The organism is Aquimarina algicola, from assembly GCF_006443095.1.
Taxonomy (GTDB): Bacteria; Bacteroidota; Bacteroidia; order Flavobacteriales; family Flavobacteriaceae; genus Aquimarina; species Aquimarina algicola.
Genome location: NZ_VFWZ01000011.1, coordinates 1 through 57,671, shown reverse-complemented (window position 1 = coordinate 57,671; position 57,671 = coordinate 1). Strand labels below are relative to the sequence as shown.

34 protein-coding genes (1 of these 34 running past the window's edge) are annotated in these 57,671 nt (G+C 34.8%); 26 read left to right on the top strand and 8 right to left on the bottom strand.

Translation table 11 applies throughout. The annotated features are described in order from the left end of the window. From FHK87_RS24795 to FHK87_RS24765, 7 genes are all read left to right on the top strand, one after another. Positions 1–1,635 carry the 3' portion of a TonB-dependent receptor gene (locus FHK87_RS24795; RefSeq protein WP_140597580.1) on the top strand. 1,242 nt of this gene lie to the left of the window's left edge, so only the last 1,635 of its 2,877 coding nucleotides appear in the window; its start codon lies off the left edge, out of view; its stop codon occupies positions 1,633–1,635. Positions 1,636–1,637: 2 nt separating this feature from the next. Continuing rightward, the gene (locus FHK87_RS24790; protein WP_140597579.1) at positions 1,638–3,131 is read left to right on the top strand and encodes a hypothetical protein; all 1,494 of its coding nucleotides are present in this window, start codon (positions 1,638–1,640) and stop codon (positions 3,129–3,131) included. Positions 3,132–3,250: 119 nt separating this feature from the next. After that, positions 3,251–4,603, top strand: a complete 1,353-nt coding sequence (locus FHK87_RS24785; RefSeq protein ID WP_226294416.1) for a glycoside hydrolase family 28 protein — start codon at positions 3,251–3,253, stop codon at positions 4,601–4,603. 4 nt (positions 4,604–4,607) lie between these two features. Further along, positions 4,608–5,858, top strand: coding sequence for a beta-L-arabinofuranosidase domain-containing protein (locus tag FHK87_RS24780; RefSeq protein WP_140597577.1), 1,251 nt, complete (start codon positions 4,608–4,610; stop codon positions 5,856–5,858). 42 nt (positions 5,859–5,900) lie between these two features. Then, entirely contained in the window at positions 5,901–7,325 is a 1,425-nt protein-coding gene (locus FHK87_RS24775; RefSeq protein WP_140597576.1) for a glycoside hydrolase family 28 protein, read from the top strand. 38 nt (positions 7,326–7,363) lie between these two features. After that, the gene (locus tag FHK87_RS24770) at positions 7,364–9,235 is read left to right on the top strand and encodes a glycoside hydrolase family 2 protein (protein WP_140597575.1); all 1,872 of its coding nucleotides are present in this window, start codon (positions 7,364–7,366) and stop codon (positions 9,233–9,235) included. Beyond that, positions 9,219–10,442, top strand: coding sequence for a mandelate racemase/muconate lactonizing enzyme family protein (locus tag FHK87_RS24765; protein WP_140597574.1), 1,224 nt, complete (start codon positions 9,219–9,221; stop codon positions 10,440–10,442). Before FHK87_RS24770 ends, FHK87_RS24765 begins: the two co-directional genes overlap by 17 nt. Before the next feature lie 24 nt (positions 10,443–10,466). On the opposite strand, the gene uxuA is transcribed toward FHK87_RS24765, so the two are convergent. Genes uxuA through FHK87_RS24750 form a run of 3 tightly spaced genes read right to left on the bottom strand, consistent with a single transcriptional unit; the run spans position 10,467 to position 14,122 of the window. After that, the gene (gene uxuA / locus FHK87_RS24760) at positions 10,467–11,636 is read right to left on the bottom strand and encodes a mannonate dehydratase (protein WP_140597573.1); all 1,170 of its coding nucleotides are present in this window, start codon (positions 11,634–11,636) and stop codon (positions 10,467–10,469) included. 15 nt (positions 11,637–11,651) lie between these two features. Further along, positions 11,652–12,467 (bottom strand): SDR family oxidoreductase, encoded by an 816-nt coding sequence (locus FHK87_RS24755; RefSeq protein WP_140597572.1) that lies wholly within the window; start codon positions 12,465–12,467, stop codon positions 11,652–11,654. 11 nt (positions 12,468–12,478) lie between these two features. Further along, positions 12,479–14,122 (bottom strand): UxaA family hydrolase, encoded by a 1,644-nt coding sequence (locus FHK87_RS24750; RefSeq protein WP_140597571.1) that lies wholly within the window; start codon positions 14,120–14,122, stop codon positions 12,479–12,481. A gap of 118 nt (positions 14,123–14,240) precedes the next feature. Here FHK87_RS24750 and FHK87_RS24745 point away from each other — a divergent pair, with 118 nt between their 5' ends. From FHK87_RS24745 to FHK87_RS24695, 11 genes are all read left to right on the top strand, one after another. Then, a complete protein-coding gene (locus tag FHK87_RS24745) occupies positions 14,241–15,239 on the top strand; it encodes a sugar kinase (protein ID WP_140597570.1) in 999 nt (332 codons plus the stop codon). Then, positions 15,236–15,904 (top strand): beta/alpha barrel domain-containing protein, encoded by a 669-nt coding sequence (locus FHK87_RS24740; RefSeq protein WP_140597569.1) that lies wholly within the window; start codon positions 15,236–15,238, stop codon positions 15,902–15,904. The genes FHK87_RS24745 and FHK87_RS24740 overlap by 4 nt, the downstream gene beginning before the upstream one ends. Further along, a complete protein-coding gene (locus tag FHK87_RS24735; protein WP_140597568.1) occupies positions 15,904–16,878 on the top strand; it encodes a TRAP transporter substrate-binding protein in 975 nt (324 codons plus the stop codon). Before FHK87_RS24740 ends, FHK87_RS24735 begins: the two co-directional genes overlap by 1 nt. Continuing rightward, positions 16,875–17,345 (top strand): TRAP transporter small permease, encoded by a 471-nt coding sequence (locus tag FHK87_RS24730; protein ID WP_226294415.1) that lies wholly within the window; start codon positions 16,875–16,877, stop codon positions 17,343–17,345. Before FHK87_RS24735 ends, FHK87_RS24730 begins: the two co-directional genes overlap by 4 nt. Positions 17,346–17,351: 6 nt before the next feature. Next, on the top strand, positions 17,352–18,647 hold the full coding sequence (locus tag FHK87_RS24725; RefSeq protein ID WP_140597567.1) for a TRAP transporter large permease: 1,296 nt from the start codon (positions 17,352–17,354) through the stop codon (positions 18,645–18,647). A gap of 419 nt (positions 18,648–19,066) precedes the next feature. Continuing rightward, positions 19,067–20,575 carry a sulfatase gene (locus FHK87_RS24720; protein ID WP_140597566.1) on the top strand — a complete coding sequence of 503 codons (1,509 nt, stop codon included), beginning with the start codon at positions 19,067–19,069 and terminating at the stop codon, positions 20,573–20,575. 5 nt (positions 20,576–20,580) lie between these two features. Then, positions 20,581–22,086 (top strand): sulfatase family protein, encoded by a 1,506-nt coding sequence (locus FHK87_RS24715; RefSeq protein WP_140597565.1) that lies wholly within the window; start codon positions 20,581–20,583, stop codon positions 22,084–22,086. Between the two features lie 109 nt (positions 22,087–22,195). Beyond that, positions 22,196–23,590 (top strand): hypothetical protein, encoded by a 1,395-nt coding sequence (locus FHK87_RS24710; protein ID WP_140597564.1) that lies wholly within the window; start codon positions 22,196–22,198, stop codon positions 23,588–23,590. Positions 23,591–23,844: 254 nt separating this feature from the next. Then, the gene (locus FHK87_RS24705) at positions 23,845–25,383 is read left to right on the top strand and encodes a sulfatase family protein (protein WP_140597563.1); all 1,539 of its coding nucleotides are present in this window, start codon (positions 23,845–23,847) and stop codon (positions 25,381–25,383) included. A gap of 73 nt (positions 25,384–25,456) precedes the next feature. Beyond that, a complete protein-coding gene (locus tag FHK87_RS24700) occupies positions 25,457–28,096 on the top strand; it encodes a PQQ-binding-like beta-propeller repeat protein (RefSeq protein WP_140597562.1) in 2,640 nt (879 codons plus the stop codon). Between the two features lie 61 nt (positions 28,097–28,157). Continuing rightward, positions 28,158–29,612 (top strand): arylsulfatase, encoded by a 1,455-nt coding sequence (locus FHK87_RS24695; protein ID WP_140597561.1) that lies wholly within the window; start codon positions 28,158–28,160, stop codon positions 29,610–29,612. Positions 29,613–29,689: 77 nt separating this feature from the next. Here FHK87_RS24695 and FHK87_RS26465 read toward each other — a convergent pair whose 3' ends face one another. Genes FHK87_RS26465 through FHK87_RS24680 form a run of 3 tightly spaced genes read right to left on the bottom strand, consistent with a single transcriptional unit; the run spans position 29,690 to position 33,413 of the window. Beyond that, entirely contained in the window at positions 29,690–31,630 is a 1,941-nt protein-coding gene (locus FHK87_RS26465; RefSeq protein WP_226294414.1) for a sodium:solute symporter family protein, read from the bottom strand. Between the two features lie 11 nt (positions 31,631–31,641). Further along, positions 31,642–32,367 (bottom strand): LytR/AlgR family response regulator transcription factor, encoded by a 726-nt coding sequence (locus FHK87_RS24685; RefSeq protein ID WP_140597560.1) that lies wholly within the window; start codon positions 32,365–32,367, stop codon positions 31,642–31,644. Further along, positions 32,364–33,413 carry a sensor histidine kinase gene (locus tag FHK87_RS24680; RefSeq protein WP_140597559.1) on the bottom strand — a complete coding sequence of 350 codons (1,050 nt, stop codon included), beginning with the start codon at positions 33,411–33,413 and terminating at the stop codon, positions 32,364–32,366. Before FHK87_RS24680 ends, FHK87_RS24685 begins: the two co-directional genes overlap by 4 nt. Before the next feature lie 240 nt (positions 33,414–33,653). On the opposite strand from FHK87_RS24680, the gene FHK87_RS24675 reads away from it, so the two are divergent. The 8 genes from FHK87_RS24675 (at position 33,654) to FHK87_RS24640 (ending at position 55,884) form a co-directional block, all read left to right on the top strand. Beyond that, positions 33,654–36,644 carry a TonB-dependent receptor plug domain-containing protein gene (locus FHK87_RS24675; RefSeq protein ID WP_140597558.1) on the top strand — a complete coding sequence of 997 codons (2,991 nt, stop codon included), beginning with the start codon at positions 33,654–33,656 and terminating at the stop codon, positions 36,642–36,644. Positions 36,645–36,664: 20 nt separating this feature from the next. Further along, positions 36,665–38,281, top strand: a complete 1,617-nt coding sequence (locus FHK87_RS24670; RefSeq protein ID WP_140597557.1) for a RagB/SusD family nutrient uptake outer membrane protein — start codon at positions 36,665–36,667, stop codon at positions 38,279–38,281. A gap of 169 nt (positions 38,282–38,450) precedes the next feature. Further along, positions 38,451–40,409 (top strand): glucosamine-6-phosphate deaminase, encoded by a 1,959-nt coding sequence (nagB, locus tag FHK87_RS24665; protein WP_140597556.1) that lies wholly within the window; start codon positions 38,451–38,453, stop codon positions 40,407–40,409. Positions 40,410–40,418: 9 nt separating this feature from the next. Continuing rightward, entirely contained in the window at positions 40,419–42,467 is a 2,049-nt protein-coding gene (locus tag FHK87_RS24660; RefSeq protein WP_140597555.1) for a beta-N-acetylhexosaminidase, read from the top strand. A 273-nt stretch (positions 42,468–42,740) separates the two neighbouring features. After that, positions 42,741–48,281, top strand: a complete 5,541-nt coding sequence (locus tag FHK87_RS24655; RefSeq protein ID WP_140597554.1) for a glycosyl hydrolase family 18 protein — start codon at positions 42,741–42,743, stop codon at positions 48,279–48,281. A gap of 94 nt (positions 48,282–48,375) precedes the next feature. After that, complete coding sequence (locus FHK87_RS24650) at positions 48,376–51,927, top strand: glycoside hydrolase family 19 protein (RefSeq protein WP_140597553.1); 3,552 nt, start codon at positions 48,376–48,378, stop codon at positions 51,925–51,927. Positions 51,928–51,994: 67 nt separating this feature from the next. Beyond that, on the top strand, positions 51,995–53,677 hold the full coding sequence (locus FHK87_RS24645) for a carbohydrate-binding protein (RefSeq protein WP_140597552.1): 1,683 nt from the start codon (positions 51,995–51,997) through the stop codon (positions 53,675–53,677). A 53-nt stretch (positions 53,678–53,730) separates the two neighbouring features. Next, a complete protein-coding gene (locus FHK87_RS24640; RefSeq protein ID WP_140597551.1) occupies positions 53,731–55,884 on the top strand; it encodes a beta-1,3-glucanase family protein in 2,154 nt (717 codons plus the stop codon). Between the two features lie 216 nt (positions 55,885–56,100). On the opposite strand, the gene FHK87_RS24635 is transcribed toward FHK87_RS24640, so the two are convergent. Then, positions 56,101–56,379, bottom strand: coding sequence for a hypothetical protein (locus FHK87_RS24635; protein ID WP_140597550.1), 279 nt, complete (start codon positions 56,377–56,379; stop codon positions 56,101–56,103). A 147-nt stretch (positions 56,380–56,526) separates the two neighbouring features. Then, positions 56,527–57,063, bottom strand: a complete 537-nt coding sequence (locus FHK87_RS24630) for a GNAT family N-acetyltransferase (RefSeq protein WP_140597549.1) — start codon at positions 57,061–57,063, stop codon at positions 56,527–56,529. Positions 57,064–57,671: the final 608 nt, after the last annotated feature.

Genomic DNA, 57,671 nt, shown 5'->3' with positions numbered 1-57,671 from the left:
GACGTTCGTGTAAGGCGCGATATTAATGATCGTGTGATTGATAGAGAAAATATTACACTAAACTTTGAAGGAGAACATGGTTTAGGAAACTTTGGAAAGATAGATTATGGATTTAACTATACCCGTTCAGAAAGAATTTTAAGAAGTGACCGATTCGTTTTTAGAAAAAGTGGATTGATACTAGATGTGAATAGAGACAACAGAGATTTTCCGGTTTTTTCTTCACCTGATTTTGATTTTGAGAATTATGAAGAATACGAATTCAATAGTTTTCAGCAAGATAAACCTATATTAAATAGAGGAGATAATTTAGTAACTCGATTAAATTTTACTGTTCCTTTTACACTTGGTAATAATTTTGGTGAAATTAAAATAGGAGGGAAATATAGAGATCTAGATAACCTAAGAAGAAGAAATACTGTAGAATACTCAGGTTTTAACGGGCCTTATAATTTATCACAAGTGCTTGATGGTAATAGTGGTTCTATCTTAGATGGAAACTATGAAATGGGGCAGTTTCCTGATCCGAACAGAGCATTGCAACACTTTTTAGATAATATAGATGCTTATGAATTAGATGAAAATGCTACTAAGCTAAATAGTGATAGCTTTTTTTATGATGCTAGCGAAAATGTGACTGCAACTTTTATTCAGGGTAAAATTGATTTTAATAAGCTTAGAGTGTTGGCAGGTGTTAGGTATGAAAAAACAGATGTTACCTATGATGCGTTTCGGTTAGATGTGCCGGCTAATGATAACGAACAGATAACTTCTAATTTGATACAAGGGAATAATGATTATGACTTTTTCCTTCCTATGTTACATTTGAAATATAAAATCAACGATCAATCTAACATAAGAGGAGCAATAACTCGTAGCTATGCCAGGCCAAATTTGCAAGATTTGGTGCCTGCGGAGAATATAAACTTTGCAGATCAGGAATTGAGAACAGGTAACCCCGATCTAAAACCTTCAGATGTATTAAACTTAGACTTACTATACGAAAACTATTTTGAAAGTGTAGGAGTAATTTCTGGAGGAATCTTTTATAAAGACATCAGCGATTTTATATTTCTGGATGTTACAGATGTAGATGCAGGAGAATTTGCCGGATTTAGAAGGTTTTCTCCTGTAAATGGAGACGAAGCAACACTTTTTGGAGCAGAAATTAATTTTTCAAGACAACTTGACTTTCTACCGGGTGTACTTTCAGGTTTAGGGATATATGCAAACTATACTCATGTACAATCCGAAAGTAGTTTTTCTTTTATCAACGATGATACGGGTGAGACCGAAACCAGAGATGACGTTGACTTTGCCGGGCAAGCCGATAATGTATGGAATGTAGCATTATCCTATGATCTAGGTAAGTTTAGTTCAAGAGTTTCATTAAATTATAATAGTTCAGCTCTGTTTGCACCAAGTACAGATCCTAATCTTGATCGATTTATTGATGAACGATATCAATTAGACGCGAATGCTTCCTATAAGCTCAATGACCATCTAACTATTTTTGCAGAATTTGTTAATCTTTTAGATGATCCTACTGTAATATACCAATCCAATAGAAGTCAAGTGATTGATTATGAGATTTATGGATGGTCTAGTCGTTTTGGTCTTAACTTTAATTTTTAAATATGATGAAATCTTTATTTACTACTTATATCTACCCGATTTTATATTTTATTTTGCTACTAATTTCATGTAATGATGACGACGATAGTGTTGGAGCACCTATTTACTTTGAACCACAAATAAGTTTATCCGAACAAAGTGGATCTTTTGGGGTTGGCCAAGTCATTACTATAGATGCAGAGCTTGAAGCGTCTGGTCTTATAGAGAATCTCACTGTTTCTGCAGAAAGTACAATACTGGCATCACAAGATTATCAGGCTACCGGGGAAGAAAGTTTTAGATTGAGTGTACAAGTTCCGGCCTCATGGCTTGGTAACACACAGTCTATCGTTTTTACTCTTACCGATATGCAAGGGCAAGTCAGTTCAGAAAGTTTTGAAGCGACTATTTCAGAAATAGAACCGCAATATACGATAGAAGATGTTACGATCAACGGAACTAATTTTAAACAAATTACCGGTAATGTCAATTTTGATGAGACTTTAGGTAATTCAAATATATGGTTGCTCAATGGGAGTGTAAAAGTCGATCAACAAACAACTCTCACCATCGAAGAAGGCACTACGATATATGCACTCACTGCCGATAGCGAACTTGATATCAATATTGGAGGGGACATAATAGCCGAAGGTACTCTCGAAGCCCCAATTATATTTACTAGTTTTAATAATGCTCCCGGACAATCCGGAACCCCATCTGTAGGAGATTGGATCGGAGTAACATTGAGAGGGGATAACATGCCTGATGATAATTCAGGGATATTAAAATATGTAAGAATAGAGTATGGAGGCAATGGTGATGATGCATTGCAATTACGTCAGGTAGGGAATTTAACAACAATTGATTTTGTTCAGGTACATGATGCCAATTCAACAGGAATTAGGATTAGAGGCGGAGCCGTAAACTTAAAGCACATTGTAGTGACTAAACCGGATAGTAGATGTGTGCGGTATGGTGGCGGATGGAATGGTAATGGTCAATTTTGGGCACTTGCCACAAGTTCAGGAAGCCGTGCAATTAATGGTACCGATGAAAACCTTACTCCACAATCTAATCCGATAATTTCTAATGCTACTGTTATTGGAGCAGGAATTACCGAAACAACGCTAGATGTAGGTGAAGGTGTTCGTATGCAAGATGGTGCTAATGGGCAATACTACAATACTGTAATTTCTGGATTCGGAACCTCTTTTAGAGTGAGAGATGGAGGAGAAATCACGATGAGAAATTGTGCAGTTTTCAATAATGATGATACTGGTGATAGTGATGGTTTGCACAGTAGTATAAGAGATCAATATCGTGAAGCTGCTAATAATAACTCTGAGGACTCTTTTAGTATTACCGATACCTTCGTTGGTGTATCAATGACTAATTCTGTGGATGCCTCAACATTAGGAACCTTTTTTGATAATGTAAATTATGTTGGAGCTGTTCCTGTAGATAATGATTGGACATTAGGTTGGACAAGGAATTTTGATGGAAGTATAAAAGAATAATTCACTTTACGATTTTGAATAATATAGAGTAAATGTTTCAAAGTAGTTTGTTTGTTTATGATTACGATTGTTTTAAAAAAATAAAAACGATTCGTAAGTTTATAAAGACACTGTCAGGTATGACCAGCCTGGCAGTGTTAACTATCGTAATGTCTTGTTCTAATACAGTAGCCAACCAATTTAATATCTTAGATTATGGTGCAATAGCAGATGGAAAAACGTTGAATACAGAAGCAATCCAGATGACCATTCTTCAAGCCGTTGCTTCCAAAGGAACAGTAATAATTCCGAAAGGAAAATTCTATACAGGAAGTCTTACTTTAGGACCTAATATTACTATTTTTTTTGAAGAAGGTGCGGAGTTAATTGCTTCTTCAGATATGAAAGATTATCATAGATCTAGTTTTATTTTTGCACCAGAAACTCATAATATTACAATCAAAGGCAAAGGAGTTATCAATGGTAATGGCAAATCTTTTTTTGATGAAAATTGGGAGTATAAACATCGCCCACAACCATGGATTCTTTTTCAAGACACAAAAAATATTTCTATCTCTGGGATTACTTTAATCAACAGCCCTTCACATTGTTTAGTTTTTAATTTTTGTGAAGGAGTTACAATAGATAATGTGATCATTAAGAATCATCCCAAAAGTCCAAATACAGATGGGATAGACATTAGTAATTCAAAAGATGTATTAATAACTCACTGCAACATAAGTACCGGTGATGATGCCATTTGTATAAAGAATAAAAAAGAAGAAAAATTTTCCCAAAATACGTCACAAACAAGAAGTCGATATACAGAGCAGATTACCGTAAAGAATTGTACCTTAACAAGTGATGATGCAGCATTAAAATTGGGTACAGGTTCGGCATATCATACCAGGAGATGTACTTTTCAAGATATTACGATAAAGGAATCAAGATACGGCATTGCTCTTTTTATGATGGATGGAGGTAAGTATTCAGATATCAATTTTCAAAATATTAATATACATACAGGAGGAAGGCATACAGATGAATATGGGATATTCATAGATACGCATAGAAGAGATAGTATTTCTAAAATCGGATCAATATCAAATATCAATTTTAAAAATATAAACATTGTAACTAACGGTTTGTTGTACTTTTCGGGGTATCCTGAAAAAGAAATTAAAGGGATCACATTAGAAGATATCAAAATAACAATACCAAATGCTGATAATACCATTGCGACAAATTGGAAGAAGCCTAAAGGAAATAAAAAGATTAAGTACTGGAAAAATACATTGAGCTATGTACAATCGCCAGGATCAATAATTGTAGCACATGCAGAGGATTTTAAAATAAAAGATCTGTCAATAACACATCAACAAGGAGAAATGGCGCGTCATGGTTTATATCTTATTGACGTGAAAGCACTAGATACTACTAATATCAAAGGAAATACGTTGCATAAAGAAAGTTTCGTATTTGTAAAAGAATAATTCAATGAGGAATAATTATATAATACTATTGGTTTTTGGAGTAATGATACATACGTACGCCCAAAAAACTAAATTTCCCCTGGATAAAGGATATAAGGACAAAATCATTGCCTCGCTTAATAGCGCTATAAATCATACAACCAAAGCAATGTTGAATCAAAAAGGTATGGCAAGAGGTAATTATCATATGATTAGCGGGCAATGGCAAGAATATGAGGCAGCTTGGCATACTGGGCAAGCGATTCAGGGACTACTTGAAGCATATAAAGTAACAGATAATAAAATGGCCCTAGATCATGCAATCAAGGCGGGAAATTGGTGGATTAGCCTTCAGTTCCCAAAAGGTCATGCACTTGAGGGATATCTTTTTGCAAAGCATGGAAATACATTAGGAGACCTCATCAATACAACAACAATAACTGATGGTACTCCCGGGCTTTTTGATCTAAGTGATGTAACAGGAGATAAAAAATATGCAGATGTAGCCACAAGCGCAGGAGCTTGGATATTAGACAATTTATATATCCCTAAAGAACGATTAAGTTATAATATCGTAGATGGCGAGACTGCAAAAATTTGGAAAAATCAAAGTCCACATGCTCAACATCAAGGATTACCTTTTACGATCAAACATGTTGCTAGGCCAAATGTAGAAGGATACCTCTGGAAAGACATATATACCCATACGGGTAAAAAACGCTATAAATATGCTTTTTTAGAAGTTTGTGATAAACTGATAGATGATCAATCTGACAACGGTTGGTGGATGGATTATGAACCAAATGATCCGACTACAGGTAAAGTACACGGTCGTTTTAATACCTGGAATGCAGAAGCATTATTAGAAGCCTATCGGTTAACGAAACAACAAAAATACTTAGAAGCAGCTGTAAAAACCGCTAAAGCATTAGCAAAAGTACAAGGTAAAAGTGGCGTGATCTGGTATAGCAGTTACTTAGACGGTAATCACGATAAACGAAGCCCCTGTGGTAGTGCGGTTAGTTTTGCCGGGATTTTATGGTTACAACTATATGAATTAGGAATTACCGATTTTGAAAAGAATATTAGACTCGCAATCAATTTTACCTTAAAGAACCAATTTAGCAAAGATCATAAAGACCCTAATCTAGCAGGCGCATATTATGAAATAAGACAACGAGCTAAGAAAGACGGTACGTTAGAACTCTATTATAGAGATATTGCAACTAGTTTTGGAATGCGATTTTTGAGTAATGTATATCAAAATGCATTCTAAAAAAGAAAGGTTGGGATAAAACAAAAAGGAATACATATAAAAATGAATATTAATATCATTGCTTTGCCATACAAAATAAGAAACAATAAAATTGCACGGTACTTTTTAAAAGTGATTGCAGTCACTATACTGATCTCCTGTAATGGTAATAAGCCAAAGCATGATTTCAACGAAACGTATGCCAAAGCAAAAATTGATACGGCCTGGAGTGATACTTTACCAAAAATTCTTGAGCAAATAGTTCCACCTACTTTTAAGGACACAACATATTTAATTTCTGATACACTAAATTTTAGAAAAACGATCAATACGCTGATTGATCAAGTGTCTGAGACTGGAGGAGGAACTATTAGTGTTACATCAGGTATGTATACGGTAAGAGGTTCGATTTTTATGAAATCTAATGTTAACCTGCATTTTTCAGAAGGAGCAATACTAAACTTTTCGCCCAATCCTGAAGACTACCTACCTGTAGTAAAAACACGTTGGGAAGGAACTTTTATCAAAAACTATTCTCCGCTAATCTATGCAATAGGTCAAGAAAATCTGGCAATTACAGGAAAAGGAGTGATTGACGGGCATTGTGAAAAAATTTGGGCAAGTTGGAAACAGAAACAAAACCCGGACAAAATTCGAGCAAGACAAATGGGAAATGATAAAGTACCACTTGAAAAACGCGTCTTTGGCAAAGGACATTTTTTAAGACCGGCAGGAATTCAGTTTATAGAATGTAAAAATATCCTTCTTGAAGATTTTACAATAAAAAGCACTCCTTTTTGGACAATCAATCCAATACTTTCAGAAAATATTACAGTATCTAACCTTACTATTTTACAAGGAACCACAAATGATGATGGTGTTGATCCTGAAAGTAGTAAGAATGTGCTGATCAAAGATTGTATCATAAACACTCATGACGATTGTATTGCAATCAAAGCTGGGCGAGACCAAGATGGATGGCCTTATCCACCTTCGGAAAATATCATTATAAGAAATAACGAATTGACCAATGTAGTAGGAAGCGGCTTTTGTATAGGGTCAGAAATGTCTGCAGGAGTACGTAATGTATTTTTTGAAAACAATACACTCAAAGGAGGCGATAAACATGCGTTTCAGTTTAAAAGTAATCCGGATCGAGGTGGTTTTATAAAAGAAATATATATACGAAACGTTGAGGTCGTTACTCCTGTAAAGTATGGATTTGAGTTTACAACTGATTATAAAGGTTGGAGAGGAAATACCTTCTTTACTCAATATTCAGATTTTTATTTTCAAAATATTAAAATGGTAGAGGCGCAAGAGGTAGCGATTAAGATTACAGGAAGAAGAGAAGAACCCATTAAAAAAATATATCTGGAGAACGTAGCATTTGGTAAAAGCCCTAACCCTTTTGAAACAGAGTATTTAGAGGACGTGATTTTGAACAATGTGAAAGTTAAAGACGTTCCTATATCAAAACAACAGTAAAGAAGTAAATCCCTCTCGATAGAGGTAAATAATTTATCATGCAAAAACATCGATTCATAATAGTTCTTATAAATATTCTCTGGCTTTTCTCCTTAGGATATGGTCAGGGAGACAACAATAAGACAACCAGTTTGTTACAAAATACTTACAATAGAAAATCTATATCTCTTAACGGAAATTGGAAGTATATTATAGACCCTTATGAGACAGGGTATAGAAATCACCGTAATTGGATGCCTTTTGATCAGGTTTCTTCAACAAAAGCATCGGCAAAACCTTATTATACCGATAAAAAAATCGAAAATCGATGGGATAGAATTGAATATAACTTTGAGACGTCTAACGAAATAGCTGTGCCTGGAGATTGGAATTCACAATCAGATAAACTGTTATACTACGAAGGCACTGTTTGGTATAGAACAAAATTTGATTATGATTTGCAGGCTGATAAGAAGCTGATCTTGCATTTTGGAGCTGTAAATTACAGAACAGATGTATATCTGAATGGAGAAAAGATTGGTGCACACTCCGGTGGATATGATCCATTTAATTTTGATATCACAACTTATATAAAAGCCAAAGGCAATTCACTTGTTGTACGTGTGGATAATAGAAGAGAAAAAGAGCGTGTTCCTAACTTGACTACAGATTGGTGGAATTATGGCGGAATTACCAGAGAGGTAACATTGATTGAAGTTCCTAAAACATATATTCAAGATTATTTTATCCAGTTGAATAAGGATGCACCTGAAAAAGTGAACGGATATTTGCAACTTGTAGGAGACCCAAAAGAAAAAAAGGTTAGTATAGAAATCCCTGAAGTAAAAATTAAAATAGAAGGCAAAACTGACGAAAAAGGCAGATTTACATTTGAGTTTTCTTCTAAAAAATTAAAAAGATGGTATCCTGAAAGCCCTAAACTTTACGATGTACACTTTTCAGTAGAAAATGATAAAATAACAGATCAAATTGGGTTTAGAACCATTACAGCCAAAGGAGCAGATATTTTATTGAATGGAAAATCTATTTTTTTAAGAGGGATAAGTGTACATGAAGAAAATCCATTACGTAAAGGAAGAGCAAATAGTATAGAAGATGCTAAAATGTTACTAGGATGGGCAAAAGAGTTGAACTGTAACTTTGTTCGTTTAGCACACTATCCCCATAATGAAAATATGCCTCGTTTAGCTGATCAGATGGGATTACTTTTGTGGGAAGAGATTCCTGTGTATTGGGGGATTGACTATGAAAACCCTATAGCTTTTAATCAAGCAAAATCACAACTTGAAACCTTGATTCATAGAGATAAAAATCGAGCAAGTGTTATTGTTTGGTCTGTTGCCAATGAGACTCCGGAAGTACCATCAAGATTAGTTTTTTTGCGTAAATTAAAAGATCTTGCTTTGGCTATTGATAATACACGTTTTATAAGTGCAGCACTTGAGCGTGATGAAAAAAGTACTGCAAATACAGTAAAAATCCCTGATCCATTTGCAGAAGATGTTGATATGCTAGCTTGTAATGAATATATTGGTTGGTACTCAGGATTACCAGACCGTTGTGGTGAGGTCACTTGGGATTTGCCTACAGATAAGCCCTTTTTTGTGAGCGAATTTGGTGGAGGAGCATTGTATAATTACCATGGAGACAAACGTACTCGGTGGACAGAAGAATATATGAAGTATCTCTACGAAGAACAAATCAAGATGCTAAAAAAAATACCAACTTTAAGAGGAATGACTCCCTGGGTTTTGGTAGATTTTAGATCGCCAAGAAGAAATCTGCCAAAGATTCAGGATGGATGGAATAGAAAAGGACTTATTTCTGATAGGGGATTTAAAAAACAAGCTTTTTATGTGCTCAAAAAATTTTATAGTGAAATGAAACAACGATATGAAACCGGAAATTAAAAGAAGAAAGTTTTTATCAGCTTTGGGATTAGGCTTAGCAGGTACTACAACAGTCATAGCAAATCAATTTAATGGTGGGTTAGGAACAAAAGATTGTATTCATAAAGTTTCAGACACTATCAAAATCACGAATATCAAAACCTATGTGCATCCTCAAGCACTATTTGTAAAAATTGAAACTGATGCCGGGGTTATAGGATGGGGAGAAGGAGATCATGATAATCCCAAGATCATTGCTAAAATTGTTAGAGAAGTATGTAAACCATATTTATTACATCAAGATCCTTTTCAAAGTGAATATTTGTGGCATACAATCTTATACAGAGGAGAAGACTTAGGATTATCAGGAGCACTTACTGGGGCTTTGGCAGGTATAGATAATGCGTTGTGGGATCTAAAAGGCAAACTCCTTGATTTTCCGGTTTATAAGCTTTTAGGAGGGGCAAAAGTTGAAAAAATTAAGGTATATGGAAGTTTTGGAGTTAAAAATGGTAAAAAATCAATCTCCGAAGCACAAAATATGGCTGCTAATTTTATTGATACAGGTTATGATACCGTAAAATTAAGAATGCAGATTCGTGTTTTAAAAAGAAATCCAGAAGATGATATTACAGAAAAGTATGTCAAAGCAGTGAGAGAAGTTATTGGTGACGAGAACACTCTTTTTGTTGATTTTAATAATGGATATACACCGGGCAAGGCGATTGATTTAATCAAAAAACTTTACGAAAAATATAATATTCAATTGGTAGAAGAACCCGTACATTATTTAGATTACGAAGGATTAAAACAATGTGTTGATCAAAGCCCGATAAGGATTGGAGCAGGGGAACACCAGTTCAATCGATGGGATTTTAAAAATCTTATTGTAAAGGGAAATGCAGATGTATTAAACCTTGATCTTATAAAAGGGGGAGGGCTCAGTGAAATGAAAAAAATTGCAGCATTAGCTATGACATTTGAGAAAGAGATCATGTGCCATAATGCAAGACCAACCCTTGCTACTGCAGCTACTCTACATTTTATTGCCTCGATATTTAATCCGGCACGAGTACAGGAGTACGGCGGCACAAGACCCAAATTAAAACTAGGAAAACTTTTTGAAAATAATTTTAAATTTGAAAACGGTCACCTTTATGTTCCACAAAATCCGGGATTAGGGCTAAAGGTTAACGAAAAAGAAATGTCAAAATATTTAGATACTTAATCACCTGAAATTTTTAAACTATTTCTAAAGTAAGCTTTTAGCGATTCCTAATTCGAGTCCTCTTAGCTCTGCTAAACCTTTTAATCTCCCAATTCCTGTATAACCGGGATTGGTTTTTTTGTGTAAATCATCTAACATTTGATGTCCATGATCAGGGCGCATTGGTATCGGTCTTTCTCTTTTTTGTTGAAGTAAAGATAGTTCTTTCATTACCTCATAAATAGGTACATCTCCCTCTAGGTGATTGGCTTCATAAAAATTTCCTTCCTTATCTCGTTGGGTACTTCTTAAATGTACAAAGTGGATATGATCTCCAAAATCACGAATCATCTGCACAAGATCATTATCTTTTTTTACACCAAAAGAACCTGTACAAAATGTAATTCCGTTACTTGGGCTAGGAGTTTGTGTAAGAATTCTTCGTATGTCTGATGAAGTTCCTACAACTCTTGGAAGACCAAATATAGAGAATGGTGGATCATCTGGATGTATAGCCATTAGAATTCCTAATTGCTCTGCAAAAGGAATAATTTCATCAAGAAATAAACGAAGATGCTGAGCTAAGATATTTTGATCTATATTTTGATAAGCATCCAGTGCTTGTTGGAATTGTTTTAATGAGTATCCTTCTTCCGCACCGGGGAGCCCTGCGATAATAGTTTTAGTCAGCAATTCTTTGTCTTTTTTAGACAGATGTTTATAATAAAATTCTCCTTTTTCTAATTGTGTCTGATTATAATCAGAACTTGCACCGGGACGTTTCAAAATAAAACAATCAAAAGCGACTAAAGCTTGTATCTCAAATCGTAAGGCTTTTGCGCCATTGGGTAGTGTATATGCAAGATCAGTTCGAGTCCAGTCCAGTACTGGCATGAAGTTATAACAAACAGTGGTGATTCCTTCAGAAGATAAATTTTTTAAAGTTTCTTTATAATTTTGGATATAGGTTTTAAAATTCTTACTTCTGGTTTTAATATTTTCATGAACAGGAACACTTTCTACAACAGACCATTGTAAACCTGCATTTTCTATTATTTTCTTATGCCTTTGTATTACTTCGACACTCCAAATATCTCCGTTGCGAATATCGTGTAATGCTGTAACGATACCTGTGGCACCAGCCTGTCTAATATTCAACAAGGTTACAGGGTCATTAGGTCCATACCAACGCATAGTTTGTTCTAAAAATTTCATCTTTTTTATTATAAATTAGACTCCAGAGTAAGTATTAAATCCTCCATCTACAGGGATAATGGTTCCGGTAACAAATTTTGAAGCATCACTACATAACCAATGCGTAGCTCCTAATAGTTCATCAGGTTGGCCAAATCGTTTCATAGGAGTATTATCTATAATTTGTTGCCCCCTCGCAGTTAAGTTTCCATCTTTTTCTGTCAATAGTGTCTTATTTTGCTCCGTCAAGAAAAAACCAGGGGCTATGGCATTTATACGGATTCCTTGTCCATATTTTTGACAAAATTCTATGGCTAACCATTTGGTTAAATTGTCAATTGCAGCTTTGGCAGAAGCGTATCCCATCACTCTTGTGAGTGGTCTTTGTGCTGCCATTGACGAAAAATTGATCACAATACCCTTTTTTTCTTCTAAAAACAATTGTAAAAATGTTTTGATTGGTAAAAATGTTCCCAAATAATTAAGATCTATAACCTTTTTTAATGATTCTGTATTACTATCCAAGATGCTTTGATCAGGAGATATTACTGCACCTGGCATATTTCCGCCTGCGGCGTTAATCAATACATCAATTTTTTTGAATTTTTTTTCAAGATATACTTTCACTTCTTTGAGCTGATCTTCATCTGTAACATCTGCAACAATGGGTATTCCCAAATATCCCCCGCTATTTATTTCATGCGCTAACTTGTCGACTTTTTTTTGATTTCTACCGAGTAGAATAATCGTTGCTTCTTGTTTAGCTAAGTATTTTGCGATGACTGACCCTAGAACACCTGTAGCACCACTGATTACTATAATTTTATTTTTTATTGAAAATATATTAGTCATGTATATACTTTTTAGAGTGAAACCCCTCTTTTCCAAGGAATAAAATCATCCTGATGTAAAAGTTGAGACTTAGTTTTTATTTTTCCACTGGCAACATTTATGATATACTCAAGCAATTCTTTACTCATTTGTTCAATATTTTTTTTACCCTCGATAATAGCTCCGGTATCAAAATCAATTATATCAGACATTCTATTGGACAAAGAAGTGTTAGAAGATATTTTGATAACTGGGGTTATAGGGTTTCCGGTAGGGGTTCCAAGGCCAGTAGTAAATAGAATTATATTAGCCCCTGATCCAGAAAGTGCTGTAGTGCTTTCTACATCATTGCCGGGCGTGCATAATAGATTGAGTCCTTGTTTGGTAGCATATTCTGTATAATCTAATACAGCTACAACAGGAGATGTTCCTCCTTTTTTTGCAGCTCCTGCACTTTTCATAGCATCTGTGATCAATCCATCTTTAATATTTCCGGGGCTGGGATTCATATCAAATCCAGAGCCCACTGCTTTTGCAGAATTGGCATAATCTCTCATAAGGTTTATAAATTTTTCTGAAACCTCTTTATTAACAGACCTATTGATGAGTTCTTGCTCTACACCGCAAAGTTCTGGAAATTCTGCTAACATTGTTTTCCCTCCTAGAGCCACAATCATATCAGATACTTGCCCTACTGTAGGATTAGCAGAAATACCAGAAAACCCATCAGATCCTCCACATTCTAAACCGATTACCAGTTTGCTCAATGAGGCAGGTTTTCTGGTAATTTTGTTTGCTTTGATAAGCCCGAAGAACGTTTTTTTGATAGCAGTTGACAATAATTTTTCTTCAGTTCCTTCCTGTTGTTGCTCTAAAATATATAGAGGTTTATCAAAATTTGGATTTAGAGCTCTAATTTTTTCGTTAAGAATAGATATTTGGGCATTTTGGCATCCAAGACTTAAAATAGTAGCTCCTGCTACATTGGGGTTATTGAGATATCCGGCAATCAAAGCACAAAGCATATCTGAGTCCTGCCTTGTGCCTCCACACCCCCCTTGGTGAGTTAAAAATTTTATGCCGTCAATATTGTTAAATATTTGAGATGAGTTTACATCATTCTCTTCTGTAATTAGGTCTTCAATTTTGGTGATATCATCTTTTTTGTACAAATTTATCATACGATGAACCAAATCCTTGTACTTATTTGGTTTCGCAAAGCCTAACTCCTCCTGAAAGGCTTGTTTCATGATTTCTATATTTCTATTTTCACAAAATACTAGTGGAATAACCATCCAATAATTTGCAGTACCTACTTGTCCATCATTTCGATGATACCCTAAAAAAGTCTTTGTACTGTATTGATCTATCGAGGGGGGAGACCAATAAGAAGAATTTTCTTTTTTTGAATATGAATTGGTTTCATGTATTACATTATGAGTTGTCAATAATTCTCCTTGTAAAATCCTATGTTTTGCCGTTCCCACAAGGCTTCCATACATGATGATACTGTCGTTGGGAGCAATATTTTTTTCTGCAAATTTGTGTTTTGCCGGAATATTTTGAATAATGGCAATAGAGTGCTCATTGATAGCTACATTTTCGCCTTTATCTATATCATTTAGAGCTACAAAGACATTGTCGTTCGGATGTATTTTTAAAAATTTTTGATTCATTTCAAAATTTATTCATTATATTGCGCAATCGATTGCGCAATTTACATAAAAAAGAACAAATCAAAAGTATAAAGTGTTAAAATTTAAAAACTTTCTTATATTAAGTCATAGATAATTCATGAATAAAAAAATAGTTACAATAGGAGAGATACTCATGAGGATGACCACCCCGGGTCATAGAAGGTTTTCTCAATCCGATTATTTCAATGTTCATTTTGGTGGTGCTGAAGCCAATGTAGCTATATCACTTGCCCAGTTAGGTATAGAATGTTATCATATCACTGTTTTACCAAACCATGAAATTGGAAAATCGGTTATTGATTATCTTAAATCAAGACATGTTAGAACTGATTATATTGAATTTTCTGATCAAGGACGTATAGGGCTTTATTTCATGGAAACAGGAGCAATGCATCGTTCTTCAAAAATTATTTATGATCGCTTTCACTCTTCGTTTTCTAAAATAAAGAGTGATTTTTTTAATTGGGAAATGATCTTTAAAGGTGCAGATTGGCTTCATTGGACCGGGATCACACCTGCTATTTCTGAAGAAACTTTGTTGTTCTGCGAAATTGCCATCAATAAGGCTAAAGAATATGGAGTAAAGGTTAGCGGAGATATTAATTATAGAAGAAACCTCTGGAATTTTGGTAGAAAACCTTTAGAAGTTATGCCGGATTTAATTTCAAAAACAGATGTAATTATAGCGGGACTAACAGATTTTGAAAACTGTTTAGGAATTAAGGAAGAAGATTTTGAATCGGCATGTAAAAAGACTGTGCGTTTATATCCAAATATTGAAGCAATAGCGACTACGAACAGAATTTCACATTCTACTACTCATAATGTCTTATCTGCTTTAATGTATAAGGATAATAAGTTGTATACCTCAAAAGAATATGAATTAAAAAACATTATAGACAGAATTGGAAGCGGAGATGCCTTTATGGCTGGTTTAATTTATGGATTGTTACATAAAGAAGATCAACAAGCACTAGAGTTTGGTTTGGCAGCTTCGGTTCTAAAACATTCTATAGAAGGAGATGCTAATCTAGCTGATGTGAGAGAGATTGAAATGTTGGTTTCTGGGAATAATATTGGAAAATTATTGAGATGATAAAAGTGTACTCAGAAGAAGAGATTTTACATAAAATGAACCTTACCGGGATGATACCTGTTTTTAGTCATGGTGATATTTCTGTTTGTAAAAGTGTTTTAGATATATGTTATGAATCAGGAATTAGAGTTTTTGAATTTACCAATAGGCAATCGAACGCATTAGATATCTTTAGTGAACTAGTTGAATACTCTGATCAGTATAAAGATTTAGTTTTGGGCGTTGGTACTATTTTTGAACCTTCTGTAGCCTCAAAATTTATTAATGCCGGAGCTCGATTTATTATTTCACCTGCTTTAATTCCTGAATTAGCAGATGTAGCTTTCCAAAATAAAATTACATGGATTCCTGGTTGTGCTACGGTTTCTGAGGTCTATAATGCGACAAAACTAGGGGCAAAACTAATAAAAGCTTTTCCCGGAAATTTGTTGGGTGCCACTTTTGTTAAAGCAGTAAAATCTGTTATTCCTGAGGTTAAAATTATGCCTACCGGGGGAGTTGAACCAACAGAAAAAAATCTTAAAACATGGTTTGATGCAGGAGTGCATTGTGTAGGTATGGGCTCTCAGCTTTTTAAAAAAGAATGTTTAGATAGTCATGAATATCAAAACTTAAAGAATGATATTATATCTGTTCTAACAATTATAAATTCTTTGCGAAACTGATGAAAAGGATAAGAATTGCAATAATGACTCTATGTTTTTTCCTTTTGTATTCTTGTAAAAAGGATGAGGAGGTCAAAACGCTAAGACTAGCACATGGTTTGGATACAAATCACCCGGTTCATAGCGCAATGGTACATTTAGGAACAGTATTGGAACAAAAATCTAAAGGCAAATTACAGGTGAAAATATATCCCAGTGGTCAATTAGGGGCAGAAAGAGAGTGTTTAGAACTTCTTCAAATAGGTAGTCTGGACATTACTAAAGTATCAGCCGCAGTATTGGAGAATTTTGTCTCAGAATATAAGATTCTAAGTATCCCATACTTATTTAAGGATAAAAATCATTCACATAAAGTATTTGATAGTTCGATAGGAGAGGAGCTATTATCAAAAGGTAAACCTTATCTGCTAAAAGGTTTATGCTTTTATGATGCCGGGAGCAGGAATTTTTACTCAAAAGACAAACCAATTTTGTCACCAGAAAGCCTGAATAGTCTAAAAATAAGAGTACAGAAAAGTAATATGGCTGTTTCTATGGTACAACTGCTTGGAGGATCTCCTACTCCAATTTCGTGGGGAGAGCTCTATACCGCACTGCAGCAAGGTGTAGTTGATGGAGCAGAAAATAATCTTCCTAGTTTTTATACTTCTAAGCATTATGAAGTATGTAAATATTATAGTTTTGACGAACATACTTCTGTACCTGATATTTTATTAATTGGGATGAATACTTGGGAAAATCTTGACGATCAAGAAAAAATATGGCTTGAGGAGGCTGCTTATGAATCAGCATTATTTCAAAGGAAAGCATGGGCAGAAGCAGAAAGGATCGCTTTACAAGCTATTAAAAAAGCAGGAGTTGATATTATCTATCCTGATAAGACCCCATTTACCGAAAAAACTAAGAAAATATATGATCTTTTTAATGATCCGGAGACTTTGCGGATAATTAAAGAAATTAAATCTATTGAATGATGAGATCTTTGATTGATAAAATTTTGGAAAGAGCATTAATTGTTATTATTAGCATTATGCTTCTTGCTGTAATTTGGCAGGTGATTTCCAGGTATATTTTAGGGTCTCCCAGCACTCTTACAGATGAAATCGCTAGCTTTTCACTAATTTGGTTAGGTTTATTTGGCGCAGCTTATGCTACAGGCAAACAATTGCACCTGGCAATAGATTTGATACCAAGTAAAATTATAAATAATTCTCCTATTTTTTATCAATCAATTATTGCTGTATCTGTGATTATATTTTCTCTTTTTGTAATGGTAGTAGGAGGAACCAGACTTTGTTGGTTAACTTATATACTTGATCAAAAGTCCGCAGCATTAGAGATCCCTTTAACATTTATTTATGTGGCAGTTCCCATAAGCGGATCACTTATTATTTTTTATAGTATAGATACATTAAAGGAGATGAAAAATCAAAATGAATAAATTCTTATGGATTATATTGAGGCTTTAATATTGGTAATTAGTTTTTTGATTTTCTTGTCACTAAGGGTTCCAATAGCGTATAGTATTGGATTGTCTGCCTTTTTTACATTATTGATATCTATGCCTTTACTACCTTCGGTAACTACTTTGGCTCAAAGAATGGCCACTTCATTAGATAGTTTTGCTTTGTTAGCGGTTCCTTTTTTCATTCTTGCGGGGCAAATCATGAACAGAGGGGGGATAGCATATAGATTAATTGAATTTGCAAAAGTCATCGTTGGTTCTCTACCGGGAGGGTTAGCTTTTGTGAACATAATTGCTTGTATGCTTTTTGGAGCGATTTCTGGTTCTGCGGTGGCAGCAGCTTCTGCTATTGGAGGGTTTATGAATCCTATGATGGAAAAAGAAGGTTATGACAAATCATTTAGTGCAGCAGTTAATATCACCAGTGCGACTACAGGATTGATTATACCTCCAAGTAATATTTTAATTATTTATTCTCTTGCGAGTGGTGGTGTTTCTATTGCAGCATTGTTTTTGGCTGGATATATTCCTGGTATCTTGATAGGATTGGCACTTATGCTTGTAGCAGGAATTTATTCATATATAAAAAAATATCCTACAGAAAAAAAAGCAGGTTTAAAAGTGCTTGTTCAAAGGTTTTTGGATGCTTTACCTAGCTTATTTTTACTAATAGTGGTTATTGGAGGAATTGTAGCAGGAATATTTACTGCGACCGAAGCTTCTGCCGTAGCTGTAATTTATACTTTTGTTTTAGGATTTGTCTACAAAGAAATAACACTTGCGAGCATTCCTTCTATTCTTTTAGAAACTGTGAAAACTACCGCAATAGTGATGTTGCTTATTGCTACCTCTGTTGCGATGTCGTGGGTAATGTCTTACGAAAGTATTCCTCAGGAAATAAGCACTGCCTTACTGTCGATAAGTAATAACCTGGTGGTAATTCTTATTATCATTAATTTGATATTGCTTTTTGTTGGTGTTTTTATGGATATGACACCCGCAGTTCTCATTTTTACACCTATTTTTTTACCCATTGTTACAGATATGGGTATCGATCCAATACATTTTGGGGTCATTATGATTCTAAATTTATGTATTGGTTTATGCACTCCGCCAGTAGGTTCAGTTTTATTTGTAGGATGTAGCGTGGCAGGTCTAAATATTCAGAAAGTTATAAAGCCTTTGTTACCATTGTTTTTGGTTATGGTTTTTGTATTAATATTGATTACTTACATTCCTGATCTTAGTTTGATGGTTCCAAGATGGTTTGGTTTCTAGATTAATGGGTATCTAAAAGTTGAAAATATATATTTTTAGATACGAATCACTTCAGTATATTCTAATAAATATTTAAAAGTAGTAATTCCAATTTTATTGATAGATACATGTTATGTATCTAAGAGTACAAATATTCCCTACACATTAATTTACTTTATCATAGTTAAAAAGTATTTATGATAAGCAACTCCGAAGAAAAAATATTTAAGGTAAATAGTATTTGATACTAGAAATGTAATATTATCATTTCGAGAAAGTTTTAAGCGTTATTCTAGAAATGCTTTAGAATAAGTATTACCAGAATTTTTATCATAATATAAAGCTGATCAAGTGTCATCTCAATTAAGTTTAGCTATAGAGGTTTAAACCTTTATTATGAATACTAGTCTAAAAAATGGTAAATCAATAATGCTTAATTAATGAATAAACATACCTACATATTACTAATTTTTATTTTTTCATATTTCCATGGAATATCGCAGAAAGAAGTAAGACCTCCTAATATAGTATTCATCGCTATTGATGATATCAACGATTGGGTTGGCCCTATGAGCGGCAACAAGCAAGCGATAACACCAAACATGGATAAATTTGTACAAAGCGGTGCAGTGGTTTTTAAAAATGCAGTAACTGCTGCTCCTATTTGTGGTCCATCACGCTCGGCAATATTATCAGGTTTTTTGCCTAGTACATCCGGAGTTTATGGAAACGCGCATAATATGCTATATTCTGATATCATAAAAAATAATCCAACCCTACCTGAATATTTTTCTTTAAATGGTTACCATACACTCTCTAATGGTAAAATATTTCATAAACATGGTACTGAAAATGGGCTCACAGATTTTGGCGCTTGGGCTTATGATGAATTTGCGAGAGCTAGAAGGTACAATAAAGATGTAGTGAATAAAAAGTATGTTACATCATCAAAAGCAGGTATGATAAATGGGGTGAAAAAACCTGAATATCAAGATAAAAAATCTAAGCTAAGCTGGGGAGCAACAGAAGATACTTTTGAAGAAACAGTTGATTATGCTGTGGCAGATTGGGCAAAAAAACAATTAAATCGAGAGTTTGATAAACCTTTTTTTATGTCAGTAGGTTTTATTAAACCACATTTACCCTGGTTTGTGCCTCAGGAGTTTTTTGAAATGTATAAACTAGATGATATTGAGGACATACTTATAAAAGAAGACGATTTAGATGACATCGTTAGTGTAAGTAACAAAAATATGTTTGAGCCATCAAACGAATACAAATGGATTAAAAAACACAATCTGGCTAAAGAAGCTACCAGAGCCTATCTGGCAAGTATTAGTTTTGTAGACAAATGCTTGGGTTTAGTTTTGGACGCATTAGAAAAAAGCAACTATGCAGACAATACAATAGTGGTTATTTGGGGAGATCATGGTTGGCATTTAGGAGAAAAATTACGTTATTTAAAAAACACACTTTGGTCTGAAGCTATAAAAACACCACTGTTTGTAAAGCTTCCGAGTATGAAAAATGCCATGTACTCAGATCAAACAGTTAGTTTGATAGACCTATATCCAACACTGATCAATTTAGCCAACTTACCTCAAAAAGAAAATCTTGATGGTCATAATTTTTCAGAATTATTACGTGCTCCATCTGCTAATTGGGAATATCCAGGAGTGACCGTATCTGTAAATGGAACCTCTGTACTAGCAAATGATTTTCATTTTATTCAATACCTCGATGGAGGTGAAGAGCTATATGAAGTTAAAAAAGACCCGATGGAATGGAACAACTTAGTATACGATGCCAAATATCAAAATATTATAGCAAATCTAAGAAAATACATTCCTAAAACTCGAAAAGAACCTAGTAAAGAACGTTACAAGAAGCCTAAAAACTACGTTGATGTTGACCAAGACCCTACAATAAAATCGAAACGCAAATTTTAAAGAAAATGAAACTACGAATTTTTATACTATCAATATTATTTCTGGGAGTAATATTTGTCTCTTTCAAAACCTCTGAGGAAAATTTTAATAAAGATAAGAACAATAATACTTTAGTCAAAAAACAACCAAATCTCATTATTATTCATACAGATGAACATAATTTTAGAACATTAAGTTGTTATCAAGAATTAATGTCAGAAGATCAAGCCTTTGTTTGGGGTAAAGGCAATAATGCTACAACCCCCAATATAGATAGGATAGCAGATGAAGGCGCTATAGCAACAAGTTATTATTGTTCTTCGCCGGTTTGCACGCCATCTAGAGCATCTCTTGTAACAGGTTTATATCCACAAGCTACCGGTGCACCAAAGAATGGTATGCCAATAAGAGAAGATATTCCAACATTTGCAACTATTTTAAAAGCTCAGGGTTATGCAACTTCATATGTGGGTAAATGGCATTTGGCTGGAGGTCATGAAAAATATAAATTCAATATAAAATATAAAGCAGGTTTTGATGATAACCGATACATGATGACCGGTGGACATACTCCTTACTATCAGTTTACTAAAGATGGTATCCGAGAGATTAATATCAATAAAGCCAAAGGAGTACCTCAAGATGAGATCATTCATGCAACAGATTATTTTACTGATAAAACCTTAGAAATTTTAGAGAGAGATAAAGACAAACCTTTTGCTCTGATGCTGTCTATTCCTGATCCACATACACCGGACCATGCCAGACCACCTTATGATAAAATGTATGAAGGTTTGGATATCAAAGCGCCAAAAACGATGGAGGAAAAATATGTTAAAATGAGACCATCTTGGGCAACAGGAAAAACAAATAATGAAGCTGTTGGGAAAAAGTCTTTCATCAATGAAAAGAATGCTCTGAAACAGTATTTTGGTATGGTAAGTCATATTGATGATAGTGTAGGACGTATTCTTAAATTTTTGGATGACAACAACTTAACTGAAAACACGATTATAGTGTTTACATCAGATCATGGAGACTTATTTTTTGAGCATAATCGTAGAAATAAAGGTATGCCCTACGAAGCGTCGGCTAAAATTCCATTCGTTATTCGATATCCCAATAAAATTATGGCCGGAAAGGTAATTAATACCGCATATAATAACATTGATTTTACACCAACTATACTAAGTTTGATGGATATTAAAACCGATGTTAAGTTTCATGGCTTAGACACTTCTCATGACTACATAAGCACTGAAAAAGTTGTAAATAGTGATAGAATTACTTACTTCGCCAGAACAGGTGGTCAATGGGTATGCGCCGTAAGTGATCGTTATAAATTGGTTATAGATAAAGATGAAAAACCATATTTATTTGATTTGAAAAAAGACCCTGACGAAATTGTCAACTTTTACTATGATAAAGCATACGCTACCATTGCAAAAGAAATGCAAAACGAGCTGTTTAAACAGCTAAAAAAATATGATGAACCTGGTTTAAAAAATAATAAGGCTTACATAATCAAATAAAATATCCCACTCATTTTATCTTAAAAGACATTTTGTGAACTGTTGAAGACAATTTATTAGGATTTTAACATTTTTTTTGTGCGAATTTAATTTCGAAAACAAAATTACTATGATGAAATTCCTGCTAAAACTTAAACTTAAAACAGCTTTGCTACTATTATGTACTTCATTAACATTCATATCATGCTCTGATGAAGAATTTATTTTGGAAGAAGAAATGCAACAAGATGATAATGATGATAATGTTGACGACGATAATAATGATGATACTAACGATGAAACTGATGATAACGGAGAAGAAAATAACTTCCCTAGGCTAGCAGATAATGAAGAACGATTTTATGTAGATAATATACCTGCAAATGAAACGATCCTTACATTAACAGGTAATGAAGATTTGATAGATAGTAATACATTAAATCAAGAAATTGAAAATAAATTTAATTCAGGTGGTGGTGTAATTAGAATAACCGGTGGAACATACTACCTGTTAAATATAAAATTAAGATCTAACGTACAGTTGAAGTTTGATGCAGATGTAGTCATTTATCCAGATCTGTCAGGAAACACATCAAATAAGAATCTTGTTATTTTTGATATTGGCGATACATTTTTTGTTGAAAATTCTGCAATTACAAATACAGATCAAAACAACGTAGATTCTAGTACTTGGTTTAAAATTATTATCCCGACAGGAGATTATAAGGGGATTAGAGTTGCGGACTATAGCTATGTTCACAATTTTCAATTTTCAGGGATTAAGATTGAAGATTCATATTCTAAAATTTCGAATATCGTGCTAAACTTAAGCTCTAGCAATGATAAAAATGAAACCAGTCAAAATGGTATTATTAAGGATATTATAGCAATAAACGGTCATGTTGGTTATGGAATTATCCAAATTCAAGCAGGAAAAACGATTTTATTCAAAAACCTAGACGGAACCGGAGGTACTACATTAAGATTAGAGACGGGTGCTTCCGTTATAAATATAGATAACCAATCTACAATTGATGATATTGTAGGGCGAAATATAAAAATAAGAAATGGCGGAACTGGTATTACTTTCTCACCACATCGAGTAGATCAAGGACGTGTTGATATTGATGGAGTAATAGCTATTAATTCAGCCTACGCGGTCAAAATTGCTGCTGGGTTTTTAGATAATACAGGCTCAGTTAATAATAAAGGAACATTTAATGAACTATCATATGTAGGGAATATTATATGTACAGGTGGAGACAAAGCACAATTGAAATTTAAAGATTTTAAATTTTTTGATTGTTCGACTCAAGAAATATTAAAATCAGCTGAGTTCAATCCTGACCAAGAAAGTAAATCTGGGATTTCTATTGGTGCTATTAGAGATAATGCTACTGTAGCTAGTGGATGTGACGGAAATGGATGTTATGAGATTAATATCGAGAATATAACGATTACAAATTCTGATTTTGCACTTGGAGGTGAGTACGTACATGATAGTATGAGCATCGATTGTAAATAGTTTCGTTAATTTTTTTTGGAAATATTATAAGAGCATGACTAGAAGAAGATAATTGATGCTAAATAGAAATTTCTCAAACTAAATTTTAGAACTGTTTATATAAGTTGCTAACAACGAATAAGGTTTCAACTCCTTAGTGTATTGTGTTTTAGGTATTAATAGTACTTTCAAATACATTTTTTTTACTATTAGAGACATTTCGTCATTTGTTTTAAAATTACCTTTGATTACTATTACAACTTAATCTTGTTAGGATGAAAATTACCGTTAGTAAATTAGTTTTTAGTCTATTTTTATTTTCAAGTATCGTACTTTTTTCGTGCGATAGTCCGAAAGTTAAAGTTAAAGACAAAAAACAACCTAATATACTTTGGATTTTTGCTGAAGATTTATCTCCGTTTATGGGTTGTTACGGAGATTCAATAAATAAAAATGCAACACCGGTTATTGATAAATTAGCGTCTGAAGGTGTACTTTTTAAAAGAGCATATACAACCGCACCGGTTTGTTCCGCATCACGTTCTGCTTTGATTACTGGTGTGATGCAGACTACAACTGGGACTCATAATCATCGTTCTAGCCGAACAACAGATGGTGAAATTGTACCAGAAAAACTACGTATTAATCTGCCCAAAGAAATGAAGACAGTTCCTGAACTTATGAGGCGTGCAGGATATTTTACCTTCAATAGCGGAAAAGATGATTACAATTTTCATTATGATAGGAACGCACTCTATGATGTGGGGAGCGATGACAATTATAAAGTAGGAATGAATGGTTGGCAAGGTAATAAAGCAAAATATTCTAAATCCATTACTAAAAATACATGGAATGCTAGAAAAGATAAGAATCAACCCTGGTTTGGTCAAATTCAGATCGATGGAGGAAAAGCACATGCTAAATTTGTTAGAAAAGGAGAGGAGCTAGCGGCAAATGATGTTCCAATTCCACCATATTTTCCTGATATTCCGTCTCATCGAAGCGCGTGGACAGATCATTTTAATGCAAATAGAGGTGCCGATGTAAATGTTGAAACAATAGTAAACCAACTTAAAGAAGATGGAGAGCTAGAAAACACGATCATTTTCTTTTTCTCAGACCATGGAAGTCCCACGTCGCTTAGACATAAACAGTTTTGTTACGAAGGAGGAATGTTGGTTCCTCTAATTATAAAAGGAGATCATCCTTTGTTAAAATCAGGATCGGTCAGAACAGATTTGGTATCGCTTTTGGATGTTGCCAAGACTACTCTTGTGATGGGTAAAGCAGAATTACCAACTTATTTAGACGGACAAGATTTGTTTGCAGCATCCTACAAAGAACAAAACTACGTAATAGGCGCAAGAGATCGTTGTGATTTTACCATTGATAAAATTAGAACAGTAGTTTCAAAAGAATACCGTTATATAAAAAATTACTTTCCGGAAAGACCAATGATGCAAGCCGGTTACAGAGATAAGAAGCCTATCGTAAAAGATTTTAAAAAAGCTTTCAAAGAAAAAAAACTAACAAAGTATCAGGAAGAGCATTGGTTTGGAGAAAGACCTCATGAAGAATTATATAACTTAAAAGACGATCCACATCAAATAGATAATTTGGCTAAAAAGCCAGAATATGCAGATATTCTTTTAGAACACAGAACAGTACTTCAAAACTGGATAAAAGAAACAGGAGACAAAGGACAGTCCCCAGAACATTCAGTACAATTAAAAGCTACATATAATTTGTGGAAAGACAGATCACAATTTAAAAATGCAACGGTGAATCCAGAATATAAAAAATTTATGGAGTAATTGTATTTTTTGAAATGATTAAACGAATATAAATTTTGACAGTCTTAAAAGAAACTAAAATTAATTTAGGAAAATGAACAAATTTTTTGCGTTATGCTTTTTCATCGTTTTAACAAATAGCGTTAAAGCTCAAAACTTTCAAACAGAAGGGGATGCTATTAGGCACACTGTTGTGGCTTCTGTAGGTGGAGAAAGCATTTTATATATCGGAGAGCTAGATGGTAGTGTATCTAGTTATACAATGGATGGAGAAAAAAAATGGCGTGTTAAAACAGAAGATCCTGCTGTATTATTCGAAATCGAAGCAGCTGATATTAATGGCGATGGTAATGATGATTTGCTGGCAGCCAATGCTAATGGTAATATTTTTTGCTATGATAGCTCAGGTGAATTGCTTTGGAAATTCAATTCAGATCATAAAATAAGATTTTCAGAAGTTGCGATTGTCAATAACAAAGAGAAAGTTCAGATTTTTGCAGGAGGTAACGACTACAATTTATACGAATTAGATAGCAAAGGAAAGTTAGTTTCTAAAACAAAAATCAAGGGTGTTGTAAGAAAAATACAAACTGGGAACTTTTTTGGAGATAAAGAAGATTTATTTTTAATGACTTATAATCACGATAAGTTTCGATGGGATTTTTTAGGGTTTATAGATTCTGCTACCAAAGAAGTGATCAAGAATGCTAAATTAAAGGATAAGCGTTTAAAAAACCTTTCTAAATATATGATTACTGATATTACAGTATCAGACATCAACGGAGATAATAAGGATGATGTATTATTTTTTGGTGATAGATCTATGCAGCCCCAATTCACAGCTCTGGACAGTAACTTTGATGTATTAGCAGTCTATACTGGAAACAAAAAACAAACTCAACGATACGCACATTCTCAGGGTACTTTTTTACCGAGTAGAAATGAAATCATGTTTCAACATGGGGGCATTATAATGGTATTAGATACTCAAGGAAAAGTAGTAAAAGAAGCTGGGTCGAGATATGGTAAAATGGTATTTAGTGATTTTACTTACGATCCGGTTTCTAATCAGCTTGTTGCCGGAGGAACAGTAGATGGTGGTAATGTAGTACGTTTTTTTGATCTAAAAAATGATAAATGGTGGGATACAAAGCACAAAAAAGAAGGTCGAATGGCAGAGGTTGCAGACAATCTCAAAAAACTTTACGAACAAACTTTAAACTTTAAATTACCTTCTTATCAAAAACGTTCTGATAAAGAATGGGTAATGAGCACACGAGAAAATATTGATCCAAAATTAGACAAATTAAATGGAGGGAATGTAAAATTTGTTATTCAAAAATCACCAAAAGAAGGTACAGATCGTTCCCCTTTAGTAGCCCTTTTGGGTGATATTGCCTTAAAAAAAGATAGACGTGGTAAATACCAAGATACTAGAGAAGAAATTGTAGAAATGGCTAGAAAAATGGAAGAACAAGGTCAGCCATTTACAATGTGGGCAGGCCACGGGAATGATCCATTTTATATTCAAATCGAAACATTAGAAAAAATTCTAGAGGTTGCACCAACAACTTGTTATGGATTTGTATATGCAGAAATGCATAATACCGAAGATCCAAGAGTCATTCATTTTATAAATGAATATCTACCAAGATTAGCAAAAGCAATTCGTAAGAATAATAGAGCAAAGCTAATGTTTAGATACAAAAATATGTTTTGGGCAGCAACATCTCACTTACCTTTATGGAAAGAAATGTTTTTCTCAGGAAAATATAATGACTTTTTAGTGCCGGCATCAGAAGATACAAGCAATAGAATACAAGACCTAAACTTAGCAGGTCGTATTGGTATGCACTCCGGAGGTTATATCAATGACTTTGCGATGCGTTTGATTGATGATAACCCAACAAGTTGGCGACCATTATCACCATGTGGGCAGAATACAGTCTCACCTTATTTAAGACAAGGGGTGATTATGGCTTCTTATGGAGCAAGGTTTGGTATTGTGTCTACAAGTGGTTTTGTAGAAAGACCAGGCTTAAATATTCTGTTTGCATTGATGAAATCAGGTGTTATTCCAATTGTTGAACCAGAAAATATCCAATCGATTGGTTCTTGGCATTTAATTAAAGATGTAGACGAAAAATTAGTACATGTAGTTGATGATCATCATAAAGTAAAACATTACGAAACAGACGATGAAAATGCGGTGTTTTCGGTAGCCCAAATGCATTGGGCAGGTGCATCAATTCCAGAACATGATTTTTCAAAGTTAGCTTTGGGAGTCAGATATCGTTGGTTAAATTATTTGCCACAAATACCAAAGGGTATGGTTGCGATTGCTCCTGTAGAATCCAAACAAAAATTACAAACAGAAAAAATCCCATATTTTGTTAGTAATGCAAAGGTTGGATACATAGGAGAAAAGAAAGTTTCGGCAACTGAGTTTGGTGCTACCATAAAAGAAAAAGTTGCTCAAGGAGGGCAACAATTGAATATTCTTGTTAATGGAGCGTCTTGGAGTGCCATTAGAATAGATAAAAATCATACTAGGTTAGTTTTGGTAGATCCAAATTATATTAATCCAAAACAGCATGAGGTTATAGTCAAGTTTCAAAATAGAACGCCTAAATCTGCCACTGATATTTTATCAGGCAATGAAATTAAGTTAGCAAAAGAAATTAAAGTGAATATACCTGCTGGTTCAATGCGATTTATTGATATCGCTTATTAATCTTATCAAAAATAAGTATGTACTCATTTGACAATATCTAACTTTAAAATGTTATTAAAAAATGGCAATTATATATAGATCGACCCTTTTGTTAATTGTAATTATTATTTTGAGTTGTAAACAGGAGCAAAAAATAGCATCAAATACGATTACTTCTCAAAAAATATCAAAGCCTAATATTATTTATGTTTTAGCAGATGATTTGGGATATGGTGATTTAGGTTGTTATGGACAAAAAAAGATTAAAACGCCTAATATAGATCAACTAGCAAAAAAAGGAATAAAATTTTTACAACATTATAGTGGTGCAGCAGTATGCGCCCCTGCTCGTTCATCTTTAATGACGGGTCAGCATACCGGTCATACCCCTATTAGAGGAAATAAAGGAGTAGGTGAAGAAGGTCAATTACCATTACCAAGTGAGGCAATAACCATTGCAGAAGTTTTAAAAACAGCCGGGTACAAAACAGGAATGTTTGGCAAATGGGGACTTGGCTTTAATGAGGGGGATCCGAATAGCCAAGGATTTGATGAATTTTTTGGGTATAACTGTCAGAAATTAGCACATAGATATTATCCGGCGTATTTAAATCACAATCAGAAAAGAGTAGAGTTAGAAGGTAATGATTGGACAAATACGGTTACTTATGCTCCAGATGTTATACAAGAAAAAACATTAGAATTTATTGAAAAAAATAAAGATAAACCATTCTTTGCTTACATACCAATGGTGTTACCGCATGCAGAAATCATATCACCAAACGACTCTATTTATGATATGTACAAAGGTAAATTTAAAGAAATACCGCATACAGCAGATAAAAAATATACGTCAGATTATGGTCCTGATATTGTAATATCAGAGTATACTTCACAAGATGATCCTTTGGCAACTTATGCAACAATGGTAACAAGAATGGATGCTTATGTTGGTCAAATAATGGTGAAGGTCCAACAACTAGGAATTGCTGATAATACAATAATTATGTTTGCTAGTGACAATGGACCATACAAAGAAGGAGGAGCACACCCAGAGTTTTTTAATAGTACTGCTGGACTTAAAGGAATAAAACGTGATTTGTATGAGGGAGGAATTCGTTCACCATTTATAGTAATGTGGCCCGGTAAAATTAAGGAAGGTTCTACTTCTAACCATATATCTGCATTTTGGGATATGATGCCAACGTTTGCAGAGCTAGCAGGAATCGATACACCAAACATTAGCGACGGGATTTCTATTGTACCTACATTAACCAATACAGGAAATCAAAAACAACACGATTATTTATATTGGGAATATAATATAAAACAGGGGCGAAAAGCAATTAGAAAAGGAGATTGGAAAGGGGTATGGTATAATATCAATAAAACCCCTAAAGGAGAATTTGAATTATATAACTTGGCTAAAGATAGTCTGGAGATGAATAATATAGCAAATAAACATCTTGCAATTGTCAAAGAATTGAAGAGTTTAATGAATAAAGCTTCGATACCCTCACAAGACTTTCCATTGTAAAAATATTTCTTAATATTAATAAAGAATACTTTTTAAATTAGATAAGATGTCATTTTATAATTGCTATATCTTATTTGTTATAAAAAAGTATTCTTTATTCTCTTCCACAGCTTGTTCAAAATGAATGTAGCGACTATAACAACTATTGTTAAAATAATAGCTAATGTATATTGACCATAAATCCAATATCCTGTGGCAAAAAGAACTCCGTAAATTAAAACACATCCTACCAGCATAGCTAAGATACCCGAGGGAACACTCCATGTACTGAAATCGGTTTTGATGTCTTGATTTTGTTGCGCTGCAGCCTTTAATGTGGCATTCCAACCAGGACCACCGGGTTGTATTTTTTTATAGAAGGTAAACAAGACATTGTTGTCTTCTGGTTTTGTTAGAAAAGTAACCGTAAGCCAGATGATTGTTGTAATGGCAACGACCAGAAGGTATTTGGACCATCCGGGTAGAGGACCAGCCTCGGATAACGCAAGATTAACGGATTCGAGATTAAAAATAATAGATACAATTCCAGATGCGAACATTCCCGAAATTTCGCTCCATGCATTGATACGCCACCAAAACCACCTTAATATGAAAATCAATCCCGTACCTGCACCAAACATGATAATATAATCAAAAATTTGTTTGGCATTGGTAAGTTTTAGTGCTAGAACAGTACTGATTAACATCAGTGTAGCAGTAGAAATTCTACCTACACGTACCAGTTCTTTTTCAGAAGCATTTTTGTTGATTTGTTGTATGTAAAAGTCATTAACGATGTATGAGGATCCCCAATTAAGATGCGTAGAAATGGTAGACATAAATGCCGCAATTAAAGAAGCTAATACTAAACCTAAGAGACCAGAAGGTAGTCGTGTAAGCATTGCAGAATATGCTAGATCATGACCAATTTTATCTTTTTGTACTTTTTCTTCAGGAAATGCTTCTCGGATTGCAGTGAGCCCTTCTGAAGCAAAATAGTAGGTATCCATTTGTTTTTTTTCTTCTTCGGTCAATGTTCTTGTTTCTTCTAGCTTCTGCATTTCAACATAGTTATGTTTTGCAGTTTCCATGGTATTCACATCATCTTTTGGATATAATACCAAAGAAGCCAGTGCTACCAAGATCCATGGCCAGGGACGTAAAGCATAATGCATAATATTAAAGAAAAATGTAGCTCCGATGGCATGGTTTTCATTCTTAGCTGCCAGCATACGTTGAGCAATATAGCCACCACCTCCGGGTTCACCACCGGGATACCATGAGCTCCACCATTGCACGGCAAGAGGAATAATCAACAAAACAATGACTAACTCTGTATTATTAAAATCGGGAAGCAGAGATATTTTGTCAACGACTTGAGGATGAGAGATGAGGTTGGTTACACCGTTTACTTCTGGAAGATTAACACAATAATAGGCCGCTCCTATGGCTCCAACCATAGCAGTAAAAAACAATACAAAATCAGTATATACGACACCTCTAAAACCTCCCACGGCGCTAAAGATTACAGTAATCAGCGCGGCGATACCTACAGTGTACAAAGGATCTAGTCCTAGCATAACTTGACTAATTTTTATGGCTGCCAGCGTAACACCTGACATGGCTAATACATTAAAAATAACTCCTAAGTAGAGCGCTCGAAACCCTCTCAAGAAATGAGCAGGTTTACCTCCATATCGTAAGTCGTAAAACTCAATATCAGTGTTTACATTAGATTTTCGCCATAGTTTGGCATACACAAAAACGGTAAGTAATCCGGTAATCAAAAACGCCCACCAGGCCCAGTTTCCAGAAACTCCACCTTTTCTCACAATATCAGTCACCAGATTGGGAGTGTCTGTAGAAAATGTGGTAGCAACCATTGATAATCCCAAGAGCCACCAAGGCATGTTTCTCCCGGAAAGAAAAAATTCACTGGTATTTTTTCCGGATTTTTTGGAAACTACAATTCCAATAACCAGAGTAATCGTAAAAAAAGAAAAGATTAGAATAAGGTCTAGTTTTGATAGTGTAATCATGTAGATGATTTTTAAATATGTAAATCTTTATTGTTGCTAAAAATAGTATCTTTTACATGCTTGACATAGTTACGACCGATAGGAATCCGTTTAGAATCAATTTCTACCAGATTTCCTTCTACCGACTTTATCTTATCGATAGCGATGGTGTAAGATCTATGTACGCGTATAAAATTTGAGTTTGGTAGCTCTTCGGTAATTCCGGTGAGCGATTTATGAACGAGGTAATTTCCATGAGTTGTAATTACTTTTATGTAATCTTTCAGGCTTTCAATGTATAAAATATCTTTCAATAAAATTTTGACCAATTTCTTATCTACTTTTAGAAAAATATAAGGTTCTTTATTGGCAAGATATTCTCCATTTGCAGATTGGTTTTTATTGATCGCCTGACTCAACTTATTCATGGTCTTTAGAAATCGATTGAAGGGGATAGGTTTTACCAGATAATCCAATACATCAAGTTCAAAACTTTCTACAGCATATTCTCTATATGCTGTAGTGATGATTATTTGATAATCATGTTTACTACTTTTAATAAAGTCTAAACCGTTCATTTCGGGCATATTGATGTCTAAAAACATTACATCTACTTGTCCGTTTTCAATAATTTCTAGGGCTTCGATCGGACTATTAAATGAACCTAATACTTCAATATTTTTAAATGAAGCCAAGTGAGATTCTATAATTTTTATGGCATAGGGCTCGTCGTCAATAATGATGCATTTGATGTTCATACTATGGGGATTTTTAGTAATACATTAAATGTATTGTCTATGATTTTGGTTTCTAAAGAATAGTTGTTGTGATATAACAATTCTAGGCGTCGTTTTACATTTTCAATTCCGATACCGAATTTTTTTTCTTTAGTTGTGTTTACATTAAAATTATTCGTAGCAGAAAATATGAGTTGTTCGTTTTTGGCATTTTCAAATTTAATATCTAATGCTACCATCGTATTATTTTTACCTCCATGTTTAAAGCAATTTTCGATAAATGGCAGTAGTAGTAATGGAGGAATATTAATATCATCAATATTGCCTTCAATTTGTATTTCTGAAGTTATTTTATCACCATGTCGTAATCGCTCTAACTCCAAATAACTTTGTATATAATTAATTTCATTGAGTAATCCTATTTTTGGTTCCTTAACATCATAGAGAATATATTGCATAATCTCAGATAGTTTAAGAACCACATCCGGAGCCTTTTCTGATTTTTCGATGGTTAAATAATATAAATTATTTAAGGTATTAAAAAAGAAATGAGGCTGTATTTGAGATTTTAAATACTTTAACTCTGTTTGTAATTGAAGTTCTTTTAATGATTCATTCTTTTTTCTTTCATATATCCACTCACTTGTAAGCTTTATAGCAGTCACCAAAGCTACTACATAAACTTCCCCAATAGTTACTGCAACGATATGGTTAAAGCTATATGCTTTTTGTGCACCAATTGCTTCTGGCCAAATGTTACTGGTTACCAATAATAAATTCAGTTCAGTTCGAGCTATATAGACTACCATCAGTGAACCCAAAGCTGCAATTAGGTATGCTGCAAACTTTCTTTTAGCAATAAGTTTTGGGATTAAATAATAGATATGAAAATAGGTAAGCGGAATATGGATAGTAAACTCTACAAGATTAGATTTCAGTGAGTATAAATAGTCATTAAAATAACTCCCCCAACGTACAAAATTGATTACGAAATATCCGAACCAAAGAAAAAAATGATATTTCGATGGTATGTGAGGAGTAATTTTTTTTTGTGTGGGGTTTATCATTGTATGCTGTTAATTTTTGTGAAAAAACCTTAATAAACGTGAAAAAATTATGTGTTTTTTTAATGAAAAACAAAATACTTTGCTAAATATTTTAAAACATAATTAAATTTTAAAACGCTTATGTGCAGAAACCTGTCGTTTGTTGTTTTTTTCATGTTGTTCAGATATTTAATTTCTTTTTCAGAGTATTTCATAAAACCTTTAAAACTCAATAATCAAAGCAAATCAATCGTAATTTTTATGAGAAAAAGTATTTTAATTTTCTCAGCTTTTCTATCTCTTTTAATGACAGAATATATAAAAGCACAGGAGAAAATAATTTCGGGAACAGTAACTTCTAAAGGAGAAAATGCTATGCCGCTTCCAGGCGTTAATGTAATACTACAAGGAACAACAAAAGGTGTACAAACAGATTTTGATGGTCGATATACTATTGAGGCTTCATTGGGAGATGTTTTAGAGTTTAGTTATATAGGATTTATGTCAGTTACGCTACCTGTAGGTACATCCGGTGTTATAGATGTTATTTTAGAAGAAAACACAGAACAATTAGACGATGTTGTCATTACAGCATTAGGAATTCAAAAAAGCAGAAAATCTCTTACCTATGCTGCTCAAGATCTTAATGCTGAAGAATTAACCAAGGTAAAAGACGCCAATCCTGTAAATAGTTTATCAGGTAAAATCGCTGGAGTGGTTGTTAATAGAAGTGCCTCGGGGGTAGGAGGATCTGTAAAACTTACTTTACGGGGTAATACCTCTACCCGAGATAATCAACCATTGTATGTAATTGATGGGATACCATTGCTTAATAATTCTGCTATACAACCTAATAACTCATTTGGAGATATCGAAAATGCCGGAAATCGGGATGGAGGGGATGCACTATCTTTATTAAATCCTGAAGATATAGAAAGTATTACTGTTTTAAAAGGAGCTTCTGCATCTGCTCTTTATGGAAGTCAAGGATCAAATGGAGTAGTGCTCATCACGACGAAGAAGGGTAAATCCGGAATGTTTAAAACAAGTGTTTCTTCTAACTTCACTGTAGATCGGGCTTCCTATTTATTAGACTTTGATGATAGGACACAAAAAAATGTTGATGATTTTTATAATGAAGGTACAACAGCAATCAATGCTATCTCTATATCAGGAGGAACAAAAAATGCACAAACATATTTTTCTTATGCCAACACATTTGCATCTGGAGTTATACCTACGCATAATGTAAAAAAACATACACTCAATATAAGAGAAACGGCTCAACTTTTTGATGATAAATTGAAAGTAGATGCCAGTATTTTATTATCAACACAAAGTATACGTAATAAACCTATTTCAGGATTTTACTATAATCCTTTGGTTGGGGTTTATGGTTTTAACTCAGAAACAGAAAGCTTATCCGATTATGAAGTTTTTGAAGAGTTTAATGAAGAAAGAAACCTTATGGCGCAACGTTGGTTTAGAGCTACTTCTGATATTGAACAAAACCCATATTGGATTTTAAATAGAAATGTTAGCGATGACGAAAATCAAAAATTATTAGCCTCTGTATCCTTACAATATAAGTTTACAGATTGGTTCACATTGCAAACACGAGGGAGCTACGATAAGAATTTTTACAAATTCGAGCGAAGGATCCACGCAACTACAGATGGTACATTATCTGCTCCTAATGGACGATATTTATACAATGATATCGAAGATACCCAATTATATGGAGATATTATTGCAATCCTAAATAAAGATATATCAGAACGATTTAATATTTCGGCCAATATCGGAGCAAGTATTCGCAAATCAAATTTAGGAGAATCGATACTATTAGATTCGGGAGTTCGAGGTGATTTAAAAATTCCTAATATATTCACACTATCTAATTTTGTTGTTGGAACAACTGGAGTGAATCCTATTTTACAACAGCGTATTGCAGAGCAAAAAGAGGTGCAATCTATATTTGCAAGTGCTACTATAGGATATAATAATCAATTTTTTTTAGACGTTACAGCAAGAAATGATTGGTCTTCAACAGTGTCGGATCCGTTTTTTTATCCATCGATAGGACTTACAGCAATGCTATCAGAAATTTTTGAATTGCCTGAAAGTATTAATTATGCCAAAGTACGAACTTCTTATGCCGAGGTTGGTAACGATATTCAAAGTTTTGTGAATAACCCAATTAATACTATCGGTACTGGTGCAGGAGGATTAACTCCTCCAACAATTTTACCACTTACAGAGCTTGAACCCGAAACGCAGACCTCTTTTGAAATTGGTACAGAATGGAAATTTTTTGATAATCGATTAGGGATTGATATCGGATATTACAAAACCAATACTATAGATCAGTTTATGTTAATTGATGGAGGAGTGGCTGCGGATTTTTTAGCAATTAATGCAGGGGATTTTGAAAACAAAGGAGTCGAAGCTACGCTAACTTTTGTTCCCATCATGAGTGATATCTTTCGATGGGATTCAAATATTAACTTTTCTCAGAATGAGAATACAATTAAAGAGCTTGATCCAAGACTGGGAAGGGACTTTTTGGAGTTAACTCCTATCGATGTGAATTCTTATGCATTACTAATAAGAGAAGGAGGATCTTTTGGAGACATTTATGGAAGAAAACTTCGAAGAACTCCAGAAGGATTACCAATACGAAATGCCGATGGTAATTTTACACAAGCAGAACCAGATGAAAACTCTAGAGGTGGTTTCGATTTATTGGGAAATGCCAACCCTGATTTTGCTTTGGGGTGGAATAACAGTATCAGCTATCAAAATTTTACGTTGAATTTCCTCGTTGATGCCAAGTTTGGAGGAGAAGTCATGAGTCTTACCGAGGCGGCTGTAGATGGATTCGGGACTTCTGATAGAAATGGAGAAATTTTAATCTTTGATGAGGCCACAAATGCTGAAACCACAATCCCTTCACAAGAATATCATCAGATGATTGGAGGACGAAATGGATTGACCAGTGAGTATGTTTACGATGCTACAAACATACGAATGGCCGAGTTGTCGCTTGGGTATAATTTTAAGTTACAAGAGAATAGTTTTTTTACTTCTATCACAACTTCTGTAATAGGAAGAAATCTATTCTTCTTTTATAAAGATGCTCCATATGACCCTAATGTGTCATTAAGTACTGCAAATGGTCTTCAAGGGATCGATATTTTTGGATCACCATCGACCAGAAGTATAGGGGTAAATGTTGGATTTTCATTTTAACTAAAGGAAAAGATAATATCATGAAAAATATCAATATAACTATTTTTAAAACGATTTGGATTTTATTGTTTTTGATTGCTTCTTGTACAGATGATTTCGAAGCATTAAATACAGATCCCTATGGATTAACAGACGAACAAAGTGAAGCGGATTTCATAAGTGTGGGAGGGCCTTTTAACCCTATTTTCTTAAATATTTATCGATACGATCCGGCTTGGCAAACGCAGTTACAACATAATCTGAATGCGGATACATTTAGTGGGTATATGGCTCCACCGCGACCATTTGTAGGAGGAATAAATACCACAAACTATGGTTTTGTAGATTTTTGGGATCAATTCCCTTGGGATGTGCCTTATTCTTCAACCGGGGTAATGCAAAATGCACGTTTAATTAAAGAACGAGGAGAAACAGATTTTCCATTAATGTATGCATTGGCACAAATACTTAGGGTAGAAGCGATGCATCGGGTAACAGATGTTTATGGCCCTATTGTGTATTCAAAATATGGACTGGATGCCACCTTTGCAGAATATGATTCGCAACAAGAGGTATATGCTCAGTTCTTTGAAGAATTAGATCAAGCCATACAAACGCTATCTTCAGACCCAACTAATAATCAGTTTGCTAAGTTCGATCTTGTGTATGATGGGGATCTGGTACAATGGATCAAATTTGCCAATACACTCAGGTTACGACTAGCGATAAGAATCGCTAAAGTTGATCCTGGTAAAGCAAAGATAGAAGGAGAAAAATCATTAACTAATGATCTAGGTCTTTTAGAAACCAATGCAGATAATTTTAATATTAAAGGAGGAATAACCCATCCGCTTACTGTATTTAATTCGAGTTGGAATGATGTACGAATGAACGCTTCTATGGAGTCTATTTTAGTAGGCTTTCAAGATCCAAGATTAGAACAAATGTTTGAAGTATCTTCAGTTTCATCTGGAATGTTTAAAGGGATAAGAGGAGGAATGCCTTTGCTGGAAAGATATACGGAGGAGTTGGATCAAAAAGAAGACTATGAAGTTTTCTCAAGATTAGGTGATTCATATATATTGGATAAAACTCCAACAACCAGTATACAGCTAATGACCGCTGCAGAAGCTTACTTTTTAAAAGCCGAAGCTGCATTAAGAGGATGGAGCAATGCCGGAGATGCACAATCAAATTATGAAATGGGAATCTCTACTTCTTTTACGCAATACGAGCTTTCTTCGGAGGCTTCGGTATATATGACTAATAATACAAATACTCCAATTGATTATATAGATCCAGTAAACGCTTCAAACAATATAAATGCATTAACAGCAATCACGATAGCATGGGATAATGCAGATACCAACGAAATGAAACTGGAGAAGATTATAACTCAAAAATGGATTGCCATGTTCCCAGATGGTCAGGAAGCATGGAGCGAATTTAGACGTACGGGGTATCCTAAAATCTTTCCGGTTGTGGCTAACAATAGTGACGGTACAATAGATACCAATATCCAAATACGGAGATTGCCCTTCCCCGCAAGTGAAAGAAGTACGAATCCACAAGGAATTGAAGGGGCCAGAATGTTGCTCAATGGGCCTGACACAGGAGGGACTAGATTATGGTGGGACGTTAATTCCGGTAATTTTTAAAACAATGATAAAAATATGTCTAAGGACACGAAGGTTAATTTTAGTCCGATTATTAAGGTAATTTATAATGTGTTTTATGTCATTTGTCGAAAAACTTTTTTTTAGATAACTCTTCGTAATAGTTTCATTATGAGATTAATCAAGTGAGTAACTATAACTTAAATTAAAAATGAATACAAACGCCAAATATAATACTACAAATAAAAGTCACACAAAGTCATATTATAAAGATATCAGCTACAGAAAAGCCGGTAAATTTGAAGAAACAAGATATGAGAAAATTCATAATGTTGTCTTCAAAAGTTCTGATGATGCTTCAATTATTATTGCTCATGAAATAGCAGAGCTGATAAGAGAAAAGCAAGACTGTTGCGTTTTGGGATTAGCTACTGGATCTTCACCAATCAAAGTATATGAAGAATTGGTTCGCCTTCACAAAGAAGAAGGGCTAAGTTTTGCAAATGTTGTTACGTTCAATCTTGATGAATATTATCCTATGGATAGAAGCAATGTTCAAAGCTACCATTACTTCATGCATGAGCATTTGTTTAACCATGTAGATATCCTTCCAGAAAATATTCATATTCCGGATGGTAATATAACCCAGGAAAACTTACATCAGTACTGTATAGACTACGAATTAAAAATTAATGCCTTCGGAGGTTTAGATTTTCAGTTATTAGGAATAGGCCGTACGGGTCATATAGGATTCAATGAACCTGGGTCTCATTATAACTCAGTTACCCGAAGCATTACTTTAGATCATCTTACGCGTTCTGATGCAGCACCTGCATTTTATGGTATTGAAAATGTTCCTAAAAAGGCAATCACAATGGGGATTGGAACTATAAAAAAAGCAAAACGCATTGTGATCATGGCATGGGGTCATAAAAAAGCAGAAGTTGTAAAACAAACCATTGAAGATAGTATTACTGCTGATGTCCCCGCATCATACTTGCAGGAACATAACAATGCTACTTTTGTTTTAGATCAAGAAGCTGCCGAAGAACTTACTCGAGTCAAAACCCCATGGTTAGTTGGACCATGTCGATGGACAGATAAGGTTAAAAACAAAGCTATTATCTGGTTGAGTCAAAAAGTAGAAAAACCCGTCTTAAAACTAACAGACAAGGATTATAATGATCATGGTATGTCTGGTTTACTAGCAGAAGGAGGCTCTTCTTATGATTTGAATATACGAATGTTTAATACATTACAGCATACAATTACAGGGTGGCCTGGAGGAAAACCTAATGCAGATGATACCAATAGGCCAGAGCGTAATATGCCGCACAAAAAAAGAATACTGATTCTTAGTCCACATCCAGACGATGATGTGATTTCTATGGGAGGAACCTTTCTTCGTTTAATAGAACAACAACATACTGTACATGTCGCGTATCAGACTTCTGGAAATATTGCGGTATCAGATGAAGAGGCAATTAAGTACGCTGAGGTTATCAAAAATATTGATGTTAGCGACGATAGTGGTAAGATAAACACAATCATTACAGAACTTAAAAAGAAAGAAGAGGGGATTGTAGACTCTTTATTGGTCAGAAAGATAAAAGGTTTGATTAGAAGAGGAGAATCCTACGGTGCTACCCGGTTTTTAGGATTACCTGATGATTATGTTCACTTTTTAGATTTACCTTTTTATGAAACAGGAACTGTGAAGAAAAACCCTTATGGAGAAGAGGACAAGAAAATTCTATTCAATTTAATCAAGGAAATTAAACCGCATCAAATATATGCAGCAGGCGATTTGGCAGATCCTCATGGTACCCATAAAGTGTGTTTAGATATCTTTTTCGAAGTATTAAAAGAACTGAAAAAAGAAGAATTCATGAAAGATTGTTGGGTATGGTTGTATCGTGGAGCTTGGCAAGAATGGGACATTCATGATATTGAGATGGCAGTGCCGTTAAGTCCCGATGAAGTACTCAAGAAAAGAAAGGCAATATTTTATCATCAATCACAAAAAGACGGAGTTATGTTTCAGGGTGATGATTCACGAGAGTTTTGGGTCAGAGCAGAAGAAAGAAATCAACAGACAGCACATCGATATCATGGTCTGGGTATGGCAGAATACGAAGCCATAGAAGCATTTAAAAGATATCACTTTTAAAAATAGTGGATGAAAAAACAATTTATAAGAACTTTAGTCTTGTGTATAATGATGCAAACCATGATTGCACAAAGTATCGAAAATACCATGCATAATCTAATGCCATGGCCTCAAAAAATTGAAAATAAAGAAGGTAAATTTATTATTGATTCAAATTTTACAATAGCAATACAACAGAAACAAACCAATCGGTTATATAAAGCTTCAACCCGATTTTTAAGACGATTAAGTGGTAGAACAGGAGTCTTTTTTGATGTGGGTTTCCCAGATCAGGAAAGAACATCGGCTTCTTTAATTATAAAAGTTGGTAGAAAAGGAACCATTGAATTATCTGAGGATGAATCCTATTCCTTAACCACAAAAAGCAACGGTATTTTGTTAGAATCTGAAACAGATATAGGAGCGATGCGCGGTTTAGAAACGTTACTTCAGCTTGTGACAGCCACAACAGATCATTTTTATATTCCTGGTGTAAAAATTGAAGATGCGCCAAGATTTCCATGGAGAGGATTGATGATTGATGTAGCAAGGCATTATCAACCTATTCAAGTTATTAAAAGAAACCTGGATGCAATGGCATCTGTAAAACTTAATGTTTTTCATTGGCATTTAACCGATGATCAAGGGTTTAGAATTGAATGTAAATCTCATCCAAGATTGCATCAAATGAGTTCAGATGGCCAATATTATACACATCAGGAAATCAAAGATGTTATTGAGTATGCTATGGATAGAGGAATTCGAGTTATACCAGAAATCGATGTCCCTGGACATGCTACTGCAATCTTAACAGCATATCCCGAATTAGGAAGTAAAGATACTACGTATCAAGTGGAACGATATGCAGGTATTTTTGATCCTACTTTAGACCCTACTAATGAAAAAACATATAAAGTACTAGAAGATATATTTAAAGAAATTTCGGCACTTTTTCCTGACCCATATATTCATATAGGAGGTGATGAAAATGAGGGGAAACATTGGGATGAAAATCCAAAGATTTCAGATTTTAAAAAAGAACATCATTTTACTAATAACCATCAACTACAAGCTTATTTTAACTCGAGGATACAGAGAATTTTAAGGAAACTAGGAAAGAAGATGATGGGGTGGGAAGAAATCATGACCAAAGATCTGGATACATCGTCTATTATCCACTCATGGAAAGGAGTTAATGAAGGAGTCAAACCTAGACATTCTTTATTGCAAGCGGCAAAAGGTGGCTATCATACGGTACTCTCAAATGGGTATTATCTTGATCTTATGCATAACGTTTCTGATCATTATTTAGTGGATCCAATTCCTGATGATATAGCCCTTACCGAAGGTGAAAAAGAAAGAATTCTAGGTGGCGAAATAGCAATGTGGGGAGAATTAATCACCACTCTAACTATTGATTCAAGGATTTGGCCAAGGGCAGCAGCAATAGCCGAACGCCTATGGTCACCAAAAGAGGTTAGAGAAGTAGAACACATGAAAAAACGGTTAGCAATCATAAGCTTTCGTCTAGAAGAGTTAGGGATTACTCACATCAAAAATCAAAAGGTGATTCTAAGAAATATTGCTAATGGTTATACTATTGATGCATTATCAAAGCTAACAAAAGTATGTCAACCTCTTAAAGGATATACTCGCAATAAAGGAGGTACAGAATACAAGTCCTACTCTCCTTTTACACTATTTGCAGATGCTTGTACAACGGATGCTCCCGATGCCTTAAAATTCGATAAAATGGTAAATGAATATATCGTAAATCCTAAAAACGCTATCAGACCATTAGAGGCTATTTTAAACAGTTGGGTACGCAATCACGATGAATTAGAAATACTTAATAGTAAAACCCCTTTGGTAAACGAATTGCTTGATCTATCATCGGCACTCAAAGAATTATCTTTATTTTTTTTAAGACTTCTTGAACAAGGTGGGATTTCTAAAACAAATTACAATGAGTTCATAAAGCTTATTGATATTGCAAAGGTACCTCATGCAGATGTAGAAATAGTTGTAAATGATTCATTTATAAAGCTTTTTGAATTCATGAAAAAAAATGAATTATAATATTTTTCCTTGTTTTAGAAACATAATTTTACTCGATAAACGAGATTTAAATGCTCCGAGGCTTGCCTCGAAATCAAAAGCCAATTCCCCTCAAATGCCTCGTGAGCTTGCTCCAAGGTTCTTTACTCTTCAATAATTTAATTTTTTATTCCTTTCGTGAGTTAAATAAAGTTGTTTAGCTATCAATTTAGTGCTTTTGTATAAAAAATTACACATTAGAAGTTGTTGTTAATACTTTTAATACACTTAATACAAACACAAACCATATAACTCATGAAACCAATTACGATTAGAGACTGGTTAGGGAGTATTATCCCCAAACCATCAATCCGAATTTTCGATTTTTTAACAATTATTTTTTTATTCTGTACGTATAACTTGTCGATTGCGCAGGTGAATACAGGGGGTGGTGCGACCACGTCCAATCATAATAAACAAATTATTGGGTACATCACCAATTGGGATGCCTGGAAAGCTGCAAGTGCTGGGGTTCCTTCTGCGGGGGCACTGACGCAATTAAACATTGATTATTCAAAGTATACCATTTTAAATTATTCATTTTTTGGAGTAGCTGTTGATGGATCACTACATAGTGGAGATCTTAGAAACAAAAATATTTATCAGACCGGAGTAGTTCAAGAACCGGCTGATTTGTTGTACGGTGACCCATATAGTAGTTGGGATTTTCATATCTTGTTTGGAGAGATCGAAAATATCAATTACATCAGCCCAGCGGTAAAAACAAGAGCAGAAGCCATGGGATATCAGGTAACCGTAGGAGGAAATACCTGGACGCATCCAGAATGGGGTTTAAGTGGAGTATTACCCTTACCACTTCCTAAAGAAGGTAGCGGAGCTAAAGGATTATTAGAATTAGCACATGATAACGGTGTAAAAGTAATGGCGTCTATCGGAGGGTGGAGTATGTGTAAGCATTTTCCAGAAATGGCAGCCGATCCTGTAAAAAGAGCTCGTTTTATTGAAGATTGTAAAAAACTTATCAATATGGGCTTTGACGGTATTGATTTAGATTGGGAATATCCTGGACCGTTCCCGGGGATGAACTTTACAGGAACCAATGCAGACTATGCTAACTTCGAAAATTTGGTTCAGGAAATAAGAGACGCCATTGGTCCGGATAAGTTAATAACAGCTGCTATGGCAGCAGATTACAAAAAATTAGAAGGTTTTAATTGGTCTAAGTTGTCCAATACTATGGATTACTTTAATATGATGACCTATGACTTCAATGGAGGATGGTCAAATATAGCAGGACATAATGCACCAGTATATCCATATGATGGTGCTGAAGCACCTGATTTTAATTGGCAAACATTATTAGATAAAATGAAAGGTATGGGAGTACCTTCTTATAAAATCAATTTTGGAGCTCCCTTTTATGGTAGAGGTGTTGTGACAGATGGACCAGCAGATTTAAATGTTCCAACTGTGAAAACAGCTGTGACTATACAACCAGATGGCCCTATACAAACAGCTGCCGATTATACTAATTGGCCTCAAGACGTATACGATGGTACACCAAATTATTTTTTCATTAAGCAAAAAACAGGAGCAGGTAGTGGTTGGACCAGAAAGTGGGATGATCAGGCCAAAGTGCCCTATATGGTTAAAGGAAATTTCTTTTTGAGTTATGATGATGAAGAATCAATCACGGAGAAAGCTAAATTTATTAATGCAAACAATTTAGCGGGAACGATTATTTGGACAGTTTTTGGAGATGTCGAATTTTCAGGATCGCCACAGTCTTTTGGAACTAAATTGAAAAGATGGTCTAATGTAAAATCTCCTTTAGTGAATACCTTAAATGAAGTATTTGCAAGTGGAGGTGTCGATAACCAGCCACCTGTAGTATCAATAACATCTCCAAATGAAGATGAAACATTTGCCTCAGGTGATAATGTGACTATTTCTGCAAATGCCAGTGATCCCGATGGGAACATTACAAAAGTACAGTTTTATAAAGGAACAACTTTATTATCAGAAGATACATCTGCTCCATATTCATATGTATGGAATAATGTACCTGCTGGTAGTCATGCAATTATTGCAAAGGCATATGATGATAAAAGTGCTAATGCTACTAAAACAGTCAATATTTCAGTTACAGGTTCAGGGGGGAATGTATTACCTTCAGTTACGGTTATTTCGCCATCAGATGGAGATTCGTTTACTATAGGTTCAACTATCTCTATAGCTGCTAATGCTTCGGATAGTGATGGGACAGTTAGTAAAGTAGAATTTTTTGATGGAGATACCCTTCTAGGAGAAGATACAAGCGAGCCTTACACCTATGATTGGAGTAATGCCTCAGCGGGAAGTCATTCTATCATTGTAAAAGTAACAGATAACGAAAATGGAGTAAGTTCTCAATCTGTTTCTATTATCGTTAATGGAAGTGGAGGATCATGTACTGCTCCAGCTTATGTTCCTGGACAAGTATATACAGGTGGTGATAAAGTATCATATCAAGACAATGAATATGAAGCAAAATGGTGGACACAAAATAATGATCCAGTTACCAATAATGAAAATGTTTGGAAATTGATTGGTCCATGTAGCGGAGGCGATAATTCACCTCAGGTTTCGATTACATCGCCAAGTAATGGTCAAACTTTTACGGTTGGTAGTACAGTCACAGTAAATGCGAGTGCATCAGATGCTAATGGTACGATTACAAAAGTAGAATTCTATGTTGATGGAAATAAGGTAGGAGAAGATACTACTGCACCTTATATGATCAATTGGACTGCAACCTCAGGAAATCACAATATAACTGCAAAAGCTACAAATGATTCTAATAAAAGTGTTACTTCTACCTCGGTTACCATAGCTGTAAATACTGATGGTAGTGGCTGTGATAAAAATAATAACTTTAAGGTTGTCGGATATATGCCGAGTTGGCAAGGTGATGCAAATGCATTACAGTATGATAAGTTAACGCATATCAATTATTCTTTCTTATTGCCCAATAGTGATGGTAGTTTAAGACCACTTGATAATGTATCAAAAATGCAACAACTCGTATCGCTCGGTCATGCACAAGGTGTAAAAATATTAATTGCCGTTGGTGGATGGATGGATGGAAATGACTCTGCATTTACTACTTTAGCCGCTAACCCAACCACAAGAACTGCTTTTGTAAATAATCTTGTCAATTTTGTAAATCAGTATAACCTTGATGGTGTGGATATGGATTGGGAATATCCACGTGAAGGTAACGAGCCTCAGCATTTTGAGTTATTAATGCAAGAATTAGGGCAAGCTATGCATAGTAGAGGAAAATTACTTACTGCTGCGGTGGTGGTCTCTGGATGGAATGCTGATGGAGTACTTAGTGGTGTTTTTGATGATGTAGACTTTTTGAACATCATGGCATACGATGGTCCGGATCACGGATCTATGGCACAAGCTACTGGTGGGTTAGATTATTGGTTAGGTCGTGGTCTTCCTAAAGAAAAAGCAATATTAGGAGTTCCTTTTTATAGTCGTCCCCAAGCACAAAGTTACGCTTCCTTACTAGCTCAAGGAGCAAGTCCTAATAGTGACTCTTTCCAAGGTAATAACTATAATGGAATACCGACAATCAAAGCTAAAACTCAAATGGCTTTAGATCGTGCAGGAGGTATTATGATGTGGGAGTTATCTCACGATACCACAGATCCTAATACATCATTATTAGCAGCAATTCATCAAGTGTCAGGAGACCCGTGTACACCCGATAATATAGCTCCTCAGGTAGCAATCACGGCCCCTGTTGCTGGAGCAACTTTTAGCTCAACAAATAGTATAAGTATTACCGCAGATGCATCAGATAGTAATGGTACAGTAGCAAAAGTTGATTTTTATATTGATGGAAATCTGCTTAGCACTGATACCTCTGCACCATACGCTGCTAATTGGTCTGCAATAGCCGGTAATCATACAATTACTGCAAAAGCTACAGATAATGTTGGAGCATCTACAACCTCTCTTGCTATTAATGTTACCGTAACTTCGGATACAAGTGGAGAAGGATGTAATACACCGCAATATGTTGATGGGTCAGCATATAATACAGGAGATAAAGTACAAAACTCTGGCAAAGAATATGAGTGTTTAGTTGGAGGCTGGTGTACTACCGGAGGTCCATACGAACCTGGAATTGGTTGGGCGTGGACTAATGCATGGAAAGAACTTGGAACATGTGATGGGGGAGGAAACCCACCTGGTAATATTGCTCCTACAGTAAATATTACACAGCCAGGAAGTGGACAATCGTTCACTTCAGGAAGTACAATTACTATTAATGTTTCAGCATCCGATAGCGATGGTACTGTTAGTAGAGTAGAGTTCTTCAGAAATGGAACAAAAATAGGAGAAGATACAACAAGCCCTTACAGCTTTAGCTGGAACAATGCAGCTGATGGAAGTTATACGCTTACAGCAAAAGCAACCGACGATGATAACGCCATGAGCGAGTCCAGTCCGATAAATATTACAGTTGGAGCAACCAATCCACCAAATCCTGGAGGAGATTTACCAAAAAGGTTACTAGTAGGATACTGGCATAATTTTGACAATGGTTCTTCATTTCCTAAGTTAAGAGAAGTGTCTGATAAGTGGGATGTAATTAATGTTGCCTTTACTATACCAACAGTACCTGGTGGAGCAAATATGACTTTTACACCAGATCCTGCACTATATTCAAGTGCACAGGAGTTTAAAAATGATGTAGCTCTATTACAAAGTAGAGGTAAGAAGGTAGTAATCTCTATGGGGGGGGCTACTGGAGCCGTAGATGTAGATAGCCCATCAGATGCACAGACTTTCAGTAATTCTATGATCAATATCATCAATGAATATGGTTTTGACGGTATGGATATTGATTTTGAAGGAAGTTCTATAGTTCTAGGTGCTGGTGATACTGACTTTAGAAATCCAGTAGGTCCGAAAGTGGTGCATTTAATAACAGCATTTAAGTCAATATTAGCACAATTCGGTTCTGATTTTGTATTGTCAATGGCTCCTGAAACAGCTTTTGTTCAAGGTGGATATTCTGCTTATGGAAGTACATTTGGTGCATATTTACCTGTGATTTATGCTTTACGCGGTGATCTTGATTATATACATGTGCAACATTATAATTCTGGTACAATGCGTGCTTTAGATGATAAGGTATACACTCAGGCTACAGCAGATTTTCATGTGGCTATGGCAGAAATGTTGTTGCAAGGGTTTCCAGTAAATGGAGTACAATTTCCTGCATTACGTCAAGATCAGGTTATGATAGGATTACCTGCTAATGGTCCTGCCGCGCCTAGTGGTGGATTTACCCCAGCAACAGAAGTGCATAAGGCATTGGATTATTTGATCAAAGGACAATCTTTTGGAGGACAGTACACACTGCGAAACCCTTCGGGATACGCAAACTTCAGAGGATTAATGACATGGTCTATTAATTGGGATATCGTTGCCAGATTTGGATTCTCGAATCCTCATCGCACGTACCTTGATGGATTAGATAGTAGAAATACACTATTGAAAAGTCAAAATCCGTTCAATATTAAAATATCTCCCAACCCAGTAACAGATGATATCATTAATTTAAATCTAGATGGTGATTATTCTAATTTGATATTAGATTTAGAGATATTTAATGCTACCGGGATTAAAGTATTACAATACAGAAATATCGATATTAAAAAAGACAGTAATCTAAACACTATTGATGTAAGTAAATTAAAAGAAGGGTTATACTTCTATACAGTTTCATCATCAAAAGGAAAGACAACTGGTAAATTGATTAAACGTTAAGCTTCTAAATTTTAATCACCTGATACTATCTTAGCTATAGTATTGGGTGATTTTTTCTAATGGGCTATTATGTCCAAATCTTAAAACCATATTTATGAAAAATCAAAATACCTACAAGTGCTATTTTGTTTTGATCTGCTTTAACCTAATATTGCTTTTTGGATCAGTAGTAATGGCACAAAATACTCCCGTTGCCAAAAACGGAAAACTTAAAGTCTGTGGAACACAGCTTTGTAATCAATATAACAAACCTATACAACTTAGAGGAATGAGTACTCATGGCATACAATGGTATGGATGGGGAAATTGCCTTACAGAATCATCATTAGATGCACTGGCATATGATTGGGAAGCCGATATTCTCCGTATATCTTTGTATGTTCAAGAAGGAGGTTATGAAACAGATCCTGTAGGGTTTACCAATCAGGTAAGCCAACTTATAAATGAAGCAACAGCTCGAGGAATGTATGCTTTGGTAGATTGGCATCAGTTAAATCCAGGTGACCCCAATATCAATCTAGAAAACGCCAAACGGTTTTTTACCGATATAGCAACCTTACATAAGGACAAAAATAATATCATATACGATGTATGTAATGAGCCTAACGGTGTAGGAGTAAACTGGAATCGTATTAAAAATTATGCAGATCAAATAATACCTGTAATTCAAACAATAGATAATGATGCTGTTGTATTGGTAGGAACTCATGGATGGGCTACTTTTGGAGTTTCTGGTGAAGGAAGTTTGCAAGATGTGATCGATAACCCTTTGCGGTTCGATAATATCATGTATACATTTCATTTTTATGCTAAAAGTCACAGAGAAGCCTACCTAAATATTCTTGACCAAGCCTCAGATCGATTACCGGTATTTGTCACAGAATTTGGAAGCCAGGAATATACTGGTGATGGTCCAAATGATTTTGCAATGACGCAACGTTTTATTGATCTTATGCGCCAAAAAAAGATTAGTTGGACGAGCTGGAACTATTCTGATGATTTCAGATCAGGAGCTGCTTGGCAAACAGGAACTTGTTCGGGAGGTCCGTGGAGTACAAATCGATTAAAAGAAGCAGGAAAATGGATACGTGATAAAATCAAGTTTCCGGCAGATGAATTTCCCGGAGGAGATAGTGGAACAACGCAAATACCCTATATCGGAGCTCCTATTGTTATTCCAGGTATTATAGAAGCAGAAAACTACGATCGAGGAGGGCAATCTGTTGCTTACAATGATGTTACAAGCTCTAACCAAGGAGGAGCTTATAGAAATGATACTGTAGATATAGAACCTTGCTCCGAAGGTGGATACAATGTAGGTTGGATTCAATCGGGAGAGTGGCTAGAGTATACTATAGATGTTCTGGAAACAAATACATATACCGTAGCATGTAGAGTAGCCGCTCTTACTTCAGGAAAAAGTTTTCATATAGAAGTTAATAATCAAAATAGTAGTGGATCAATAAATGTACCTAATACAGGAGGATGGCAAAATTGGCAAACGGTAGAAGTAAATGTACCTTTGACTAAAGGAAAACAAATCATTCGTGTCGCCATGGACGCAGATGATTTCAATCTTGATCGATTAGATTTTTCTTCAACGGGAACCTCTACCAATCAGCAACCATTATGCAGTATCGTTACACCCTCCAATAATCAGGCTTTTGAAAAGGGAGGTACTTTATTGATTGCTGCCAATGTTTCTGATCCTGATGGAAGTATTTCAAAAGTTGAATTTTTTAGAAATGATACATTGATTAGCACAGATACGTCAATACCTTATGAGTATACACTTTCATCAGTTGAAGAAGGAACACATCTTTTAATGGTCAAAGCCTATGATGATAAAGGTGTTTTTACAGTGTCTTCTCCAGTCTCTATCACTGTAAATAAAACAGACGAGGGGAGTTGTAATACTGCTCAATATGTAGATGGAACTTCTTATAGCAGAGGTGATAAGGTACAATATGATGGTAAAGAGTATGAATGTCTCGTGGCAGGATGGTGTACTGTTGGAGGACCTTATGCTCCGGGAGTTGGCTGGGCTTGGGAAAATGCGTGGCAAGAATTAGGCTTATGTACTGAAGGAAATACACCGCCAGATGTAACTGTTATGATTCCTACTGTGGTATATGCAGATGTTCTACCTATTACAGTCCCATTTAGAGTTCGTGTTACAGACCCTGATGGGATAGAGGAATCGGTGTATGTTAATGTTTCTGGAGAAACTTTGCTGTTATCACCACAAGGAAATGATGAGTACGAATCTGATTGGTCGTTTTCTGAGTATGGAACATTTAATTTTACAGGTGAAGCTGTCGATACTAAAGGTCTACTAACACAATTCACATTTGATATTACGATAAAAGAAACTATAGATAGAGGTGATCTTCTAATGACCAAAGAAGAATTTGATGAATTTTTTCCATATCGATATGGAACAGATTTGAGTACCTATGAACTAGACCCTGCAAGAGATTTTTTTACTTATCAATCTTTTGTAGAAGCTACAGAACGTATGAATAATATCGAAGTTACTTTTGAAAGAAGAAAAGGAACAAACCTATATAGGTTAACCCGTAGAGATAAAATGACCAATCAATCGGTTGTTATAAGAACTGATGCTGATTTTGATGCTGATTGGAACCAGTCAAAACCAATTATCACCCAAGTTGTAGATTATGGCAAATTTGTTTCAGAAGGTGATGAAACCACAATTAAAAGAGAATTAGCTGCATTTTTGGCGAATATTTCCCAGGAAACTACTGGGGGATGGGCCACCGCACCTGGTGGTCCATATTCCTGGGGATTACATTTTAGAGAAGAACAAGGATATGAAGGAACCACAAATCTAGGATATCGTGACGAAGGTAATACATCTTATCCTCCTGCTCCCGGAAAATCATATCACGGGAGAGGGCCTATCCAATTAAGTTGGAATTATAATTATGGACAAGTAAGTGAATTTCTTTTTGGAGATAAAACTGTATTACTCAACAATCCAGAACAAGTAACACAAGATGCCGCATTGGCATTTCAAACGGCAATCTGGTTTTGGATGACACCTCAATATCCAAAACCGTCTGCTCATGATGTGATGGTTGGTAACTGGATAACTACACCTTATGATCAAGAACGAAATCGTAAACCTGGTTTTGGAATAACGATTAATATTATCAATGGAGGTATAGAGTGTGGTAAAGGAACAGAAATTCCTAAAGTATTAGGTCGCATTGGATTTTATGAACGATATGCAAGTATTTTAAATATAAATACCGATTTAGATGATACTAATGACTGTTCTGAATGTGGATGTGCAACGATGCAACCTTTCATTGGGATAGAACCAGAACCCGAAGTATCACCTGTTTTAGGCATGATAAAGAAGCATGAAACAAAGATTGCGATATCTCCAAATCCTTTTGAGCATGAACTTCGTATCGATATAGAATCCGAAAGCGAAGTACAAATGACTGCAAAGATTACTGATTTTATGGGGCATGACCTGATTCGTATTCCTACCGAAATTATAAAAAAAGAAGAAGTATTCGTTATAGATGATCTTTCAGAGCTTCCATCAGGAATATATTTCCTTGTTGTAAAAATAGGGGAGAAAGAAAAAGCCTTTAAAGTAGTCAAAAGATAACTAAAACATAACAATTTTTCCGAACCTTCTAAAAAAGCAAAAAAACCAACGATTAATACACAAGATTATGAAACTACAGATTGTATGGTCAATAATGGCCTTGACGCTATACCAATTTTCGTTTTCTCAAAACTGGAATTTGGTTTGGCAAGATGAATTTACGAATGGGATCAGTCCGGATTGGGTGTTTGAAATAGGTAACGGAAACTCTGGATGGGGGAATAACGAACTTCAATATTACAGACGTGAAAATGCTACTGTAGAAAATGGAAACCTTGTAATCACTGCAAAGCGAGAAAGTATAGGAGGTTTTAACTACACATCAACCAGAATGAAAACCCAAGGAAAAAAGTCGTGGAAATATGGTAAGATCGAAGCTCGAATTTCTATGCCTTCATTTATGGGGTCATGGCCGGCATTTTGGATGTTAGGAGATAATATATCTTCTATCGGGTGGCCCGCATGTGGTGAAATAGATATTATGGAACATATAAATGTAGAAAGACAAACGCACGGAACGATTCATTGGCAGGATCATAATAATACATATGCCAATTATAGTGGTTCTACTCCTGTTAGTTCGGTTACAGATTTTCATGTATATACTATAGAATGGGATACATCTGCTATAAAATGGTTTGTAGATGGAAACCTTTATCACGAAGCAAGTATTGCAAATGGGGTGAATGGTACATCAGAATTTCATAATAATTTTTTCATTCTGTTGAATATGGCGATAGGAGGGAATTGGCCCGGGTTTACAGTAGATAATAGTGCATTTCCTGCCAGAATGTTGGTAGATTATGTCCGAGTATATCAAAAAACAAATGTTTCTTCAGGTCCTGTAACACTTTTTCAGCATTGCGAATATGGAGGGTATTCAGTATCTCTAAATGAGGGAAGCTATACAGGTAATCAGCTACGCGCTTTAGGAGTTCAGGACAATGATATCTCTTCTATAAAGGTGCAAAATGGATATCAAGTTGTTGTTTATGAGCATGATAATTATACAGGAGCATCTTTAATAAAGACTAGTGATGATAATTGTTTGGTTAATGAAGGGTTTAATGATAAGATCACTTCTGTGGTGGTATCCAAAGCTTCTTCCTCATGGTCAACATTGATCGAGGCAGAAAATGCAGTTACACAATCAGGAACTCAAACAGAGAGTTGTTCAGAAGGCGGTTTAAATGTAGGTTATATAGATGCCAATGATTGGTTGGTTTGGGATGTAAATGTACCTAATTCTGGTAGTTACACTGTTGAATATAGGGTAGCAAGCCCTAATTCGGGAGGTACGCTTCAATTAGAAAAAGCTGGAGGAATTCCTGCTTACGGCACGTTGAACATTCCAAATACAGGAGGATGGCAAAATTGGACGACTATTCGGCATACTGTAAGTCTAAATGCCGGACCACAGCAAATTGCGATAAAAGCACTTTCTGGAGGATGGAATATCAATTGGTTGAAGTTAAGCAATGCAAATAAAACATTTGCACCCAATATGAATAGCACAAAGATAAAAGAAGATGTTCTAACGGCGCACCCAGTTCCAACATATGATGTTTTAACTCTGAAAGGAATAGAAGGAGATACTTCAATAGGAGTATACAGACTAGATGGTGAGCTAATTCTAAAAACTGAAATACATGATGAACCTGCAACTTTGAATGTGGAGCATTTAAAATCAGAGGTCTATATCATCAAAGATTTTACGACAGGTAAGACTGCTCGATTTATTAAACAATAAATAATGTTTTGTTCAATGCTCTAAATGCTACCTAATCATAAAAAAAACTATATATGAAAGCTGATAATTGTAAGATAAAAACCAGACGGGGTAAGAACTTTATATTTGCATTACTAATTTTAGTAAAATGGTCTGTTGCATCCCAAACATTACCTTACCAAATAGAAAACAACTCAAATCTGTCAGATGATCAATTGTATATTGCTATTGTTGGGATTACAGATGGTCATGTGTGGGTCGATCCGGTAACGGGTCAAGTAAACCGCATGAGTGCTTCAGATAATACCATACCCGGGCCTGTTATCAATGGCAATACAGGGCCTGGTAATAATGGACTTTATGCTAATTGTTTCAGAAAACTAAGTGATATTCCTAATAATACGATCAATATTCCTCAAATAGCAGGATGTAGAATCATGATCTCGTTTGAGAGTCAATTATATTTGTATTTCTTTGGCCATTCTGGATCTCCGAGTGGATACAGTGCGCCTAATCTTTCAAATCCGACAGATCCTAATCAGGGAATTAAATATGAATTAATCGAATTAACATTTAATGATTTTGGACTTTGGTGTAATACCACAAGAGTAGATTCATATCAATATCCTATGGGTCTTGAGGTCTGGGGTGCCGATTTTTATAAAAGAGTAGGAGAGTTAAAAACTCATGAAGAGATTTTATCTGCATGGCAATCCACAGTTCCTTTAGAGTTTCAGGGCTTATTGGATTCATCAAAAGGAATCATACATTTTCCCACAAAGACAACAACCTTTCCAACTACTTTCTTTCAAGAATATATAGATGCAATATGGAACAAGTATAGAAATGACGAATTAGTGTTTAATTCCGGTCAAGCAGGGATATGGCGAGGAAGTGTAGCAGGAGATCAGTTTATTTTTACCCGAGAAGGAGATGGTCAGATCGCTAGAATTCCCGGTAAACCTACTACTATAGAAGCTATGGAAGGAAGCGGAGTACTTGCCTCCGGAGCGCAATGGGACTTGGTAGTGCAAGCACAATTTGTGGCCGCTATCACACGACATGCGATCAACCTCAATACGCCTTCAGGTATTTTACAAGATTTTGGTGATACCTCTACATACTATCAAACATGGCCTTATAATTGGTATTCTAAGTTTTTTCATAGACCAGATATAAGCCAGGATAGTCAAACCTACACGTTTGCATACGATGATGTATTCGATCAATCTGCTACGGTTCACACACCTAATCCAACGAATATAAAAATTACGATAGGAGGTTTTGCAGGTAATACTCCTCCGGATACAGGAGTAGCAACACTTTTTGAACATTGTGATTATGGTGGTTATTCCATTTCTCTAAATGAAGGAAGCTATACACTTAGTCAGTTACGAGGCTTAGGGATTAAAGACAACGATATCTCTTCTCTAAGGGTTCAAAATGGATATCAAGTTGTTGTTTATGAGAATGATAATTTTACAGGAGCTTCCTTAATAAAAACTAGTGATAATAATTGTTTGGTTAATGAAGGGTTTAATGATAAAATGACTTCGATAGTGGTATCAAAAACCAACTCACCTTGGTCAACACTAATTGAAGCAGAAGAAAATGTTGTGCAATCCGGTACTCAAACAGAAGTTTGTTCAGAAGGAGGATTAAATACTAGCCAGATAGATACTGATGATTGGATGGTTTGGGATGTAAATATCCCTAATACCGATAGTTACATAGTTGAATATAGAGTAGCAAGCCCTAATTCGGGAGGTACGCTTCAATTAGAACAAGCTGGAGGAATTCCTGCTTATGGCACGTTGAATATTCCAAATACAGGTGGATGGCAAAGTTGGACAACCATTCAACATACAGTAAACCTAGAAGCGGGGGCTCAGCAAATTGCTGTCAAAGCACTATCAGGAGGATGGAATATCAATTGGTTAAAGATTACTTCAACGGTATCTATGAGAAATAATGCTAAAGATGTATTAGTAAAAACATTAAACCACTCTAAAAGTGATATCAGTCTTTCTCCAAATCCAGCCTCAACGTTCCTAGAGGTTATAGGACTAAAGAAGAATCAGCCTTATATCATCATAAATACTATAGGTAAGGTGGTATTAAAAGGAAATCTCTTAGACAACTTTATAGACATAAGTGTTTTGAAGAGTGGGACTTACTTTTTTAAAAATCCAGAAACAAATGATGTTAAGCGATTTCTAAAAAGATAGAATACCATTATTATAACTTCGTGCTTTTTGCTCGATAATCGAGATTTAAATGTTCCGAGGCTTGCCTCGGAATTAAAAGTTAGTTATCTTCGAATGCCTCGTGAGCTTGCTCCGAGGTTCTTTACTTTAAATCAGTATTTTCTATTTTAAATTTCGAAAAAGATTTAACCAAAATTTGATCTACTGCAAAAAGTAATACTATAGAAGCTATGATAATTACTGTTTTTTTTCCTCTTGGGGTAATTTATCTAGATCATAATTTTTAAGAAAATGATAAACTTCTAGAAGGTATGAAACAGAATAAGAATAGTCTTTCAGTATTTTTTTGTTATCAGAAAATCCTTGAAATATACTTTGTCTATACCTTATTTTCTCTATACTTTTTAAAGGATTATTGAATATTTCATGGACTTTGGCTCTTGAAAATTTATTTAGAGTATTGTCAAATAAAGGAAGTATTTCTTTTTCGATATTTAGGTCTTGTATATTATTCATTCTATAACTAAAGACGGATTTAGGGTTTTAGAGTTACATATGATAACAACATAAATATGTAGTCTGTTAAGACCATTATATACACAATACCGTAACTTTTTTAGGCTTTAAAAAGAGGTAGACATACAAGTTTGAGAGGTGTGTGTTTCAGCGTGATTTATTTTTTGTAATAAGCTTTTTGTCACACCAGTACCAAATGGCATCTTCACTTCCAAGTTCATAAGGAGCAAATTTATCGAATTCCATTCCAATTTTTTCCATCACTCTGATCGATGCTTTATTTTCGGTCATTGCAATTGCCACTATCTTTTTTATTTTGAGAGTATCAAATCCATAATCTAAAATTGCGCGGGAAACCTCTGTAGCAATACCTAATCCCCAATACTCAGGCAAGAATCTATACCCAAGATCAATTTTATCAAATTCTGGTAGGTATGCCAATCCTGCCCAACCAACAAACTGCTTTTCACTTTTTAAGATAGTAGCCCACCTACCAAATCCATATTTTTTATAATTAACAATTCTCGTTTCTATAGCCTTTTTTATTTCTTCTATAGATTTCACTACAGGTTCTCCCGTATACCTTTGTACCTTAGGATCAGAGTACAACTTCAATAACGATTCTGCATCATCAAGAGTGATTTCTCTTAATAATAATCTTTCTGTTTCGATTAAAAACTTCATTTTATTACCATAATAAGTTTGTATAGCGATTGTGATTATTTGCTAATTATAAAAATAATGATATCTCAAAAATGAGTAAAAAGAAAAGAAAATCAATCATCTACATCATTATTAACTCTATGTGAATAATAATACTAAACTAAGGGCTAGCGCCAGTTTGTAACTGGTGATATACAATATATATTGCTCTAAAATAGGTTTACAAAAAATCTTCTAAACCAAAAACATTCGCTATTACCCCCACGATTAGACTACACATTGGCAAAAAACATGCTCATCTAGATACACTTGTTGTAGGCTAAAAAATATAAAAATCTCTCCCAAATGTGGAAATCCGTAAAAATCGTAACAAAAGATTATTGATTTTTGAGGTCATTAATTTTATATAATAATAATACTATTTTTAACCAAATACAAACGATTGTAAACAGCTACAAATGTTTAATTAGGTTGAGGTGTTTATATATTGTTGTTAGGCTTAATTAAAATGACTCAAGTATTTATTTAATATAATTATGGATAATTTTCTAAAACTCTTTAACCCAACAGAATTAACGGAAACTATTAAGAAACTTGCGAAAAAGCAATTGAGTGATAAAATATGGATT

What these genes read in the sequence shown, in the direction of transcription:
- FHK87_RS24790 (WP_140597579.1), top strand. Translation starts at nt 1,638, where the DNA reads ATGATGAAATCTTTATTTACTACTTATATCTACCCGATTTTATATTTT.
- FHK87_RS24785 (WP_226294416.1), top strand. Translation starts at nt 3,251, where the DNA reads ATGACCAGCCTGGCAGTGTTAACTATCGTAATGTCTTGTTCTAATACA.
- FHK87_RS24780 (WP_140597577.1), top strand. Translation starts at nt 4,608, where the DNA reads ATGAGGAATAATTATATAATACTATTGGTTTTTGGAGTAATGATACAT.
- FHK87_RS24775 (WP_140597576.1), top strand. Translation starts at nt 5,901, where the DNA reads ATGAATATTAATATCATTGCTTTGCCATACAAAATAAGAAACAATAAA.
- FHK87_RS24770 (WP_140597575.1), top strand. Translation starts at nt 7,364, where the DNA reads ATGCAAAAACATCGATTCATAATAGTTCTTATAAATATTCTCTGGCTT.
- FHK87_RS24765 (WP_140597574.1), top strand. Translation starts at nt 9,219, where the DNA reads ATGAAACCGGAAATTAAAAGAAGAAAGTTTTTATCAGCTTTGGGATTA.
- uxuA (WP_140597573.1), bottom strand. Translation starts at nt 11,636, where the DNA reads ATGAAATTTTTAGAACAAACTATGCGTTGGTATGGACCTAATGACCCT.
- FHK87_RS24755 (WP_140597572.1), bottom strand. Translation starts at nt 12,467, where the DNA reads ATGACTAATATATTTTCAATAAAAAATAAAATTATAGTAATCAGTGGT.
- FHK87_RS24750 (WP_140597571.1), bottom strand. Translation starts at nt 14,122, where the DNA reads ATGAATCAAAAATTTTTAAAAATACATCCGAACGACAATGTCTTTGTA.
- FHK87_RS24745 (WP_140597570.1), top strand. Translation starts at nt 14,241, where the DNA reads ATGAATAAAAAAATAGTTACAATAGGAGAGATACTCATGAGGATGACC.
- FHK87_RS24740 (WP_140597569.1), top strand. Translation starts at nt 15,236, where the DNA reads ATGATAAAAGTGTACTCAGAAGAAGAGATTTTACATAAAATGAACCTT.
- FHK87_RS24735 (WP_140597568.1), top strand. Translation starts at nt 15,904, where the DNA reads ATGAAAAGGATAAGAATTGCAATAATGACTCTATGTTTTTTCCTTTTG.
- FHK87_RS24730 (WP_226294415.1), top strand. Translation starts at nt 16,875, where the DNA reads ATGATGAGATCTTTGATTGATAAAATTTTGGAAAGAGCATTAATTGTT.
- FHK87_RS24725 (WP_140597567.1), top strand. Translation starts at nt 17,352, where the DNA reads ATGGATTATATTGAGGCTTTAATATTGGTAATTAGTTTTTTGATTTTC.
- FHK87_RS24720 (WP_140597566.1), top strand. Translation starts at nt 19,067, where the DNA reads ATGAATAAACATACCTACATATTACTAATTTTTATTTTTTCATATTTC.
- FHK87_RS24715 (WP_140597565.1), top strand. Translation starts at nt 20,581, where the DNA reads ATGAAACTACGAATTTTTATACTATCAATATTATTTCTGGGAGTAATA.
- FHK87_RS24710 (WP_140597564.1), top strand. Translation starts at nt 22,196, where the DNA reads ATGATGAAATTCCTGCTAAAACTTAAACTTAAAACAGCTTTGCTACTA.
- FHK87_RS24705 (WP_140597563.1), top strand. Translation starts at nt 23,845, where the DNA reads ATGAAAATTACCGTTAGTAAATTAGTTTTTAGTCTATTTTTATTTTCA.
- FHK87_RS24700 (WP_140597562.1), top strand. Translation starts at nt 25,457, where the DNA reads ATGAACAAATTTTTTGCGTTATGCTTTTTCATCGTTTTAACAAATAGC.
- FHK87_RS24695 (WP_140597561.1), top strand. Translation starts at nt 28,158, where the DNA reads ATGGCAATTATATATAGATCGACCCTTTTGTTAATTGTAATTATTATT.
- FHK87_RS26465 (WP_226294414.1), bottom strand. Translation starts at nt 31,630, where the DNA reads ATGATTACACTATCAAAACTAGACCTTATTCTAATCTTTTCTTTTTTT.
- FHK87_RS24685 (WP_140597560.1), bottom strand. Translation starts at nt 32,367, where the DNA reads ATGAACATCAAATGCATCATTATTGACGACGAGCCCTATGCCATAAAA.
- FHK87_RS24680 (WP_140597559.1), bottom strand. Translation starts at nt 33,413, where the DNA reads ATGATAAACCCCACACAAAAAAAAATTACTCCTCACATACCATCGAAA.
- FHK87_RS24675 (WP_140597558.1), top strand. Translation starts at nt 33,654, where the DNA reads ATGAGAAAAAGTATTTTAATTTTCTCAGCTTTTCTATCTCTTTTAATG.
- FHK87_RS24670 (WP_140597557.1), top strand. Translation starts at nt 36,665, where the DNA reads ATGAAAAATATCAATATAACTATTTTTAAAACGATTTGGATTTTATTG.
- nagB (WP_140597556.1), top strand. Translation starts at nt 38,451, where the DNA reads ATGAATACAAACGCCAAATATAATACTACAAATAAAAGTCACACAAAG.
- FHK87_RS24660 (WP_140597555.1), top strand. Translation starts at nt 40,419, where the DNA reads ATGAAAAAACAATTTATAAGAACTTTAGTCTTGTGTATAATGATGCAA.
- FHK87_RS24655 (WP_140597554.1), top strand. Translation starts at nt 42,741, where the DNA reads ATGAAACCAATTACGATTAGAGACTGGTTAGGGAGTATTATCCCCAAA.
- FHK87_RS24650 (WP_140597553.1), top strand. Translation starts at nt 48,376, where the DNA reads ATGAAAAATCAAAATACCTACAAGTGCTATTTTGTTTTGATCTGCTTT.
- FHK87_RS24645 (WP_140597552.1), top strand. Translation starts at nt 51,995, where the DNA reads ATGAAACTACAGATTGTATGGTCAATAATGGCCTTGACGCTATACCAA.
- FHK87_RS24640 (WP_140597551.1), top strand. Translation starts at nt 53,731, where the DNA reads ATGAAAGCTGATAATTGTAAGATAAAAACCAGACGGGGTAAGAACTTT.
- FHK87_RS24635 (WP_140597550.1), bottom strand. Translation starts at nt 56,379, where the DNA reads ATGAATAATATACAAGACCTAAATATCGAAAAAGAAATACTTCCTTTA.
- FHK87_RS24630 (WP_140597549.1), bottom strand. Translation starts at nt 57,063, where the DNA reads ATGAAGTTTTTAATCGAAACAGAAAGATTATTATTAAGAGAAATCACT.